This window comes from Rouxiella sp. WC2420, assembly GCF_041200025.1.
GTDB lineage: Bacteria > Pseudomonadota > Gammaproteobacteria > Enterobacterales > Enterobacteriaceae > Rouxiella.
Genome location: NZ_CP165628.1, coordinates 3221968 through 3276683, shown reverse-complemented (window position 1 = coordinate 3276683; position 54716 = coordinate 3221968). Strand labels below are relative to the sequence as shown.

66 protein-coding genes and 4 pseudogenes (2 of these 70 only partly in view) are annotated in these 54716 nt (G+C 41.7%); 54 read left to right on the top strand and 16 right to left on the bottom strand.

Annotated features, from left to right (window positions below; genetic code table 11):
• The 14 genes from AB3G37_RS15000 to AB3G37_RS14935 all read left to right on the top strand — a co-directional run.
• A protein-coding gene (locus tag AB3G37_RS15000; protein ID WP_369788319.1) for a hypothetical protein crosses the window boundary here: on the top strand, positions 1-32 show its 3' portion. Its footprint begins 451 nt before the window's first position; 32 of the gene's 483 nt are visible here — the last part of the coding sequence; its start codon lies beyond the left edge, outside the window; the stop codon is at positions 30-32.
• Positions 33-107: 75 nt separating this feature from the next.
• Positions 108-1127: a major capsid family protein gene (locus AB3G37_RS14995; RefSeq protein WP_369788318.1), complete on the top strand. Its 1020-nt coding sequence runs from the start codon at positions 108-110 to the stop codon at positions 1125-1127.
• A 66-nt stretch (positions 1128-1193) separates the two neighbouring features.
• Positions 1194-1553 carry a hypothetical protein gene (locus tag AB3G37_RS14990; RefSeq protein ID WP_369788317.1) on the top strand — a complete coding sequence of 120 codons (360 nt, stop codon included), beginning with the start codon at positions 1194-1196 and terminating at the stop codon, positions 1551-1553.
• Complete coding sequence (locus AB3G37_RS14985; protein WP_369788316.1) at positions 1553-1966, top strand: DUF4054 domain-containing protein; 414 nt, start codon at positions 1553-1555, stop codon at positions 1964-1966. The genes AB3G37_RS14990 and AB3G37_RS14985 overlap by 1 nt, the downstream gene beginning before the upstream one ends.
• Before the next feature lie 3 nt (positions 1967-1969).
• Complete coding sequence (locus AB3G37_RS14980) at positions 1970-2440, top strand: hypothetical protein (protein WP_369788315.1); 471 nt, start codon at positions 1970-1972, stop codon at positions 2438-2440.
• Positions 2440-2817, top strand: coding sequence for a hypothetical protein (locus AB3G37_RS14975; protein WP_369788314.1), 378 nt, complete (start codon positions 2440-2442; stop codon positions 2815-2817). Before AB3G37_RS14980 ends, AB3G37_RS14975 begins: the two co-directional genes overlap by 1 nt.
• On the top strand, positions 2814-3350 hold the full coding sequence (locus AB3G37_RS14970; RefSeq protein ID WP_369788313.1) for a hypothetical protein: 537 nt from the start codon (positions 2814-2816) through the stop codon (positions 3348-3350). Before AB3G37_RS14975 ends, AB3G37_RS14970 begins: the two co-directional genes overlap by 4 nt.
• Before the next feature lie 3 nt (positions 3351-3353).
• The gene (locus AB3G37_RS14965; RefSeq protein WP_369788312.1) at positions 3354-4832 is read left to right on the top strand and encodes a DUF3383 domain-containing protein; all 1479 of its coding nucleotides are present in this window, start codon (positions 3354-3356) and stop codon (positions 4830-4832) included.
• Positions 4832-5275, top strand: coding sequence for a hypothetical protein (locus tag AB3G37_RS14960; protein ID WP_369788311.1), 444 nt, complete (start codon positions 4832-4834; stop codon positions 5273-5275). The genes AB3G37_RS14965 and AB3G37_RS14960 overlap by 1 nt, the downstream gene beginning before the upstream one ends.
• A 9-nt stretch (positions 5276-5284) precedes the next feature.
• A complete protein-coding gene (locus tag AB3G37_RS14955) occupies positions 5285-5689 on the top strand; it encodes a hypothetical protein (protein ID WP_369788310.1) in 405 nt (134 codons plus the stop codon).
• Between the two features lie 207 nt (positions 5690-5896).
• The gene (locus tag AB3G37_RS14950) at positions 5897-7993 is read left to right on the top strand and encodes a lytic transglycosylase domain-containing protein (protein WP_369788309.1); all 2097 of its coding nucleotides are present in this window, start codon (positions 5897-5899) and stop codon (positions 7991-7993) included.
• A gap of 3 nt (positions 7994-7996) precedes the next feature.
• A complete protein-coding gene (locus AB3G37_RS14945; protein ID WP_369788308.1) occupies positions 7997-8827 on the top strand; it encodes a hypothetical protein in 831 nt (276 codons plus the stop codon).
• Complete coding sequence (locus tag AB3G37_RS14940) at positions 8827-9138, top strand: hypothetical protein (RefSeq protein ID WP_369788307.1); 312 nt, start codon at positions 8827-8829, stop codon at positions 9136-9138. The genes AB3G37_RS14945 and AB3G37_RS14940 overlap by 1 nt, the downstream gene beginning before the upstream one ends.
• Positions 9135-9995, top strand: coding sequence for a hypothetical protein (locus tag AB3G37_RS14935; RefSeq protein WP_369788306.1), 861 nt, complete (start codon positions 9135-9137; stop codon positions 9993-9995). The genes AB3G37_RS14940 and AB3G37_RS14935 overlap by 4 nt, the downstream gene beginning before the upstream one ends.
• Positions 9996-10242: 247 nt before the next feature.
• Here AB3G37_RS14935 and AB3G37_RS14930 read toward each other — a convergent pair.
• Positions 10243-11411, bottom strand: a protein-coding gene (locus tag AB3G37_RS14930; protein ID WP_369788052.1) for an IS3 family transposase whose coding sequence is annotated in 2 segments (ribosomal slippage) — positions 10243-11162 and positions 11162-11411 — 1170 coding nt in all. Because the reading frame shifts where the segments join, the coding sequence is not laid out codon by codon here.
• 79 nt (positions 11412-11490) lie between these two features.
• On the opposite strand from AB3G37_RS14930, the pseudogene AB3G37_RS14925 reads away from it, so the two are divergent.
• Positions 11491-11616, top strand: a pseudogene (locus tag AB3G37_RS14925) (hypothetical protein); the annotation flags it as partial.
• Between the two features lie 65 nt (positions 11617-11681).
• Entirely contained in the window at positions 11682-12080 is a 399-nt protein-coding gene (locus AB3G37_RS14920; protein WP_369788305.1) for a hypothetical protein, read from the top strand.
• A gap of 10 nt (positions 12081-12090) precedes the next feature.
• Here AB3G37_RS14920 and AB3G37_RS14915 read toward each other — a convergent pair whose 3' ends face one another.
• Both AB3G37_RS14915 and AB3G37_RS14910 read right to left on the bottom strand, forming a co-directional pair.
• A complete protein-coding gene (locus tag AB3G37_RS14915) occupies positions 12091-12627 on the bottom strand; it encodes a hypothetical protein (protein ID WP_369788304.1) in 537 nt (178 codons plus the stop codon).
• A gap of 51 nt (positions 12628-12678) precedes the next feature.
• On the bottom strand, positions 12679-13038 hold the full coding sequence (locus AB3G37_RS14910; RefSeq protein ID WP_369788303.1) for an Arc family DNA-binding protein: 360 nt from the start codon (positions 13036-13038) through the stop codon (positions 12679-12681).
• A 116-nt stretch (positions 13039-13154) separates the two neighbouring features.
• On the opposite strand from AB3G37_RS14910, the gene AB3G37_RS14905 reads away from it, so the two are divergent.
• The 4 genes from AB3G37_RS14905 (at position 13155) to AB3G37_RS14890 (ending at position 15575) form a co-directional block, all read left to right on the top strand.
• Entirely contained in the window at positions 13155-13328 is a 174-nt protein-coding gene (locus AB3G37_RS14905) for an Arc family DNA-binding protein (protein ID WP_369788302.1), read from the top strand.
• A complete protein-coding gene (locus AB3G37_RS14900) occupies positions 13303-14280 on the top strand; it encodes a Bro-N domain-containing protein (RefSeq protein WP_369788301.1) in 978 nt (325 codons plus the stop codon). The genes AB3G37_RS14905 and AB3G37_RS14900 overlap by 26 nt, the downstream gene beginning before the upstream one ends.
• 127 nt (positions 14281-14407) lie before the next feature.
• Positions 14408-15175 (top strand): hypothetical protein, encoded by a 768-nt coding sequence (locus tag AB3G37_RS14895; RefSeq protein ID WP_369788300.1) that lies wholly within the window; start codon positions 14408-14410, stop codon positions 15173-15175.
• Positions 15165-15575, top strand: coding sequence for a hypothetical protein (locus AB3G37_RS14890; protein WP_369788299.1), 411 nt, complete (start codon positions 15165-15167; stop codon positions 15573-15575). The genes AB3G37_RS14895 and AB3G37_RS14890 overlap by 11 nt, the downstream gene beginning before the upstream one ends.
• Before the next feature lie 27 nt (positions 15576-15602).
• Here the strand turns inward: AB3G37_RS14890 and AB3G37_RS14885 are convergent, their stop codons facing one another.
• On the bottom strand, positions 15603-15962 hold the full coding sequence (locus AB3G37_RS14885; RefSeq protein WP_369788298.1) for an Arc family DNA-binding protein: 360 nt from the start codon (positions 15960-15962) through the stop codon (positions 15603-15605).
• A 107-nt stretch (positions 15963-16069) separates the two neighbouring features.
• On the opposite strand from AB3G37_RS14885, the gene AB3G37_RS14880 reads away from it, so the two are divergent.
• The 5 genes from AB3G37_RS14880 to AB3G37_RS14860 all read left to right on the top strand — a co-directional run bounded on the left by AB3G37_RS14880 (position 16070) and on the right by AB3G37_RS14860 (position 19058).
• Complete coding sequence (locus AB3G37_RS14880; protein ID WP_369788297.1) at positions 16070-16243, top strand: Arc family DNA-binding protein; 174 nt, start codon at positions 16070-16072, stop codon at positions 16241-16243.
• Positions 16233-16952, top strand: a complete 720-nt coding sequence (locus AB3G37_RS14875; protein ID WP_369788296.1) for a P22AR C-terminal domain-containing protein — start codon at positions 16233-16235, stop codon at positions 16950-16952. Before AB3G37_RS14880 ends, AB3G37_RS14875 begins: the two co-directional genes overlap by 11 nt.
• Positions 16953-17033: 81 nt before the next feature.
• A complete protein-coding gene (locus AB3G37_RS14870) occupies positions 17034-17762 on the top strand; it encodes a phage antirepressor KilAC domain-containing protein (RefSeq protein ID WP_369788295.1) in 729 nt (242 codons plus the stop codon).
• Positions 17763-17764: 2 nt separating this feature from the next.
• Positions 17765-18031, top strand: coding sequence for a hypothetical protein (locus tag AB3G37_RS14865; protein WP_369790968.1), 267 nt, complete (start codon positions 17765-17767; stop codon positions 18029-18031).
• A 34-nt stretch (positions 18032-18065) separates the two neighbouring features.
• Positions 18066-19058 carry a hypothetical protein gene (locus AB3G37_RS14860; protein ID WP_369788294.1) on the top strand — a complete coding sequence of 331 codons (993 nt, stop codon included), beginning with the start codon at positions 18066-18068 and terminating at the stop codon, positions 19056-19058.
• On the opposite strand, the gene AB3G37_RS14855 is transcribed toward AB3G37_RS14860, so the two are convergent.
• Positions 19033-20201, bottom strand: a protein-coding gene (locus AB3G37_RS14855) for an IS3 family transposase (protein ID WP_369788052.1) whose coding sequence is annotated in 2 segments (ribosomal slippage) — positions 19033-19952 and positions 19952-20201 — 1170 coding nt in all. Because the reading frame shifts where the segments join, the coding sequence is not laid out codon by codon here. The genes AB3G37_RS14860 and AB3G37_RS14855 overlap by 26 nt on opposite strands.
• Positions 20202-20292: 91 nt before the next feature.
• Here AB3G37_RS14855 and AB3G37_RS14850 point away from each other — a divergent pair.
• From AB3G37_RS14850 to AB3G37_RS14805, 10 genes are all read left to right on the top strand, one after another.
• The gene (locus AB3G37_RS14850; RefSeq protein WP_369788293.1) at positions 20293-21423 is read left to right on the top strand and encodes a hypothetical protein; all 1131 of its coding nucleotides are present in this window, start codon (positions 20293-20295) and stop codon (positions 21421-21423) included.
• Between the two features lie 3 nt (positions 21424-21426).
• Positions 21427-21651 (top strand): hypothetical protein, encoded by a 225-nt coding sequence (locus tag AB3G37_RS14845; protein ID WP_369788292.1) that lies wholly within the window; start codon positions 21427-21429, stop codon positions 21649-21651.
• 153 nt (positions 21652-21804) lie between these two features.
• Positions 21805-22092, top strand: a complete 288-nt coding sequence (locus AB3G37_RS14840) for a hypothetical protein (protein ID WP_369788291.1) — start codon at positions 21805-21807, stop codon at positions 22090-22092.
• 64 nt (positions 22093-22156) lie between these two features.
• A complete protein-coding gene (locus tag AB3G37_RS14835; RefSeq protein WP_369788290.1) occupies positions 22157-22516 on the top strand; it encodes a hypothetical protein in 360 nt (119 codons plus the stop codon).
• Between the two features lie 8 nt (positions 22517-22524).
• Positions 22525-23754, top strand: coding sequence for a baseplate J/gp47 family protein (locus AB3G37_RS14830; RefSeq protein ID WP_369788289.1), 1230 nt, complete (start codon positions 22525-22527; stop codon positions 23752-23754).
• A gap of 2 nt (positions 23755-23756) precedes the next feature.
• Positions 23757-24440 carry a DUF2612 domain-containing protein gene (locus AB3G37_RS14825; protein WP_369788288.1) on the top strand — a complete coding sequence of 228 codons (684 nt, stop codon included), beginning with the start codon at positions 23757-23759 and terminating at the stop codon, positions 24438-24440.
• A complete protein-coding gene (locus tag AB3G37_RS14820; protein WP_369788287.1) occupies positions 24430-25737 on the top strand; it encodes a hypothetical protein in 1308 nt (435 codons plus the stop codon). The genes AB3G37_RS14825 and AB3G37_RS14820 overlap by 11 nt, the downstream gene beginning before the upstream one ends.
• Positions 25737-25931: a hypothetical protein gene (locus AB3G37_RS14815; RefSeq protein ID WP_369788286.1), complete on the top strand. Its 195-nt coding sequence runs from the start codon at positions 25737-25739 to the stop codon at positions 25929-25931. Before AB3G37_RS14820 ends, AB3G37_RS14815 begins: the two co-directional genes overlap by 1 nt.
• A gap of 108 nt (positions 25932-26039) precedes the next feature.
• On the top strand, positions 26040-26279 hold the full coding sequence (locus AB3G37_RS14810) for a DNA polymerase V (protein WP_369788285.1): 240 nt from the start codon (positions 26040-26042) through the stop codon (positions 26277-26279).
• Position 26280: 1 nt separating this feature from the next.
• Complete coding sequence (locus AB3G37_RS14805; RefSeq protein ID WP_369788284.1) at positions 26281-26673, top strand: S24 family peptidase; 393 nt, start codon at positions 26281-26283, stop codon at positions 26671-26673.
• Positions 26674-26777: 104 nt separating this feature from the next.
• Here AB3G37_RS14805 and AB3G37_RS14800 read toward each other — a convergent pair.
• Positions 26778-27908 (bottom strand): annotated as a pseudogene (locus tag AB3G37_RS14800) (carbon starvation CstA family protein); the annotation flags it as partial.
• 306 nt (positions 27909-28214) lie between these two features.
• Entirely contained in the window at positions 28215-28724 is a 510-nt protein-coding gene (gene spy / locus AB3G37_RS14795) for an ATP-independent periplasmic protein-refolding chaperone Spy (RefSeq protein ID WP_009639390.1), read from the bottom strand.
• Positions 28725-29002: 278 nt separating this feature from the next.
• Between spy and AB3G37_RS14790 the strand changes: the two genes are divergently transcribed.
• Positions 29003-30421 carry a PLP-dependent aminotransferase family protein gene (locus AB3G37_RS14790; protein ID WP_369788283.1) on the top strand — a complete coding sequence of 473 codons (1419 nt, stop codon included), beginning with the start codon at positions 29003-29005 and terminating at the stop codon, positions 30419-30421.
• A gap of 129 nt (positions 30422-30550) precedes the next feature.
• Positions 30551-32104, top strand: coding sequence for a hypothetical protein (locus AB3G37_RS14785; protein WP_369788282.1), 1554 nt, complete (start codon positions 30551-30553; stop codon positions 32102-32104).
• Between the two features lie 6 nt (positions 32105-32110).
• Here AB3G37_RS14785 and AB3G37_RS14780 read toward each other — a convergent pair whose 3' ends face one another.
• The 8 genes from AB3G37_RS14780 to AB3G37_RS14745 are packed head-to-tail and all read right to left on the bottom strand — an operon-like array spanning position 32111 to position 36302.
• Entirely contained in the window at positions 32111-32611 is a 501-nt protein-coding gene (locus tag AB3G37_RS14780; protein WP_369788281.1) for a hypothetical protein, read from the bottom strand.
• Entirely contained in the window at positions 32605-32829 is a 225-nt protein-coding gene (locus AB3G37_RS14775) for a hypothetical protein (RefSeq protein WP_369788280.1), read from the bottom strand. Before AB3G37_RS14775 ends, AB3G37_RS14780 begins: the two co-directional genes overlap by 7 nt.
• Before the next feature lie 22 nt (positions 32830-32851).
• Complete coding sequence (locus tag AB3G37_RS14770) at positions 32852-33529, bottom strand: hypothetical protein (RefSeq protein ID WP_369788279.1); 678 nt, start codon at positions 33527-33529, stop codon at positions 32852-32854.
• Positions 33504-34064: a hypothetical protein gene (locus AB3G37_RS14765; protein WP_369788278.1), complete on the bottom strand. Its 561-nt coding sequence runs from the start codon at positions 34062-34064 to the stop codon at positions 33504-33506. Before AB3G37_RS14765 ends, AB3G37_RS14770 begins: the two co-directional genes overlap by 26 nt.
• Positions 34057-34782, bottom strand: coding sequence for an EscJ/YscJ/HrcJ family type III secretion inner membrane ring protein (locus AB3G37_RS14760; protein ID WP_369788277.1), 726 nt, complete (start codon positions 34780-34782; stop codon positions 34057-34059). The genes AB3G37_RS14765 and AB3G37_RS14760 overlap by 8 nt, the downstream gene beginning before the upstream one ends.
• Positions 34779-35081, bottom strand: coding sequence for a type III secretion system inner rod subunit SctI (gene sctI / locus AB3G37_RS14755; RefSeq protein WP_369788276.1), 303 nt, complete (start codon positions 35079-35081; stop codon positions 34779-34781). The genes AB3G37_RS14760 and sctI overlap by 4 nt, the downstream gene beginning before the upstream one ends.
• 25 nt (positions 35082-35106) lie before the next feature.
• The gene (gene sctF / locus AB3G37_RS14750) at positions 35107-35400 is read right to left on the bottom strand and encodes a type III secretion system needle filament subunit SctF (RefSeq protein ID WP_369788275.1); all 294 of its coding nucleotides are present in this window, start codon (positions 35398-35400) and stop codon (positions 35107-35109) included.
• Positions 35401-35414: 14 nt separating this feature from the next.
• Positions 35415-36302 (bottom strand): PrgH/EprH family type III secretion apparatus protein, encoded by an 888-nt coding sequence (locus AB3G37_RS14745; protein WP_369788274.1) that lies wholly within the window; start codon positions 36300-36302, stop codon positions 35415-35417.
• A gap of 233 nt (positions 36303-36535) precedes the next feature.
• Here AB3G37_RS14745 and AB3G37_RS14740 point away from each other — a divergent pair, with 233 nt between their 5' ends.
• The 16 genes and pseudogenes from AB3G37_RS14740 (at position 36536) to AB3G37_RS14665 (ending at position 53165) form a co-directional block, all read left to right on the top strand.
• The gene (locus AB3G37_RS14740; RefSeq protein WP_369788273.1) at positions 36536-37303 is read left to right on the top strand and encodes a helix-turn-helix domain-containing protein; all 768 of its coding nucleotides are present in this window, start codon (positions 36536-36538) and stop codon (positions 37301-37303) included.
• Positions 37300-38997 carry a type III secretion system outer membrane ring subunit SctC gene (sctC, locus tag AB3G37_RS14735; protein ID WP_369788272.1) on the top strand — a complete coding sequence of 566 codons (1698 nt, stop codon included), beginning with the start codon at positions 37300-37302 and terminating at the stop codon, positions 38995-38997. Before AB3G37_RS14740 ends, sctC begins: the two co-directional genes overlap by 4 nt.
• Entirely contained in the window at positions 38994-40154 is a 1161-nt protein-coding gene (sctW, locus tag AB3G37_RS14730) for a type III secretion system gatekeeper subunit SctW (protein WP_369788271.1), read from the top strand. The genes sctC and sctW overlap by 4 nt, the downstream gene beginning before the upstream one ends.
• 1 nt (position 40155) lies before the next feature.
• Positions 40156-42196, top strand: a pseudogene (locus AB3G37_RS14725) (EscV/YscV/HrcV family type III secretion system export apparatus protein).
• A 10-nt stretch (positions 42197-42206) separates the two neighbouring features.
• A pseudogene (gene sctN, locus AB3G37_RS14720) lies at positions 42207-43499 on the top strand (type III secretion system ATPase SctN).
• The gene (locus AB3G37_RS14715) at positions 43483-43935 is read left to right on the top strand and encodes a hypothetical protein (RefSeq protein ID WP_369788270.1); all 453 of its coding nucleotides are present in this window, start codon (positions 43483-43485) and stop codon (positions 43933-43935) included. The pseudogene sctN and the gene AB3G37_RS14715 overlap by 17 nt, the downstream one beginning before the upstream one ends.
• Positions 43923-44876 carry a hypothetical protein gene (locus AB3G37_RS14710; RefSeq protein WP_369788269.1) on the top strand — a complete coding sequence of 318 codons (954 nt, stop codon included), beginning with the start codon at positions 43923-43925 and terminating at the stop codon, positions 44874-44876. The genes AB3G37_RS14715 and AB3G37_RS14710 overlap by 13 nt, the downstream gene beginning before the upstream one ends.
• On the top strand, positions 44873-45805 hold the full coding sequence (locus AB3G37_RS14705; protein WP_369788268.1) for a FliM/FliN family flagellar motor switch protein: 933 nt from the start codon (positions 44873-44875) through the stop codon (positions 45803-45805). The genes AB3G37_RS14710 and AB3G37_RS14705 overlap by 4 nt, the downstream gene beginning before the upstream one ends.
• Entirely contained in the window at positions 45795-46454 is a 660-nt protein-coding gene (locus tag AB3G37_RS14700) for an EscR/YscR/HrcR family type III secretion system export apparatus protein (protein WP_369788267.1), read from the top strand. The genes AB3G37_RS14705 and AB3G37_RS14700 overlap by 11 nt, the downstream gene beginning before the upstream one ends.
• A gap of 9 nt (positions 46455-46463) precedes the next feature.
• The gene (locus tag AB3G37_RS14695; RefSeq protein ID WP_369788266.1) at positions 46464-46724 is read left to right on the top strand and encodes an EscS/YscS/HrcS family type III secretion system export apparatus protein; all 261 of its coding nucleotides are present in this window, start codon (positions 46464-46466) and stop codon (positions 46722-46724) included.
• Between the two features lie 14 nt (positions 46725-46738).
• A complete protein-coding gene (gene sctT / locus AB3G37_RS14690; RefSeq protein WP_369788265.1) occupies positions 46739-47515 on the top strand; it encodes a type III secretion system export apparatus subunit SctT in 777 nt (258 codons plus the stop codon).
• Positions 47502-48608: an EscU/YscU/HrcU family type III secretion system export apparatus switch protein gene (locus AB3G37_RS14685; RefSeq protein ID WP_369788264.1), complete on the top strand. Its 1107-nt coding sequence runs from the start codon at positions 47502-47504 to the stop codon at positions 48606-48608. Before sctT ends, AB3G37_RS14685 begins: the two co-directional genes overlap by 14 nt.
• Before the next feature lie 89 nt (positions 48609-48697).
• Positions 48698-49210: a type III secretion system translocator chaperone SicA gene (gene sicA, locus AB3G37_RS14680; RefSeq protein ID WP_369788263.1), complete on the top strand. Its 513-nt coding sequence runs from the start codon at positions 48698-48700 to the stop codon at positions 49208-49210.
• Positions 49203-50603, top strand: a complete 1401-nt coding sequence (gene sctE / locus AB3G37_RS14675; RefSeq protein WP_369788262.1) for a type III secretion system translocon subunit SctE — start codon at positions 49203-49205, stop codon at positions 50601-50603. Before sicA ends, sctE begins: the two co-directional genes overlap by 8 nt.
• Positions 50604-50954: 351 nt before the next feature.
• Entirely contained in the window at positions 50955-52151 is a 1197-nt protein-coding gene (locus AB3G37_RS14670) for a hypothetical protein (protein ID WP_369788261.1), read from the top strand.
• 24 nt (positions 52152-52175) lie between these two features.
• Positions 52176-53165 (top strand): IpaD/SipD/SspD family type III secretion system needle tip protein, encoded by a 990-nt coding sequence (locus tag AB3G37_RS14665; protein ID WP_369788260.1) that lies wholly within the window; start codon positions 52176-52178, stop codon positions 53163-53165.
• A 21-nt stretch (positions 53166-53186) separates the two neighbouring features.
• Here the strand turns inward: AB3G37_RS14665 and AB3G37_RS14660 are convergent, their stop codons facing one another.
• Entirely contained in the window at positions 53187-53696 is a 510-nt protein-coding gene (locus AB3G37_RS14660) for a winged helix-turn-helix domain-containing protein (protein WP_369788259.1), read from the bottom strand.
• Between the two features lie 916 nt (positions 53697-54612).
• Between AB3G37_RS14660 and AB3G37_RS14655 the strand changes: the two genes are divergently transcribed.
• On the top strand, positions 54613-54716 hold the beginning of the coding sequence (locus tag AB3G37_RS14655) for an aspartate aminotransferase family protein (protein WP_369788258.1). Its footprint extends 1105 nt past the window's final position; the window shows 104 of its 1209 coding nt (coding positions 1-104); the start codon lies at positions 54613-54615; the stop codon falls past the right edge of the window.

Here is a 54716-nt window from a genome sequence, read left to right as displayed (position 1 = left end):
TATTCATTTCCAACTGGACCCCAGCCGCCTAACCCCCTGAAATAATCCCTTCGTGAATGACACTGAATTATCTCGGTGGGCATCGTCACGTGCGGATGGAGACAATAATGAATATTACTTTCGAACAAGCTAAGCGATACGGCTTTGATTTTGGCCGCAACGCACGTGAATGGATCACCAAGGATAATATGCCGCGTCTTATTCAGGATGCTGCGCTTATCACACAGGCAAACTCAACGATCCCAGCTGAGTTGCTGGCGTATATCGATCCTACCGTCATTGAAATCCTAACAGCACCGCGTAACGCCCGTGAGCTATTCAATGAAGAAAAGCGCGGGGACTGGACTACGCCTTACTTTAAATGGCGTGCAGATGAAGTTACCGGTAATACCGCCGCATATTCTGACTTCGGTCAATTTGGTGTAGCAGGTGTTAACTCTGAATGGCACACCCGTGAGCAATACCGCTTCCAGACAATCATTCAGTACGGTGATCTGGAGCAGGATATGGCGGCACAAGCCAAAATTAACCTGGCGGCGGCCAAGCAACGTTCAGCAGCAACTACGATCGATATTGACGCCAATAAGTTTTATTTACTTGGCGTCGCCGGTAAAGAAATCTATGGTGTGCTGAATGACCCAAATCTGCAAGCGGCTATCACCCCGATCTCTGTTTCCGGTGCAACTGCCTGGTCAAGCAAAGATGCGATTGCGCGTTATAACGATGTGATCAAGCTTTTCACCCAACTGGTCAATCAACTTTCCGGCTTGGTTGATGAGAAGTCTGTTTTAAAACTGGCTTGCTCGCCTGGCCTGCGCACCTTGCTAGCAGAGCCCACTCAGCTTGGCGTAACCGTTATGTCCATGCTGAAGGAATATTTCCCGAACATGGTATTCGTTTCGCTTCCTCAGTTAGGCGCAGCCAATGCACCAGCAGCTGCAGAAACGATGATCCTGATTGCGCCGGAAGTGCTTGGGAATGAAACCGGCCTTTTAGGCTTTGGTGAGAAAATCCGCATGGGCCGCATCGTACCATCACTATCTTCTTTTGCTCAGAAGGTAACCGGCACCACCTACGGCGGTGTAATTCGAGTCCCTGCAGCCGTCGCACAAATGACAGGTATGTAAACTATGGCGCGACCACGTAAAAATACAGCCTCTGAGGAGGCTGATTCTTCTTCCCAAGGAAATAACATGTCAGATCTCGTTCACGTTCGCCTCAAGCACCCGCACGGTATTGTTTTTGATATCTCTAACGGACGTAAGGTGTCTCTTTACGGTAGCGACTTCCATCTTCGGGGCCTTGAAAAAGGCACGCTGACCTGTGGTTTTGGCAAAACTACCGTACCAGCCGATGATTGGGAAGAGGTGTTGCAGGCTTACGGCAAGATGCCCCACTTCACAAACGGCACTTTGGTATATGAAACGGACTATGCCAGCGCTGAAGATAGTGCGGATGAAAAATCTGCAGTGAAGCACGGCCTTGAGCCAGTCGACACCAAAAATGACAAGACCATTAAAACTGAAGAAGTCCCGGCTAGCGAGGCAGCGTAATGGCTATTGTCGAGTTTGACTCCTCTGAGTTCACCGGGATATATCCGCGATTTGCAGGCGTACTGACTGACCCACAGCTCAACCAGGCGTTTGATGTGGCATGCCTATTACTCGACAATACCAATGCTTCTGTCGTCCCCTATGATCCGGATAACGGCGTCAAAGACCGGAAAACCATCCTCTATTTGCTGGTCTGCCATATGGCGACAATGGCGTTGTGGGGTGATGGGCAGTCAGGGCCAATCGCAAGCGCTTCAGAGGGGTCAGTAAGCGTTTCATTCTCCGTGCCAGATGCAACCAATGCATCGTGGTTTAAGCAAACACCTTGCGGGAGCATGTACTGGCAGGCAACGCGTAAATATGTTGTTGGTGGTCGGTATGTTGCTAAAAAATACGTCCATCCATGGGGGTAAACCATGTCTTCAATGTCAGGCGGAGATAAGCTTCAAAAGGCCTTGGCTGCAATGGGCTGCAATCTAAAGTTGCAGATGAATGTCGGAATCCTTGCTGGCGCTACCAATGACGCCTTAGAGCCTGTTGCTCCCTATGCCGCGGCCAATGAATTTGGAACGCTGCACATACCGGCGCGGCCTTTTATGCGTATTACGGTGGCTGAGAAAACTGGCGAGTGGGGAGCGGCACTTGGAAAGTTGGTTAAAGGTAAATCCTTAGACGGCAATGGAATGACACAGGCCTTTAATGGGCTAGGACCTCTCATGGTTCAGGACATCAAGAATACCATTGACCATGTCGTTCCTCCTGAAAGTGCTGATGCAACGGTAGCAGCAAAAATCAGGAAAGGGCTGGCTCGACCCGAACAGACCCTAGTAGATTCTGGAGTAATGCAAAAATCTGTTGATTTCGAGATTATTAACGGAGGGGATTAATGAACCTTCATGGTCTCGTGCGCGGTGCAATAACCACTGTTAACCCTGATATTCCAGCTCAGATGATGGTTAGCACCGGCCAGTACACGACTGACGCGGCAGGTCACCGAACGCCGTCATACAGCACGCAAGACGTCACTCTGCAGCTTCAGCCATTAAGCTATACAGACCTCATGAAGGTTGATGGACTCAACTTGCAGGGCGTTATCAAATCAGCCTATGTGAACGGCAATTTTGAGGGTGTTAACCGACCAAATCAGAAGGGGGGTGACTATCTGCTTATTCCATCTAAAAATGAAAAGTGGCTGATTACCCAGCCGCTTGAGGAGTGGCCGGATTGGTGTAAGTTCGTGGTCACGCTCCAGGTGAACACATGACCGCCACCATCAGCATTAAACAGGATGACATCACAACCGCCTTGCGCGGTTTTTTATTGTCCATCGTCAGTGCAGAAGTGATTTTGTCGCAGGAAAACGGTGTGCCGATGCCAATCGGTAACTTCATCACCATGACGCCGTTAAACAGCTATGGCCGTTCAACAAGTCGCATCACTTACTCACCAAACACAGACGGAAGCGGCACGCAGGATAACCTGAGAACGACTGAGTGGGGCTGTCAACTCGACTGCTATGGACCGGACGCGGCTGATATCGCGGCCACGATAGCACCATTGGTCAGAACGGAGTTTGCCTGCGAGTACTTCGCAAACTCTGACGTGGACATGAAGCCACTGTATGCGACAGAACCACACCAGAACGCTTTAACGAATGCCGAGGCCCAATATGAAAACCGGTGGACGTTTGATTTTCACGCCCAAATAAACCCAGTTGTTTCGGTGCCTCAGGATTTCTTTACCAACATCACGATAAAAGCCAAATCTATCGACGCCACTTTTCCTCCGGAGAATTAATAAATGGCAATTCCATTAAGTAAAGACGTACAAATACTTCCGAGTGTGCTGGCAGCTGCGGGCAGTGCGGTAGATTTGAACGGCTTGATCCTGACTGACAGCGCATATGCTGCAGTTGGCAGCCTGTTGTCATTCAGCAGTACCTCAGACGTGACCGATTATTTTGGTTCTCAGTCGAATGAGGGCGCGATGGCCACGGTTTATTTTCAGGGTTACAACAACTGCACAAAAACGCCGGGCACCTTATATCTCTCACAGTTTAACTCTGAGGCAGTATCTGCGTGGTTGCGTTCCGGATCAATGGCCTCAGTCACCCTGGATGCGTTGAAGTTGTTCAGCGGTACGTTGGTGCTGACTGTTGACGGTACGCTAGTGACATCAACCACAATCACACTGTCTTCCGCAACAAGCTATGCAGCCGCAGCAGCGCTGATAGAAGCCGCACTGGGCAACGAAGTGACGGTGGTCTATGACACTACAGTGAAATCTTTCATTATCACCTCGGCGACCACGGGTGCTGACAGCACGATCACCTTTGCGTCTGGCACGCTCGCCGATAACCTGAAACTTTCCAGCACTCAGGGCGCGGTGATTTCTCAGGGTTCAGACATTGCCAATCCTACGGATACATTTAAGGCAATCCTTTCAGCATCTCAGGACTGGGCAGCATTCACTACCTCGTTTACCGCAACAACAGCACAGCATGTGGCATTCTCAGCGTGGGCCAGTGCACAGTCAGATCGCTTCGCTTACGCGGGATGGGCGCTGGAGAGTGATGCAACCACCACGGGCAGCACTGACACTTTCGCCTACCAGGTGATTAGCACATACGACTACGGCTCTGTTATCCCAGTCTATGGCGACCGCACCAAAGCGGCTAATGTTCTTGGCTTTGCCGCGGCATTGAATTTCGATGCAACCAACGGCCGCCGCACGCTGAAATATCGCGCACTGGATGGCCTGTCTGCCGATGTATCAGATTCTGATGATTACGACGCACTTGCGGCCAACGGATACAACTTCTATGGCCAATACACTTCAAACAACTTCAATGAGAAGTATTGGGCACCTGGCTCAATTACCGGCGACTTCAAGTGGGTAGATGCCTTCTTTGGGCAAGTATGGTTTAACGCTCAACTCCAACAGGATGTGATAACCCTGTTCATGAGTGACACCTACGTGCCATACAACGCTGCTGGCCGTGCGCAGATTGAAGCATCAATGGCAGACACCTTTGCACAGTTCCTGGCGTGGGGCGGCATGAGTACGGGCACGGACCTGAGCGCATCACAGATTTTGCAGATCAAGAACACTGTGGGTTCTGACATCTCAACCTCGCTGATTGCCAAAGGCTATTACCTGTATATCGGCCCGTTTACGGCAACCATGCGTTCGAATCGGACTACTCCATCATGCACGCTTTACTATTGTGACGGCGGCGCGGTCCAGAAACTCACTCTTGCTTCAGTTGAGGTTCAATAATGTCCAATACCATTACTTCCGCTGATGCAATCATGATGTTGACTGTGACTAACCTGTACACGACAGCGCAGCAGATTCAGGGGTTTGCGGCCGAGGATATCTTCGACACCGAGGCCTTAGAGTTGGCGCAGACCGTACGTGGCGCAGATGGTAAGTTGTCCGCAGGTTTTATCTATGGTGACCTGCCGCAAACCATCCATATCATGCCAGACAGCGATAGCCGCGTGATTTTCGACACCTGGGCAACCACCTCGCGCACTTCGGTAGCAGTATTCCGCTGCAACATGACGCTAATCCTGCCAGCAATAGGTCGCAAATACACGCTCACCAACGGCGTGCTGAAACGCTGGAAAGCAATGCCAGATGCCAAGCGTGTGCTTCAGGCATCCCAGGCGTTGATCGAATGGGAATCCATCACCGCTGAAGTCTATTCCGCCTCTTAAGGATAAATAATGGCTCGTAAAGAAAAAGTATTTACGGTTGAGGCGAAAGGCCGTGACGAGGGCAAGGTATTTCTGATTAAGGAAATGTCCGCTGATAAGGCTGAGTGGTGGGCGATCCGTGCCGGTATGGCAATGGCACGCAACGGCATTGAGGTGCCGGATGACTTCGCGCAGATGGGTATGGTGGCATTAGCCCAGCTGGGTCTGTCGCTGGTCGCAAAAATTCCACTCGACGAAGCTAAGCCGTTACTGGATGAGTTAATGGCCTGCGTGTCCATTATTCCTGACCCGGGCAACCCATCTGTCACCCGAGCAGATATCAATAACGACATCGAAGAGTTTACTACCAGGCTGAAATTGCGTGCAGAGGTGTTAAAGCTGCACGTGGATTTTATAACCGCCGTCGCCAGCTAGACATCCCACCTCAATTCACCGCAGACAAACCAAGAGGGCTCGTTGAATACACCAACGTAGCCCCGAACATAGCTGCAGTGGTGTCAGGGAAGTTGGCGACGAGGTATGAGCTTCAGACGGTCTATAGCTTAGAGGACATGTGGGACTTCCTCGAAATAATGAGCGTCGATAACCATAACGCCAAGGTGTGGCAGAAGGAAAGTGAGCATGGCTAACATTATTGACGCTCTGATTATCACGCTGGGCATTGACGCATCGAGCTTCAATTCGGGTCAGAAAAAAGTATCTGAAGACCTGAAGAAAACTGGAAAAGATGCTGATAAGACAGCCAAGGATATGGAGGCAGCCGGTAAGCGTGCGGCGTCTTTCTTTGGCTCAATCCGAACTGAAGTACTGGCTCTTGCCGGTGTAACGCTGACTTTGGGTGGTCTTAAGAATTTAGTTACCGGTACTGCTAATAGCCTTCAGCAACTTTCCATTCAGTCCAAAGCATTAGACATGTCCGGCAAGGAATTAGACGGCTGGAGCAAGTCCGCTATTGCTGCAGGATCAAGCGCAGAAAGCATTACTTCGGCGCTGATGGCGATGCAGAAAACCATGCAGTCTGCCCGTAATGGCGATTGGAGCGGGCCGCTGATTAACTCGCTCGGCCAGTTAAATAGCATGACCGGTATCAAGTTTGACGTTCTGCATGAAACGCCAGACCAGATTATGCGGAAGGTCATGGAGGCCTTACGTAAGTTGCCGTCGGATAAAGCCAGGGTTTATGCCCAGCAATTCGGCATCGATGATGCAATCTTACAAAGAGATCGTGCCGGAACAGGGAAGGGAGAGTTTGTTGGTAATGTTGATAAATTTACCGCTTCTTCGGGGTATACGGATTCCGGCGCAGAGGCTGCCAGAAAGTTTAATGTCCAGTGGACTATCGTTCAGCAGAACCTTGAAAAAACCCGCGACTTACTTTTTGCAGCGTTAATCCCATACATCGACCAGTTCAACAATGCTCTCATCCAATTCAGCAACTGGATTAACACTCACCCAAAAGAAATCCATGATGCCATTAAGCAGATAGGCGATGCTTTTAGCGAAGTAGTCAAATTTGCCAATCAGGGTGCTGATAGCGTTGGTGGCTGGAAAACCGCTATTGAAATTCTTGTAGGTGCAGCAGTAGGCGGTAAGCTTCTGTCACTTTTCACAGGTTTGAGTTCTTCATTACTGGGGCCTGCAGGGTTGATTGCAGCACTTCTCGCTCTTCAGGCGCTAGTTGTTAAGCCGTATGAAGATGCTCACCCAGAGCTAAAAAATAACCCAGTTGCTAAAACATTAAATGACCTTCCAGGCACGGATTCTGTTGGGGCTGCTGGAGAGGATTTTAGATCATGGCTACAGCGGCATACTGGCATTCAACTGCCAACGGCCGATAGCGGTTCTTTTGAAGCGGTTATGCAGCAAGCAAAAGACTTCTTTAGCGGCGACTGGGCAGCCAGAAATGCCACCGATCCTGATTTGTCTGACACACCGCCTACTGTAGGCAGTGGGAAGTTTCCTGCTTGGTTGATACCGCATGCAGGAAATGATGGGTTATTTCCCTCTGGTGGGCTGGCAGGTAGTGGCGAAGTTCCGCAAAGAGCGCAATCAAGCAAAGTCTCAGGGGCGGGTTCCAGCCTGCTGCAATGGATGAGCTCACAGTTCGGTGCTCTCGAGGCCAAGTACAGCCTTCCAACCGGATTGTTGAACAGCGTTGCCACAACCGAGTCTGGGGGGAATCAGTTCGCTGTTTCCGGTGCAGGTGCCAAAGGGTTGTTTCAGTTCATGGATGGCACCGCAAAAGATATGGGGCTACAGGGCAATGACGTTTTCGACCCGAAAAAGTCAGCAGAGGCTGCGGCTAAATATCTGGCTCAATTACTCAAGGCAACACATGGAAATCTTAATGAGGCGCTAGCAGCATACAATTGGGGGCTAGGCAACGTACAGCGTAAAGGGCTGGATAATGCACCCGAAGAAACCCGCAATTATGTGCCAAAAGTTCTGTCTGGATTGAGGTTCTTAAATAGGCCGAAAGATGATGCTGAGCGTGCTCCTAAAGTTCTTGCTGGGGTAACGACAGGTGCGGCAGCTGCGGCGAATTATCACAGCAACCACACGTATACCACGAGTAGTGAGTCGTCATCGCAATACATCAGCATTAATCGGGTTGATGTTCAGAGCAATGCCAAAACGGTTCCTGAATTAGCTACTGACCTTCGCGGCGCGGTGAATCGCCAAACTATCGTTCTTACCAAAACAACAGGGCAGGGTTAAAGCATGGCGTTTTCACTGAACGAAACAACGCTGCTCAGCGCGGTGAAAAGTGGCAGCATCCTCTCTATTGTCAATAGCACGCTGGCCCCTGGGTATGGGATTTACTATGCGACAGTCCAAAAAGATTCAACGAGTATTGTTGGGTCGAAGGTCTTTAGCCCAACCTCATGGATTTCTGTTGAGAAGGTGGCCGACGCGTCGATTGTAAATTCGCCAATCGAGCAGGGAAGTTATAGTTCCTATAACAAAGTTAAGCGTCCACCAGGCGTCAGAGCGGTATTCACCCTTGAGGGGCTTACGGGGTTTTCTGGAGCTATTCCTAACGTTACCAACTTATCGTTACTCAGCAGAACTAACCTCATCGCAACTCTGGATGACATGATCGCCAGTGCGAATACTTACGACATTGAGACGCCAGATACCGTTTATACCGGTTATGACCTCGAGCGTTACGATTTCAAGGTGGATGCAAAGAGTGGTGTCACCATGCTTACGGTCGAGGCAAGTTTTCAGGCTGTATTAACAGAGGCAGAAGTGACGCTAAGTAGTGACCAGCAAGGTGCTATCACAGATAAAAACCAAAATGGTCCTGGCACGCTGAAGAAGGTACCCGGACAGGCGGCCAGCAAAGCTGTAACGCTGGACTCTGTTAAGGCCGCATGGAATAGCGGAACAACCTCTCTTTCATCATCCCTTTCCACCACAGCAACCTATGTGGAGAACGGGTTGCAAAGCGCGGTGGATACAGTCAATACGGCCTATACGAAGGCCACTGACAGCGCCTCAATGCAACTTAAAGACGGCATCACCACTCTCGCTAAGGTCATTACATAATGATTGAAATTACACTTTCACCCATTAAGGGCCAGTCACTCACCGCGGTGATAAATGGGCAAAGTTGCCGCATCGACCTGGCTCAGCGCTCAACCGGCCTGTTCATGGATTTGTATCTGAACGAGAACCCTGTTTTTCAGGGGGTCATCTGCCTGAACTGTAACTGGATGGTCAGATATCCTTATCTCGGCTTCTCAGGCGATCTGTTCTTCGCAGACATGGAAGGTTCCGACGACCCAGATTGGATGGGCTTGGGCACACGCTTCAAGCTTTTCTACATGACTGATGAAGAGAAGGCGTCCGCTGAATGACGTACCAGAAACGCGATATAACCTACGAGTTCACGCTTGCTCAGGGAACGTTTGATGATTCAAGTAACACCCTGACGATCAGCAACTGCAAATCAGAGTTGACGCTCGGAGCATACGGCAGCTCAGCGGGGAACCAACTGAACCTGAAGATATATGGGCTCAGCCTGGAGTATATGGCAAAGCTCTCGTATAAGGGCCAGTTGGGCCTGGGTATTGCTCAGAACCTGATGAAAGTGACGGTTAACGACCAGGTGCTTTTTCTGGGGACAATCGTGGCGGCCTATTCAGACTTCAACCAAATGCCCGATGCGCCGCTTATACTTGACGCGCGTGCTACAGGTTATGAGCAAAGTGTTGTGTGTGCTCCCACCTTTAAAAAGGGTCCTGCCAATGTCGCTGACATGATTGCCGCGTTGGCAAAGTTGATGGGCTACAGTTTTTCAAATAATGGAGTCACAACTGTTGAAGACAGCCCGCATTACAACGGAAGCGCTGTAGACCAGATAAACGCTATAGCTAAAAATAACGGTATAGAGCTTGATATGAGGCAAGGCTCGATAACAATTTGGCCTGAAGATGGGGCTAGAGACACGACAAAATTGTTTGTTTCTCCAGAGTCTGGACTAATCGGATATCCTTACTTTGCAATGCAAGGGATAAATTTCACGACCATGTTTAGCAGCGAATTAATTTACGGGCGTGAGGTTGAGTTAAAAACGGATCTTCCTGACGCATCCGGCGATTACATCATTAAGCAAGGGACTACACATTACCTATCCACCTGGGTGGAAGGTGGCCCCTGGTTTACCATGGTCGTAGCTGGCCCAAAAATCGCATTCCAAGGAAATAACGCATGAGTAACCCCGTAAATTTCACCGCGCAGGATATTTCATGCGATTCAAACGCCAATGATTTTGCTATGAAGATTTTTTTAAGCAGCCATTCATTTATCAACATTGTCACTGTTGAAGCTGTAGATGAGGACGCCAAGACAGTAGATGTAAAAAAACTAGTTTATGGAATGACCGCAGATAAAAAGAAAATTGAAAATGGGCTTATATGTAACATTCCTTACCTTCAAACCCAATCAGGGAAGTGTAGTGGTCAACAAAAACTGGCCACCGCGTTAGAGTTTTTCCAGTATCGGTTTTCCGATTCGTTTGGTGGTAACCCACCATTATATTCGTGCGGTCTTAGTACACTGTAATATCCAACGATATAGTCCGTTATGGCGTGAGCTGCATCGCTGAAGCTTACGTAACCCGTCACCGGCACCCATTCGTTCTTCAGACTCCTGAAGAAGCGCTCCATTGGGCTGTTATCCCAGCAGTTTCCGCGCCGGCTCATACTCTGTCTGATCCTGTATCGCCACAGTAACTGCCGGAACTGCCTGCTTGTATAATGACTACCCTGGTCGCTGTGGAACATCACCCCGACGGGCTTACCGCGAGTTTCCCATGCCATTTCCAGCGCTTTCATGGTGAGTCTGCTGTCCGGCGAGAACGACATTGCCCAACCCACTGGTTTTCTTGCGAACAGGTCGAGAACAACGGCGAGGTACGCCCAGCGTTTACCTGTCCAGATATAGGTCACATCACCGCACCACACCTGGTTGGGCTCCGTTACGGCGAACTGTCGCTCAAGATGGTTCGGGATAGCAACGTGCTCATGACCGCCACGTTTATACCGGTGAGTCGGCTGCTGGCAACTGACCAGTCCCAGCTCTTTCATGAGCCTGCCAGCAAGCCAGCGCCCCATCTGGTAGCCTCTCTGGGTTGCCATTGTGGCGATGCTTCTTGCTCCGGCCGAACCGTGGCTGATGCCATGCAGCTCAAGTACCTGACTGCGTAATATAGCCCGTCTGCCGTCTGGCTTTTCAGGACGGTTTTTCCAGTATTTGTAGCTGCTGCGATGAACCCCGAACACATGGCAGAGTGTGGCCACAGGATAACGCGCCCTGAGTTTCCCGATTATCGAGAACTGTTCAGGGAGTCTGACATCAAGAGCGCGGTAGCCTTTTTTAATATTTCATTTTCCATTTCAATACGTTGCATCTTCTTCCTGAGCTCACGTATTTCGATTTGTTCCGGCGTTATCGGGGAAGCTTTTGGCGTTTTGCCCTGACGCTCATCACGCAGTTGTTTGACCCATTTCGTCATCGTGGAAAGACCTACATCCATAGCCTTAGCGGCATCAGAGACGGTGTAGTTTTGATCGACAACCAGCTGAGCAGATTCGCGTTTGAATTCAGGACTAAAATTTCTTCTTTTCATTGGAGCACCTGTGTTGTTCTGAGGTGAGCATATCACCTCTGTTCAGGTGGCCAAATTCAGTAAACCACTTCAGGCGGTTAATATAAACGGTCTAAAAATTCTTTCCGATGGGCGTCTTCAGCTTGTTGATGGATCCATAGTTGACGGCCATGTTCATGGCGGTGTTGAGCAAGGTGATAGCAGTACCTCACCACTTTCCCCGTAATTGCTATTAATTGCTCTTACTGAATTGTATGATTTCCAGTAGATAACCATTCAGGGAGTGACGCTGTGAAAATTGCTTTTATAACCGCTATCCCAATCGCCCTCGCTTCATTTCAGGCATTAAGCGAAAACCAACTGGATCATAACCTTCGAACTTACTGCTTCAAAGCTGTAGAGCTCTCTGCCTACTCAGCCGAGGCGGCAATGGGATATCCCGGAGCTAAAGATGACGCCTATGGCTTTGGTGATTCACTGGATATGACAAAGGCAGAGGTAGATCGGGTCATTAACTACTACAGCCACAACCGCGATATAGCATCCAAGTTGGCCGCAGTGAAAAAGATGGATATGGACTCACAAACCTACATTGAGCGGTCAATGGCTCAAAATTGTATGGAAGAGCCAGTGAAGTACATACCAAGCTACACGCGCTTGGTTAAGCAGGGGATACTGCCGAAGTTCTGAAAAAACTCTGCTATTTCTTGCCGAAAAATTTATCAAACATTCGTGAAATAAGCGGTTTATTCTCTTTCGTTAATTCGGGGATTATCATCGTCATATCGCAGTTGCAACCAAATTCAATGCCCGGGAAAGATTTTCCGTAATCGAAAATGATGCCTTCTGAGATTTCAAACTGACGACCATTCACAGCCTGGTGCGCTGTGCGGTTGACGGAGATGCAGGTCGATCTAAAAGTCCACTGACAGAGAGATGCATTGGCACTCTTAGCGATTAGTAAAGACCTAATGGATGCTGCTCTTGCCCTAAACGAATTGGCGATAATGGATGCCTGCTTTTTATCGATCCTATAATAATCTTGTAGATTTTTATGGAAAGCGTAGGCATTAAAACCGCGATTATCAGCCGAGTTGAAGAACTCGTCCATCTTTGTGAGTTTCGTGTTTTTACTTTTAGGATTAAAGGCGATTAAATCGTCAGTTATCTTTTCAGAAGCTTCGAGAGTCAGTCCAGTCAGAGTGACTACAGCTTGCAAAAGGTCCTGTCTTACCATTGATATCCCTTACTATAAATGCCTAAGCGACTTCTATCATCAGTAGCCCACTCAGGTGGGCTTTTTTACTTTTAATTCTCTAATTAATTCAATTATCTGCTTTAATTGTGCATTTTCTTTCTCTATGCGAATAGTTACGGCTTCAGCCGCACTAAGAAGAACTGACTCCACCTCTTCTTTCAAATCATCATCAGTGGAGTACATGCTATCTGATTTCATTAAGTTAGCGATTTCGTCAGCAGCAGTCCCATCCATGCTAGAAACAAAAATATGACTGGCTAGTGCCTCGATAATCTCAGAGTTCATTGATCTGCCATTTTTCTTAGCGCGTTCCGCAACGGCTTCGCGCATCCCGTCAGGGAATCTGACAGTGAACCTTTCAATTAATGTTGAATCTTCTTTTTTAGTCATTCTTTAGAACCATAATTATTTTCTAAAATCACGATAGCATCATATTGACATTACCCACAATGACATCATAATGGTGTCAGGCATCAAAATGATGCTATTACGAAAGGGGAACAAAAATGCAAGACGTATTATATACCGGACGGAAGAACGACAGCTTTCAGCTTCGCCTTCCAGAACGCATGAAAGAAGATATCCGCCGGATGGCTGAAATGGATGGAATTTCGATTAATTCTGCGATTGTACAGCGACTAGCTAAGAGTTTGCGTGAAGAGCGAAGTGATGTGCAGTAAAAATGACAAAACCCCAATCGCGCCAACGACTGAGGTTTTTGAATCAACCAACCCAGCAAAGGTAATTGATATGTCAAGATCTAATGTAGCAGAAGCTAAAAATGATTTCACCATCTTTAAGTTCGGCGATAGCGATATTCGTGTCATTGATAAAAATGGTGAGCCTTGGTTTGTGGCTAAAGATGTTTGTGATGCGATTGGCATTGCTAACAACCGCGATGCCCTAAACAAGCTTGATGATGAGGAAAAGGTGACTGTCGGTTTAACCGACGCTCAGGCAGGTAGCGGAATGCAGAGCATTTCCTTGGTTTCAGAATCCGGCATGTATACTCTGGTTCTTCGCTGCCGGGATGCTGTAAATAAAGGCTCCGTTCCGCATGCATTCCGCAAGTGGGTAACAGCTGAAGTTCTGCCAGCTATTCGTAAGCACGGTGTTTATGAAAAGCCGATAGCCATAAAGAAAAATCACCAGTCTTCGGCCACGCAACTAACTCCGCTGCGCCAGACCGCAGAACGCCTGATCACCACAGGGCTGGGGAGAATTTACCCTGATATCTGGAAGTTTGTTCATAAGAAATTTGAGATAGAGCATATTCATCAACTGCAACCTACCCAGATTGGGGAGGCGGTAGAGTATTTGACTGCTTTGGAGGGCGAGTATCTTGCCAAGCAGGGCAAGCAAATGTCATTGCCAATATCTTACCCAATGTCCTATTACGATAAGTATCGCTGGATAATAGGTAACGAGGATCTTTCGTCGCCAACTCGATACCCTGCAAAATTGCTTGAGCTAGGGGGAGACTACCCAAACCCTCTTGGCCGCATGCTGGGTGAGATGAAACAAATGGGGTATGAGGTTGAAGCTGCTCTTTTCCAGTTGCTTTCCTTGCAGCATCATCTTGAAGTGATGCGCCAGAGAATTGAACGAGTTGAAAGAGCAATCATGCGGTAATTAATCCCGTCAAACCAAGCCCACTATGTGGGCTTTGTTAGTCGTCAGTGTAACTGTTTAAATTCACATCTAATTGCAATTATGTCTCCATGATAGATTTGGGTATTCTCCTAACGGTCCAAGCCCTATGCCTAACCTAGCATTTAGAAGTTCAGACGAAATCATTGATCCTTTATTCGAACAGTTGGCCCATCCTGATGACTCGGTGTCTGTGGCGATGCTCGAAAAGCTAATACCCACGCTGCCAATTGAATATCAAAGGTATGTTGCGTATGGCATCACCAGCCTGATAAAAGATGATGAATATCAAGCGGTTACTTTTTTTGATATGGCTTTTTCCGCGAGCCCGCAAGAAAATAAAGTGTTTGTCCTTAGTAATGCCGCAGCTTCGCTAGGTGTTAGCAAAAGATACAGGAGAGAATTAATCTTCCTTAGGAAATCTCTGCAACTAAATAGCCCTAAATTGCTTAAGTACGCATCCCATATCGCTGCCAGGTGGTGCGAGTTTGGGATGCTCAAAGACATCGAAAGCAAACTGATGCAACTAAAATCGGAAAGCATCCTGAGCGATGATGAGGACATAAATAAAATGTTTAATGAATCTAATAAGATGCTTTCTATTTTAGGTGAAGCCTCTGAAAGTGAAAGGGAAAGCTTGAATTTAGCTGCTAACTTGGTGCAAAAACTCGCAGAGGACGAAGGGTTGCCTGTTTTCGATACTAGGGTGTGGAAGGATTCCGAGGATTGCTACTGCTATGCGTTTTATCTGCATGAGGATTATCATGATCGATTCCGAGAGCTTGATGAAAAACTAGATCGCCTAATTATTGATTCTATGCTGGATTATACGCACGTAACTCCCGTCATTTTCTTTGGAGGTGCGCATGCCAGTTAAGCCGAACGATTTTTTAGATTTTGCTAAAGGCATCTCAACAAAGAATGAGATAGGGGTGAGAAATGCGGTGAGCAGGGCCTATTACGCAATGTATACCCATGCGGCGCATACCTACGGGTTGTTGTGCAGGAAGGACAGCAGCCTTAAAAAGAAAGGCTCGCATGAAAGAATGGCTGAATACTTAAAGCATAACCTTCCAAGAGATCATAACTATCCCCAGTCGAATTGTGAGGAACTGTCCTTGCAGCTAACCAAAGTCAAACTTAGGCGGCATGCAGCCGATTATCGCTTGCATGAGAAAATGAATGAAAGTGAAGGCAGCGAGGCTATCTCGGCTGCATCTAAATTCATAAGTTTGATGGATAAACTTGCGATGACAATTCCCGTGAACACCAAGTAAATTTATACCAACAGAATAACAGCCCACTCAGGTGGGCTTTTTGTTGAGGTCTGTCAACTCAAACCTTTCGCCTAGAATTTTTATTAGCCTTCTTCGATGTTCGTCACTTTCGCGAAGTAAAGCTGCAGCAAACGAATCTTCTTTTTCTAGGTTATTAAGATAATCATTACGCTCAGCTTCAGACTTAAGTGAGGCAATCACTGATTCATGATCTGTGAATTGATCTAATTCACGGTCGATATTATCACCGTCTAAAGCATCCTGAAGAATTTGCACGATCTCGGAGTTCATTGATCGCCCATTAGCCTTTGCTCTTTCAGAAACTGCCTCTCTTAACTCATCTGGCATTCTCAAACCAAATGGGGCGATGTTTCTCATACCTTTCATTGTGACACCTCATTATTCTGATATCACAGTGTAACCACAAATTTATTGACAAGATAGAAACACGGTGTAATGATTACACGGTGATATCAACATGAATCGGAGGTGATATGAGTGAAGTCCTTTATACCGAGAAGAAAAGTGAAAATTTTATGCTTCGTTTGCCTCTGCGAATGAAGGATGAAATACGACGCATGGCGGAGATGGATGGGATTTCTATCAATTCAGCGATTGTGCAGAGATTGGCGCGTTGCTTGAGAGAGGAGCGCTCTAATGCAGCGTAGAAACAGTGAAGCCCCAACTACTTGCGATAGTCAGGGCTTCGGCGTCAGTAACTTTAAGCGAGTAACCAACATGAAAAGTATAGCGAATTCAGAACTTAATTTCCACGGTGTTAGCCTGTCGCCAGTTGCACAGATGAACGATACTTGGCTGACATCTGCCGACTTAGCAAGAGCGCTAGGATATGCATCAAGTAAGAGCGTATCCACGATTTACTCCCGTAACTCAGATGAATTCACAGGCAGCATGTCAATGGTCATCAAAATGATGACCAACGGGATAAACAACAACTTACGTGAAAAAAGTGTCCGAGTGTTCTCACTTCGCGGCTGTCACCTGATTGCGATGTTCGCAACAACCGACAAGGCCAAAGAATTCCGTCGCTGGGTACTCGACATTCTGGATCGCGAAGTTTCAGATTCCCCTATCGCTAAACAATTCACCGACGAAGAACTTATCAACCTTTCTTATATGTGGGTGTGGATGGATAAAAGCCGAAGAGTGGCCAAACAGGTTTACCCGGCGCTGAAACAGTTAGCATCAGCGCACCATGGCTTCTTCTATGATATGGCCAATGAAAGCCACTACATGATCGATAAGGCACGAGCGAGCTTGGTTCGCGAAACTGAGAATATCGACATGAATGGATTTCACGCTAGGAACGCGCAAGGGATGCTGGATCGTTTAAATGGCAAGGAAGGTGTTCACTGAAATGCGTATTTGATGATGCAAAAAGAAAAACCGCCAATGTGGAGTTGGCGGTCTACATCAACAAACTGAAAGGTTAAATCAATGCTTAAAGCTAATTTAGCAGTACAGAGCGGAAATGTCACTATGTCCAGCCTGGAAATCGCTGCACTGGTTAGTAAGCGCCACGACAACGTTAAAAGAACCATTGAAACACTGGTTGAGAAGGGGGTTGTAACTTCTCCTCAAATTGAGGAAAAGGCTACAGCAGGTCGCCCAGTAGTCTATTACCTTTTCAAAGGCGAACAAGGAAAGCGAGACAGTATTGTGGTGGTTGCTCAACTCTCCCCAGAGTTTACAGCTAAGCTGGTTGACCGCTGGCAGGAGCTTGAAAAGCAGATTGCCTCACCAATATTCGACCCAATGGCTGCGCTGAATGACGCTGAATTCCTGCGCGGAACATTGTTGACCTACAGCGAAAAAGTGATAGCGCTGGAACATAAGGTTGAAGAAATGAAGCCTGATGTTGAGGCGCTGGATCGCATTGCAAAAGCGGATGGCAGTATGTGCATTACCAATGCAGCTAAACACTTGCAGGTGCAGCCAAAGTTCTTGTTTAAAATGATGTCTGAAGGCCATTGGATTTATCGACGTGCTGGCGGAAAAACTTGGCTGGCTTATCAAGATCGCATTCAGTCCGGCGTACTTGAGCACAAAGTTACTACTGTCGAGCGCTCTGATGGTAGCGAGAAGGTGGTCGAGCAGGTTCTTGTCACGGCTAAAGGTTTAACCAAACTTTCAAAAATGATCGGAATTGGTGGGGTGGCAGCTTAATGATGGACAACAGAATAATTGAATGCGCCTCCCGGGCGGGGCGTGATTTTTCTGAGTTCATGAAGGGTGAGAAGGATTTCATGCAAGCCCTTGCTTCCGTAGACCAGTTTGCAGATCAGTTGCGTGTTCATGGATGTGTAAATCACCATTTTGTCAGTTACATGATGCGTAATGCCATTATGCAGGCCCTTATAGATATGGGGGAAGCTGAGCGAAAAGAAAAAAGAAGAAAGAATCGAGCGCAAAAGAAAATTACCAAACCCACATAATTGTGGGTTTTTTTATGCCCAAAACAGGTGAAAAATGAGCTCATCCTACGATCAGTCCGCGAAAAAGTGGGCATCACAAGCTGAAGTATCAGCATCAGTGTCACAATCTGCAGCGACTGACGCACTTAAAGCCCCCGCCTATGCTGACGAGGCAGCGGCACATGCGACTGCAGCTGCGGCATCAGCAGACACGGCGCAACAGTCGGTGACTATCGCATCATCTAGCGCATCATCTGCGGCTCAATCAGCAAGCCAGGCAGCCGCAACACTCAGTGGAGCTGTCAAGGGGGGTAATACCTTTACCTCTGGGGCAACGTTGAATTCGGTTCTGGACCAGATAAACGATGGTACGAATCTTTATTACTGGACGGGTGCATTTCCTAAAGTAGTACCTGCCAATTCGACTCCAGAAACCAGCGGTGGGATTGCATCTGGTGCATGGGCTGTGGCGGGGGATGTTGTATTGCGCTCAACGTTGAAATCGGCAGCGGGTGCAGATAATGTGATGGGTAATGCAACAAATTCTGTGTCAGAGATTTTAAAGAAAGTCATGACGCTATCAGACATTGGAGTAAACCTACCCTATCTCGGCTATGACAGCACTAACGATTTACTTGTAATTAAAGTACAAGAAGCGTTGAGTGATACTACACTGCTTCACGTTGGTAACTTATCAATCTCACATACCCCGAGCGGAATCACTAGAGGTGCAACTGGTTTATCAGTACGAAGTGGGCGGCCTGATAGTTTAGCTAATGATGCTAGCGGTTTAGTACCGCAAGTCACTGGTATTACAAGTGCAGAAACGCTTTATGATATTCCTACTGTTGATGGTGTTGCTTTGTATGCCGATTATACATTAACTCCACGCCAATCTTGGAAATCTGTATCATCTTGCACTTATACAGAAAATACCTGCACATTCTCAAGCGCCGATAGTGTCGCAGCAGAGCAGATTAAAACTGGAGCTATTCTTTTTACTAACCATGACCCTGTAGTGGTCAACAAAAACTGGCCACCGCGTTAGAGTTTTTCCAGTATCGGTTTTCCGATTCGTTTGGTGGTAACCCACCATTATATTCGTGCGGTCTTAGTACACTGTAATATCCAACGATATAGTCCGTTATGGCGTGAGCTGCATCGCTGAAGCTTACGTAACCCGTCACCGGCACCCATTCGTTCTTCAGACTCCTGAAGAAGCGCTCCATTGGGCTGTTATCCCAGCAGTTTCCGCGCCGGCTCATACTCTGTCTGATCCTGTATCGCCACAGTAACTGCCGGAACTGCCTGCTTGTATAATGACTACCCTGGTCGCTGTGGAACATCACCCCGACGGGCTTACCGCGAGTTTCCCATGCCATTTCCAGCGCTTTCATGGTGAGTCTGCTGTCCGGCGAGAACGACATTGCCCAACCCACTGGTTTTCTTGCGAACAGGTCGAGAACAACGGCGAGGTACGCCCAGCGTTTACCTGTCCAGATATAGGTCACATCACCGCACCACACCTGGTTGGGCTCCGTTACGGCGAACTGTCGCTCAAGATGGTTCGGGATAGCAACGTGCTCATGACCGCCACGTTTATACCGGTGAGTCGGCTGCTGGCAACTGACCAGTCCCAGCTCTTTCATGAGCCTGCCAGCAAGCCAGCGCCCCATCTGGTAGCCTCTCTGGGTTGCCATTGTGGCGATGCTTCTTGCTCCGGCCGAACCGTGGCTGATGCCATGCAGCTCAAGTACCTGACTGCGTAATATAGCCCGTCTGCCGTCTGGCTTTTCAGGACGGTTTTTCCAGTATTTGTAGCTGCTGCGATGAACCCCGAACACATGGCAGAGTGTGGCCACAGGATAACGCGCCCTGAGTTTCCCGATTATCGAGAACTGTTCAGGGAGTCTGACATCAAGAGCGCGGTAGCCTTTTTTAATATTTCATTTTCCATTTCAATACGTTGCATCTTCTTCCTGAGCTCACGTATTTCGATTTGTTCCGGCGTTATCGGGGAAGCTTTTGGCGTTTTGCCCTGACGCTCATCACGCAGTTGTTTGACCCATTTCGTCATCGTGGAAAGACCTACATCCATAGCCTTAGCGGCATCAGAGACGGTGTAGTTTTGATCGACAACCAGCTGAGCAGATTCGCGTTTGAATTCAGGACTAAAATTTCTTCTTTTCATTGGAGCACCTGTGTTGTTCTGAGGTGAGCATATCACCTCTGTTCAGGTGGCCAAATTCAGTAAACCACTTCACCCTGTCTGTAAAGGGATTGTGAAATCTATTGATGGCAACTTAATCACAGTAGATGCATGGGCTAATAGCAGTTCAACAACTACAACACCTACCGATGGCGTGGGTTTGACTGTAGACCCATTTGCGAAAGGGTGGGCCGGGAATTTCAATCTACTTATTCCAGATGGCACTGATTATGTTACGGGAACCTGTGTTGAATTCGGAGTACAAAACAACGGCATAGAACACCCAACAGCACTTAATGCATTAGATATCGTTGCACTTGATGCAGCCTACAATGGAACATCTGCGGTATATGCTCACGGGGCTGGTCGTGCAACATGGATTTACGGAATAAACTCGGCAGGCAACGAAGTTAATTTTGTATCTAACGCTTTGACTGTTACACCATTTGCCGGGTTTGCAGAATTATCAGATGCAAACGTTGGACTTAGATTTGGAGCAAATAACGCATTTGCTGGGATTGTTTTCGCTAAAAATAACAACGTTACTGATATTTCTCCTAGTAATTTAACTAGAGTTATTAATCAGAAAGGCATTGATGTTAAAAAACCCGAATTAATTTTGCAAATTTCAGAATCATTGCAGATGCCCACTCTCTGTCCGTTGGGATATGTCAATTCTGCTGGTATTACAATTACTTTACCTCCACTTTCAGATTTGCCAATCGCTGGATACAAGTATACTTTCCGATTATTTAAGTCCGGAAAATATACATTTAAAGCTTATAATAGTGAGACGACAGTTGGCGGCGGTAGCACATATTCCGTAAAAACATATCTCAGTAATCAAACTATAGAATTCCAATTTGACGGAACATACTGGCAAGTATTTGGACCGTATGGAGATAAACAATATGATACTATTATCACATTAACGGCATCAGGAAACTCACCACTTGCCGCGAATGTTGTTTATCTCAATGCAGCAGGTTTAACGGCGACATTACCGTCTTTTACTACTTTACCAGCAGCAGGGTATAAGCAAACATTTAGATTGATACAAGCAGGTACTTTTATATTTTCTCCAAACAACAACGACGTTTCAATAAACGCGCAGACTTCATTGTCTGTAACTACAACAGAGAGCTACAAGACTGTCGAAATTCAATCTGACGGCACTCAGTGGCTGGCATTTGGACCTTATTAATATATGAAAACTATTACTATTGACGACAAAACAGGATTTGCTCGTGTAATCATAACCAACGATATGAATGTAGCATATGTGGGACAAGTAAAATTATCTGATTACACTACTGAAGATTTAGCTATTACAGCAGCAACAACATCAGCACAAACGGCTCTTGATAATGCTGCATCAACCACCACAACCTCTACAGCAACTACAACCACAACAGCTACAGCTACAAGTTAATTCTCTGCCCCCTCAGTAAGATAACAAAAACCTGAAACTATGCGCTTTCCATCGTCTCATTATCGTGATTAATGGTTTGCAGCAAACTCAATCATCAGGGTCAACCGCAGTCATTCTTTGGACATTTTTAAGAACTATATAATAGGTGATGTTATGTATTTGAAAGGAGATGTTAGCATCGATTTTCTAGGAGTAGGCAAGAATGTCGATTATCCTGAGCTTTACATAGTAATTGATGATAATAGCATATATAAAATGAGCGACCCTGCTTCAGTGTATGGCTTGGCACTGGCATATGACTCTCCAGAAATGGCAACGCAACTTTCACAAATTCCCGTTAACTTAACTGGTTATGCTGAAGCCACACAGAGTGAAATAGAAGAAGCAATGCTAAATTATGTAAAAGATAATATTTTCACCAGCGTCACTCTTTATGAATAGAGCGTGGCAATGCTAAATAACCTAATGATAGTTATCGTAATATCAAAATCAATATAGTGATAAAATGAAAACAATCTCACTTCATTTAGAAGCATCATCTTGGGACATCACACTGGATGACTTGGGTAATATAAAAACAACCCAAAACCCTTATGCAGTTGCTCAAGATGTTGCATGCGCATGCAGTACCTTCTTAGGCGAGGCTTGGTATGACACAACGCTCGGTATCCCTTATTTTGAACGAATTCTGGGGCACTGGCCAGGCACTCAACTAATTACCTCAAAGTTACAGTCAGAGGCGTTAAAACTTTCCTACGTTCAGTCCGCATCAGGGACTGTGGTTATTGGAAGATCTTCAAGGTTGGCGAGTGGTGTTTTGACTATCACCGATACCAATGGCGTATCAAGCACTGTAAACCTGTGAGAAATCAAATGACAGATACCATAACAATCACAACCAGCGTGCCAAGCGTGACCTTCTCAACCACCGGAGTTACCGCACCGGATGAGTTAGATGTTCTCAACGGGCGCCTGAGCGATTTATCATCCTCGCTCGGCAGCGCGATGAGTACCAGCCTCACGACCCCGCAAGGTCAGATGGCCATGTCAGAGGCTGCGATTATCGGGGATAAGAATGATCAGATACTGGCTTTCGCTAACCAGGTTAATCCGGATTATTCTTCAGGACGTTTCCAAGACGCCATTGGGCGTATTTATTTCATGACCCGCATTGCGGCCGCCGGAACAGTAGTTAGCGCAACCTGTACGGGACTGGTTAACACTTTAATTCCTGCGGGCAGCGCCGCACAGGATGACGCAGGATACATCTACTACTCTTTGGCAGATGCGATCATCGGCACTGATGGTACTGCGACAGTAAGTTTTCAGAACGTCACAACGGGTGAAATAGCCTGCGCCGCAGGAAATCTCAATACCATTTATAAAGCCGTTGACGGATGGTCGGGTGTTATTAATGCCTCAGCCGGTACTGTTGGGAATGATGTTGAGTCGCGCGCAAATTTTGAATATCGACGTAAAAACTCCGTGGCCGCTAATGCTGTTAATTCAGTTCAAGCGGTATATGCCGCACTACTTGCTGTTGACGGTGTGCTTGATGCATACGTTATCGATAACCCTACAGGCGAGGCGGTGAGCGTAGGGGAAACGAGTTACTCCATCCCTGCAAACTGCATTTACGCAGCAGTGGTGGGAGGTACCGCCAGTGATATTGCAACAGCCCTGTGGACTAAGAAATCAACAGGATGTAGTTATGTTGGAAATACATCTTCGACAGTTTACGATGATAATTACAGCGACCCTAAGCCTTCCTATACGCCATCTTGGGTTACTCCCACGACAACGCCTATATATTTTAATGTGGAAATAGAAGCTAATGATTCGCTACCTCAAAACATTATCAGCCTTATCCAAGACGCTATAGTTTCTGCTTTTAATGGCGACGATGGCGGTAGCAGGGCCAGAATTGGCGCAACAATCTATTCGGGTCGTTATTACAACTCTGTTTTCTCCGTGGATTCAAAAGTAAATATTCAATCTTTACTTCTTGGAACAACATCATTAGCCAATTCAACTTCAGCTAAAATAGGTATCGATCAAAATCCAACCCTTGATACCTCAAATATAAACGTTACGCTGGTGTAAAAATGGAAAGCTATGAACAAACACTACTTCGTCAATATGACAATAGTCCAAATCTAAAATCTATTATCAAAACATTCAATGATGCAGTGGACCCCGCTGTAGATATAGATAATTTTTACGATAATATTTGGAACATAGAAACATCGAATGACTACGGTTTGGATATTTGGGGTAAGATTGTCAATATATCAAGATTGGTAACAATTGATTCGGATGATGAAAATTTAGGTTTTAATGAAAGTTTATTAACTCAAAATTCCGATAACCAACCTCAGCCTTTCGGACAGGCCCCTTTTTATAATGGTACTAGGTCTACCTCGACAGTAAGACTAGCAACGGATGCATACAGGAAATTAATTCTTGTTAAAGCCCTGGCTAATATTACAGATTGCACTATCCCAAATTTAAACAAATTGCTCCTTTTTTTATTTGATGGACAGGGCACGCCATTTGTCGCAGATACGGGGAATATGACAATAAGATATGTTTTTAACTTCAATCTGGACCCAGTAGATTTGGCAATCGTTAAAAGCTCCGGCGCACTTCCTCGACCGGCTGGAGTACTTGCGCAGATAATGCAGGTTGACACTTCAAACACATTCGGTTTCTCGGAGTCAGGAATGGACGCGCAACCATTCGGACAAGGTGCCCTTTTCAGCTCATCAGGAATAACAAATGCAATCTAACTCACTGCCTACAAAAATATCAGTTCCCTTTGCCAACAGTGGCACCAAAAATACAATTCCAGTCGCGTCACAAATAGGTATCACTGGCGGCGCAGCATCATTCACTGATGGATTTCCACCGCTTACCATGACCCCCATTACGGCTGGCGGTATTCCGCCTGCAGGGGCTGATTTTAATGGAATTCTAAATGCAATAACTGTGGCGGTAAGATGGAGCGCTGCCGGATCGGGCTATCCGTTTGATAGTGATTTCTCAACAGCAGTTACAGGCTACCCAAAAGGGGCCCTAATACCTTCATCAGATTTTTCAGGGTATTGGATAAATACCCAAGACGGAAATACAACGTCTCCAGAGAATGCAACTTCAGCCATTACTGGTTGGGTTCCGGGCGTGCAGTATGGGAGTACTGCAATCACCGGAATCTCTGGATCTAGTTTGACATTAACCACGACCCAGGCCGCTAAGCAAAGGATTACGCTGGCAGGTGCATTGTCAGCAAATATAAATCTTGTTTTCCCAGCTTGGGTTCGAAGCTGGACTGTTGTAAATGGATGCACTGGTAATTTTTCAATTATTTGTAAAACACCGTCAGGCACTGGCGTATCTATCCCTGCGGGAATGACTGCAGCTATTAATGGTGATGGTACCAATATAACTCAAGATACGAACATTCTTGGGGTTACTGGAAGACTGATTAACGTTCAGACATTCACTGCCAGCGGAACTTACACGCCTTCAGCGGGAGTAAAGGCCATTAAAGTAACGGTCACCGGCGGTGGTGGTGGCGGTGCTGGATGCAAATCGACAAGTAGCGCGGGAGCCTTTTCCGGTGCGGGCGGGGGTTCAGGAGCAACGGCCATTGCTTATTTGCTCGTAACCTCAACAGCGGGTGTTGCTATTACGGTAGGAGCAGGAGGAGCTGGCGGGGCGGGTGTGGCGGCTGGAAGTTTAGGCGGCACATCAAGCTACGGCACGACCGTAAACGCTACGGGCGGCGGGGGCGGCGGCAGACAAAGCAACTCATCGGCCGGAGGAACCGGCGGCACCGCTACTGGAGGTACTCAGAATATTTCAGGGGGGTACGGAGGCGATGGTCAAAATGGCACTTATTTACTAAACGGCATTGGGGCAGCGTCTTTCTTTGGTGGCGGAGGGCGTGCAGGTTCATCATTTGGAGTTGCGGGGCTAGCCTACGGTTCGGGAGGCGGCGGGGCTTATGATATTGGGTTTACCAATACCTCATTATCCGGCGGGGCTGGCGCAGCTGGCATTGTTATTATCGAGGAGTATTCATAATGGCAATTGGAAACTACGCGGTGATACAAACAGGAACCACAGAGGTGGTCAACACGATTGTTGCTGATTCAACCTTTAAGCTTACCGGTTATGATCTTGTTCTCTACACGAACGACATCCCCGCATCGATAGGTATGACATACGATAAATCGACTAAAACCTTTTCAACACCAACCACTACTGCAACAAGTTAATTCACCCAATCCTCAGTAAGATACCAAAAACCTAAAAACTCTGACTTCCCATAGTCGTCATTGCATGATTATACTGTACACATATACAGTATTTATGAGGTGATGATTATGGCACGTCGGGACGATATAGGTACTGCTTTTGACAGAGCAGTCAAAATGAGCCCAAAGGGGAAGCGCACTGTGACCACAGTTGATTTTGTTGCTGAACTGAAAAAGGTAAATTGGGATTGGTCGCTGAAACAGGCTAACGAATGGATTGAGAACTACACGCATAACTTCCGTGATATCTCGACTCAGGAAGGAGAGGCTCGCACCTTCTTCATGTTCAACCCGAATGGAGGGTACTGATATGGGCTTTCCATCACCGGCAGCGGATTATGTTGAAGGTAGAGTTTCGCCTGACCAGGTATGTCGCTGGGGCAATAATCCAGCGTTATTTATGGCAAGAGCGATAAGCACGAGCTGGAGAGAAGGGATTAAGCAGGGCGCTGTTCTGGTCATCGACCGGTCAAGAACGGCAGTAGACGGCAGCCTGGTAGTGACCATGGACACGGGAGAGTTTGAGGTTAAACGCCTGAAGCTTTTCCCGACTGCTTGCCTGGAGTCGCTGGATAATGCCGATGACATTCGATTAATTGAAGGCGGAGATCTGGAAGGGGAAGAAACGATGGTGTGGGGCGTAGTGACGTACATCATCAATGATGCGACAACAGGGGAGTTTGATGACTGTCCGGTGATGTGAATCTAGTCAAATTTTAGTTAAGCATATAGATAAGTACATAAATTTATTTTACTCACGATTATTTTATTTAATTTATTAATTTTATTGAGAATTATATTTATATATATTATTTCCACGAAGGACTCCATCAACATTGCACCGTAGCCGATGAAACGGATGTGGCTCTCTTTCTCAATAAGTTTTGGGGTAGTGCCGCTGGCTACCAGCGCGTGGAAACCCGAGATAGAGCCGCAGGCGATGGTAATAAACAAGAACGGGAACAGTCCGCCAGAGAAAACCGGGCCGCTTCCGTCAATAAACTTGGTGACGGCGGGCATTTTCATTTCCGGCATTGCGAAAATTATGCCCACGGCAAGGCCCAGAATAACGCCAATTTTGAGGAACGTTGACAAATAGTCACGTGGAGCCAGAAGTAACCATACAGGCAGCACGGAGGCAATAAATCCGTAGATCACCAAAACCCAGGTCAATGTTGTACCGTGAAGAGTAAATAAAGGCCCCCAGTAAGCATCTTGCGCCACATTGCCGCCGTAAATTATCGCCATCATCATCAGCACAAAGCCAATCACTGAGACCTCGGCGATTTTACCCGGGCGCAAAAATCGCATGTAGATGCCCATAAACAGCGCGATCGGGATTGTTGCAGCAATAGTAAACAGTCCCCATGGGCTGTCGGCCAGTGCCTTGACCACGACCAAAGCCAATGCTGAAAGGATAATGATCATGACTCCGAGCGCGCCAAGCATGGTGACTACACCTGCAAACTCACCGAGTTCCTGTTTGGCCATTTCACCAAGAGAACGACCATCGCGGCGAGTGGAGATAAACAAAATCAGGAAATCTTGCACCGCACCGGCCAGCATGACGCCAACCAGGATCCAGATAGTACCGGGTAAAAAGCCCATCTGTGCCGCTAAAATAGGCCCTACCAGCGGGCCAGCACCGGCTATAGCCGCAAAGTGATGGCCGAATAATACCCATTTATTAGTGGGAACATAATCCAGGCCATCGTTTTTACGCAGTGCAGGCGTGATCCGTCGATCGTCTAAACCAAAGACTTTTTCCGCAATAAACAGGCTGTAGAAACGATAGGCAATGCTGTAGCAAGCAACCGCAGCCACCACGAGCCAGAGTGCATTGACGTGTTCGCCTCGACTCAGCGCCAGCATACCAAAAGCAAAGGCTCCCACTAACGCCACCACTAGCCAGATAATTCCGGACTTGACGTTTGTCATGATTAAACTCCTTCAATGTGCAACCTTGGGGTTACTAGTGTTGTGTAATAGGCAGATCAAGAAACGGTCAGACCATTTCAGTCAGAGGTAACTTATTGCAGACATTGAGGATTACAGCGTAAAAATGAGACTTTCACAGCAGCAAGATGAAATTGAAAATCAGATTTGTGATGCAGTGAACGCTTTAAGTGAAGGTGTAAGGCAAAGAGTGGGTTAACTACGCGATGGCGCACGTTTCAGGCATAAAAAAACCGGCCACTAAGGCCGGTGTGTGTTTCGCTAATCAGCAGCTTTTCAGCCGCAAGATTACGATGCAGGAGTCGCAGCATCTGGTTTGTGATCGCGGTGATGTTCCGCCATTTGCTCAGCACGTTTCTGGTAATTTTCATTAAACTGTTTTTTCTGATCGGCTGTCAGTAAGTTATACATTTTGTTTTCAATTTTGGCGCGTTCTAGCATACGGGTTGATTGCGATTTTGTGATCTGTTCAATCTCGCCTTTAACCTTGGCCTCGTTAAAACTGTTTGAAGCTACAAGGCCATGGAGGCTTTCCATTTGCTTTTTCATCTCGCCACGATCGCGGTGCATTCCTGATTCTTTCCACAGCGCTTTCATTTGCGTACGTTGTTGTTCAGTCAGGTTGATGCCGGCAAAGAGTCCATTTTGATGAGGACCTTTATGTTGTGACATGCTGCCCTGAGTTTGGGTCGGTGCGCCCGTCGCCGGAGTCATTGGGGTGGTCTCTGCAGCGAAAGCAAAAGAAGCCGAGCTCAGAGCCAGAGTTGAAGCCACAACCATTGCGGTAAGTTTGCGCATAATTTAATTCCTCATTGTTCTGTTATAGCAAGATTCTGTACCAGCCAGTGTCTTAGCGTATATTCAGCAGGCAGTGACCTAACTGACTTGACGAAATACAGTCTATCGCAGGAAATGAATAGTAGTGCGAGGTACTGTAAATGTCTGAAAGCAGGCGTGTCACAATTCATACGATCGTGGAGAAAATGTTGGGAAATTGTAAGGATTGGGCTGTGGGTGGCTGAAAAATAACATATTATTCGGATAATTCTAATCATCATCAACGTTAAGCGAAACCTATGACTCTGCCGCGTTATCAGCAACTGGCACAAACATTGCGCAGGCAAATTGATGCCCACGTCTGGCTGCCTGGAGAAAAACTGCCTTCGTTACGCGAAAGCTGTAAGCAGTCAGGACTGAGCCTGATGACAGTTTTACAGGCATATCAGTTGCTTGAAAGCCAGGGAACATTGGTTTCTCGACCACAGTCAGGCTATTACGTTGCCCCGAGCAGGCCGCTTAGACTTGAGCACGGTTCTCTGCATACTGCCGAGCAAATTGATGTCAATGATGCAATTTTTGACATTTTAAAAGCAGGACAAGACTCCGATATTGTGCCGTTTGGATCTGCATTTCCCGATCCTACACTGTTTCCTCAGCCAAAATTGGCACGTTCTCTCGCAAGTGCCGTGAGGAGGATGTCTCCGCACAGCGCCATTGCTAATTTGCCGCCGGGAAATGAGGATTTGCGTCGCAGCATAGCGCAACGTTATGCATTACAGGGAGTTGAGGTTACCCCGGACGAAATTGTTATTACTTCCGGAGCGATGGAGTCGCTTGGGTTGAGCCTGCAAGTCCTCACTCAACCCGGTGATTGGGTGGCGATAGAGTCTCCCGCCTTTTATGGTGTATTGCAGGGAATTGAACGGAGAAAGCTCAAGGCAGTAACAATTCCGATGGATATGGAACAAGGCATTGACCTGGCAGCCCTGGAGCAGGCCATGGCGACCTACCCCATAAAAGCCTGTTGGTTGATGTCAGCTTTTCAAAATCCACAAGGTTGCACGATGAACCCAGATAAAAAGCGGCAACTGGTGGATATTCTCATCAGAAATCAAGTGGCGTTGATTGAGGATGACGTTTATGCGGAGCTCTATTTTAATGGTGATCGGCCTAACCCTTTAAAAATGTCATCATATCGGCAGGAGATTCTCCATTGCTCGTCATTTTCTAAATGTCTTGCACCGGGTTTTCGAGTGGGTTGGGTTGCTGCGGGAAACTATGCATCGCGCATTCAGCGACTGCAATTGATGAGCACATTGTCTGCCAGTGTGCCTGTGCAGTTGGCATTAGCCGATTTTTTGCATCAGGGAAGTTACGATGCTCACCTGCGCCGCTTGCGTCGCCAGCTTGAACTTCGACAAAACGCTATGCGTAGTGCCGTTCTCAATTCTTTCCCGCCGGGAACTCGGCTGAGCAAGCCGACCGGAGGCTATTTCATTTGGGTCGAGCTGCCTGGCAAAATGGATGCGACTAAAATTTATCAACAAGCATTAGCAAAAAGAATTAGCGTTGCTCCAGGTACGATGTTTGCTGTAGATAACCGATTTAGTCACTGCTTACGTTTGAATACTTCTTTTGAGTGGAACACTCGAGCCGAAAATGCCGTAAAAACTCTCTCGGAGCTGGTTTATAAGGAGTATAACCGGCACCGCTAATTTAAGATCTAGATCGAAAATAATAACATTGTTCTTTCTAATTAACGCCAAAAGAGCGTTTTTTAAAAACTTGTCGCTCTTAGTCATGCTATTAAATTGACTTATAAATAGAGGCCAAGGAGAGGGCGAATGAAAGCAGAAAATACTCAAGTTAATATTGAACTAAAAAGCTGGAGGAAATTAGATAAACAAAAAGAACAACCTAATGTCGAGCCTAAGCAGGAACCAATTTTCACTATTGATTTGCATGATCCTAATTCCCCACCGGAGTCCGTGCTGGAGAAGATGTCTTATGAGCAGCAAACCTGGTTAAGTTCACTTTTGCGGCCATTTGATATGGTTTATCATATTTGCCAAGGAGCCTACAACAAACTTAATGATGCCTATCAGCAACAAATAACTGAAACACTGCGTAACTTTGAAAAGACTCTAATTGAAGTACAATATGAATTAAATAGTTTGCTAGATGAAGATTGTTTATCTAAACTTTCACAATTATATCTTCGATGTGGTGAATGTAAAAAAGAATTTGAAAGACTTTCAATAAAACAATCAAGTGCCAAAGATTTGGCTGATGCTGTTGTGGCAAAAAAATATGATATAGGGAAAAATAAAAAGCAAGACATCACACCTGAATACAGCTTGCCACAAATAAAAATACTATATGATTTCAATCAACAAACTGAGGAGTTAGCAAAAGCTAAAAAAAATTATATTAATACTAGGAAAAAAATTGAAGATATTATCGAATCACTAAATTTGACTTCAACCAATAAAGTATTGCTCCATATTATTAAAGAATCAAGTACAATACGTACTCCACTCCTTATGCAACAGTTCGCCTTTACGTCAAACGTACCTGAAATTCCGTTAGCTCATACTAAAGCAGGAATTCAAATGCAAATAGTTCTTCCATCAAATGAAATCATCAAAAAAATATTCACTAATCAATCGATAGAAAATGTATTATTACAACCTTTTTTTCATTTGGAAACGGGAATTAGTGCAGGAATAGCTCTTAATGATTATATAGGCATGCCCGTGACTATTAAGGGAGTATTGACCGGTTTACGGGTGAATCATTTAGGCCTTAACATCCCAATCGACAAACAATCAGATAGTTGGCACTGTGGCAAAATAGATTACGTTATTGAGACCGTTTGCAGGGGAGAAGGGCATATTGAAATCAATAACGAGTTTTCTGCTATAACTCCAGGTCTTCAGTTTAAGTTAGGGGGTGATACCGTTCGCCAATTTGTATTCCCGTGCGATACACTGGGTTCTGTGCGTTTTTTTACTCAATTAGCTTTACGAGGAATTGGGGCCGTTTCAATGACTGCTTTAGCCCTTAACTTTGGAATGAGTGTAAACACTTCAAAAGCCGCAGGCATTGCTGGATATGAACTGGCTGGTGCGTTAACAGAAATCACCGGTCTCCTGGCCCCAGAGCGAATTATTGATATCGTTGAGGCAGTGACCCTAGGCATAGATGCTTCTGTTCAAACGAATATCGACGTTCCATATCTTGGTAAATTTGGAGCCATGTTTATGCAGCGACAAAATGCAGCATTAATTGTTGAGCACGATATCCAATCAACAAATAGCAAGTCAAAGGATATTGAGATTATTCATAGATCTCATCCAGAAAATTTTGAGACTCAATTAAAACGTAGAACGCTCTAAAATAAACTATTTGCAGTGTAAATAACCTCGCTTAGCATCAAGCCAAAGTTTAGATGAAAATTCATTATCAGTATTAGTGACCGGTGGAGTGACTTCAGTACAGATTTTTTCGTGAGTTAAACTATCGCTAAAAATCGCCTCTAACATTGCAGAAAGGTGATTTTTTTGCGCCAGGCTTAGCTGGTCGATTGTATTTTTAGCTAATTCCTGATGATAAAGGCGGTTAGTTTCATTGGGCTCTTTTAGCGAGTTATACCAAGTCAACGTTCCTGCTTTAGCATAAAATAGGGTAGCGGTTGAGTAATTGCCATCATTGATGCAGCTAAGCATTTTTTGATAGACTAAATCAGGATTTTTAGTCACTTGGTCTTTATTATCACACTTAGCAAGTGACGTATTATAGTTTTTAGTTTTAGGTAGGGAACAACCAGAAATTAAAACTGAACTGATTATAATGGTTGCTACCATTAGTTTTTTGATATTAATACGTTTTTTGAAAATTACCACTTGAGTGTCTCTTCTTTTTCTTCATTTATTTTTTCATTTTGAAAACAGATTTTCTCAAAGAAAAAGTAATAAAATTTATTAAGGTATTCTTTGTCGTTGGATAAGTCTTTCTTATTTATTAATGTGTTAGACATTATGCTTTCCATGTCCGTTAACTGTCGCTTATTTGTAAGTTCAAGCGGTCTATCATGGGATGAATTGGTAATAATATTCGACATAAACTTATTCCTTTACGTTAAGTTATTTTACAAGTCGTTTTGCGAGTTCATTAAGTAACTGTTCTATTGCTTTCTTAGACAGAGTGTCAGTATTGTCTTTAAGTCTTATGATGTATTCGTTGGGAATCTTTTGATTAGCTATCCATATATCTGGGGAAAATTCCGCAAGTTTATTTTTATATTTAATGACAAATCTATTTTCATCATGATTTTCAATTTTTATTGTGTCAGACCATTTTTGCCGAATCTGCGCTAATAGTTTATCTCGATGTTTACAAAACCCGGACGGTAGAAGTAAATGTAAAACCGGCTTAATGGGGTCTTGACTAGATTGAATTTCTTCTGACCAACGGGAAAATAAAGTAAGAAAAAATTCCTCGTTCCCCAATATGCATTGTAGATTTTTTGTAATATTTTCTTGAGCCTGTTGAATAAATTGCAGATAAAGCTCCTGACTATTGTCAATATAATCCGCAATTGACTTGACTGACATCAATACACCAGCTTGATATCCCGCACAATAGGCTGATTCACGGATGGATTTAGCCTCTTTTTCAGCCTGTTTAATAATTTGCGAGGCATTGCGCTGAGCCTGGTCGAGTAGGCATTGACGTTGGTGACGCATAATTAGAATACTTTTAGGGATAAGTACTCCCTCGACAGCGGTACTAATTTCAAAAGAGCCTATGGTTTTTTGCATATTGCAGTGCCAGTTTGAAGTCGAGAACGGTAATAGATGCGTTATTTTTTTTGCCAATGTTTTCAGAGCATAGTTCAGAAAACAATAAGGGAATGCGCTGCACAATTGACTTAGGTAAAACAGGGCTCAAGCTCAACAGCAGTGACAAGCTTGTAATTTCTAAGGTTTCTGTGCAGACATGTTTTCCTAATAAAACTGGTTGGGTCACACCTGAAGGACCAGAGCAAAAGTTCTGAATGGCTTTTGAAAACTCGCACATCAGACCTTGATAATTTAAAGCTGCCTGGTGGTAACGACAAGCCAGCAAATGGGCAATCTGAGGTAACGATGACCAGTTAGTAACTACAACATCAACAAAAGAACTGCTTTCAATTTTCTTAAAATCAGTTGATAAGCCGTAATGCTCTATCACCATTTTGTTGAGAATACTAAGACACTCAGGTTCACTAAACATTTCAGGCACCACCAGACGCTGCGGGTTTATCCATGAGCAGGGTGAAAAAATGATGAGATCCAATGCTGTTTCCTTATTCATGGGAAACCATTTTATTCTTGTGTTTTAATCTGATAAAGATGACACCCGCCATGATTAGCAATATAGGAATCACAACAAGGCCCCAGTAGATAGCCAAGCCACCCGAAGCGGGCTTGACTATAACCGGAGAAATTTCCGGAAGAGCGGGTGCTCGTGTGAGTACCACGGAAATATTGTCATAACTGAGATTATTAAACGCGTTTTTAAGAAACCTTTTGATATCACTAATCATCAGTGATGAGTCAAGGTCGCGATCATAATTTATCAGTGCTGAAATATGTTCAGGCTCTTTTTTTCTACCATTGCTTCCAGAGTCAAAGGTGTAACTGACATGGACCTGAGCCGAAGTTACACCTTCCAGTGTCATCAAAGATTGTTCCAGGCGTTGCTCAATGGCCGAGTAAAGCCTGGACATCTCTGCTAAAGGCGAAGATATCAGTGAATCTGCCGGAAACATCTGTGCGATTTCCACACGTGGCCTCGAAGGAAGGTTATAGATGCCGAGGAGTTCAACTGAAGCACTGAAATCTTCTGGGCTCACTGAGACTAGGTAACCTTCTTTAGCTTGGTCTTTTTTGCTTGCCTGAATGTTATTACGCTGAAGCAAAGCAATGACTTCATTTGCTTGGCGTTGTTCCAATCCTTTAAGCAACTCTTGCTGTTTGCATCCGCTAAGCGACAGAATGGCGATGAAAAGTAAACCATAAAGAGCTTTCATGCCCGGAGCAACGTCTCGATAGCACCCGTAGCCTTACGGGTTAGCGCGCTAATTAGCGAAACTTCAATATTGTAATCAGCGGTTTGTTGTTGAATGGCGAACAGAGTTTCAGGTGTTGTTGCAGCACTGATATCACTGACCAAGCTCATAACTTGATGTTTCTGTGACTCATATTTTCCAGAATTTTCTACATAGGTAGCAATAAGCCTTTGTTCAAGGCTTATCGATTCGTTAGCGGAAAGACTAATATCATGACTATCAGATATTAAACTACTTATGTTAATCGGTTGATTCATCATGGTTCCTAATAAGTGATTGATTAAATTATCGGAAATTAGAAATAGTAGCTGAAGCAATATCTTTGAAGGCTTTTACCGAACTTGATTGCGCATTACAGAAAGTGGTGTAAGCCGCTAGCGCTGCTTGATATTGCTCCAGTATTACCGGGTCCGATGTATTGCTGTTAGTGCCGCCCACACCAGCTAATTTATCAAGGACTTTTTGCAATTCAGCTTTTAAACCTGTAACTCCTTCGTCGAATCTTTTAGAAACATCCATGATAAATTCAGGCGGTACTGCCATTTTATTAACTAGATGAGGATCAAGTATTGACGACATAATAAACTCCAAGATTATAAGTTTTTAACTAACCAGTGATTTGAGGATAACTTGATGTAACTATTTTGGCCATATAAGTAAGAACTACCAGATAATAAGTCGTCTTGTAAGTCAATGGATAAATAAATGCCATTTTTATAGGCTTTTATATTTATCAACTTAATTTGTTGCAAAGCTTCATCACCTATTGAACCGCTCACGGCAAACTTTATATTTTTATTATTATCCGTGCGGATAAAAGGAACGGCTAAAGCAACTAAATCTCTTTCTATTAAATCTGCCATAACAGTTTTAGGGTATTTAACGATTTCTGTATTATGAGTGTTTTTAGACAGTGTAACGGGCACCTCAAAGGATGGGCGACTGGTAATTAAGTTTGCGTTTGAATTGAAAATATCTTTATTCATCACAGCTGCAAATCCACCTTTGAAGTAAGATAATGAAACTAATGCAAGAAAAAAAGTAAAAAAAGCAAGATTTATTTTTTTTCTTATATTCGTTTTTTTAATTTTAGGTGTTTCATTAGGGAGGTTGAAATCCATCCCCCATTCAGAACTAGAAAGTTTTAAAGCTATTTTTAAAGAACCTATATATATAACTTTATTTAACTGAAGGCTCCTATAGGAGTAACCAGAGTCGGTAAACTGACGTAAGGATATTGAAAATTTTGGAATGGAAGTGTTAATTATATCGAAGTTCATTCCATTTTCTTCAACAGGAATTATAAAGGAATTCTCAGTTATAAGGTTATAATGTTCTAATTCTTTCGTTGATGCAACTATAAAAATGGTTGTCTCATTTTTTAACTCAAACTCACAGCCGCATAGTGTACTATTTAATAACCTAAGGGTAAGTGTATTTTTAACAGAAGGCAATAAAGATATGTCATTGTGTTTATTCATTAAAAATAAACTTCCCAGGTTGTATAATCATTGATTAATAAGCTAATAAAATCAGCTTTAAAGATCTTGATTTCTTTATGATCAAATTTGATACTTAAAAGTAAAAATAAGGAATGCTTACTTTAATATTAAGAAATGTGTTAGTCTTAAAATCATATTTCCATCAAGAAAGACCTATTTCTGAAGAATAGAATCAGTCACATCGATTAGGTTCCTACTCAGGAAATAAAACTATGTGTTTGGAAACTATCTCGCAAATTTATCATGAAAATGATGAGTTGAAAATTACTGAGAAAACATTAGGTTTTTTTGAAGTAATAAAAGGTGAATCATGCCAGATAAGCTGCAGCTATAGAAACAGTCAAGAGCATATTTTTATATTGGATGGCGGATGGCGCGGCTTAATTGCATTTGACCCTATGTCAGTTAAAATTATTAAAGGTGAAATTAACTTATTTAAAATTAACTTGATGAAACTAGCTAAACTTCAAGTTTTTATTGATTATGCCACCGATAATATCGAAACTGATTATATAATGGACTCATGTTCAATTTCATTTTCTAAAGAGATAAAACAAATAAACCCTGAAGTTATGGAATGTTGGTTATTACAGCAGGCTATGCTTCCAGAGGATGAGGCTGACCCGATTGTGTCTTTTTTGCGACATACAGAATGCTATGGATTAGTTCATTTTTTACTATCGGCAGCAAACGATAATAATCAGTGCTTGCAGCAGCTCTGCTTAAGATACGGTTTGTCCGCAGCTCATTTTAGAAGATTAACGCGTCATGCATTAGGACATACGACGAAAGTGACATTACGCGAGTGGCGCATGACCAAGGCAATTTTGGCATTCATAAATGATCCTAAAAACATGACGGATGTTGCTTTTGCTCATGGATATTCTTCATTATCACATTTTTCGAATGATGTAAAAAAAATGCTAGGAATGACTCCAAGAGCACTGAGAAAGTCGATTCTCGACGTGGCCATGAAATGAATATTAAAAAAAATACTCTCTCAAATATGTTTAAAATTTTCGTTATGATTATATCAATAGCCGCCTTTTCGGCTGAGTCTAACAGTAATGATTTGGAAAAAAACAATTCTGGTTATGTTGCAAATAATGAAAGTATTAGAGGGTTGTTTGAGGCAATTTCTTCAAAAATTAACAAGCCTGTGATTTTAAGTAACTTGGCATCACGTAAAAAGATCACTGGTGAGTTCTCACTATTGCAGCCTCAGCTTCAGATTGAGTCTTTTTGTAACCGACTAGGCTTGATATGGTATGACAATCAATCAAGTATTTATATCTATGACTCATCTGAAATGGATACTAAAATAATTACAATGAAAAATATTTCATATCCATACTTTATTCATTATTTGAAAAGTTCAGATTTATTTGATAAGCGATTTCCAATTAGAGGTGAAGAGGGAAGCCAAACCTTTTTTATTTCAGGACCGCCTGTCTATGTTGAAACTATTAGTGGACTGGCAACTACATTGAATCAGCAGCATGTTTCGAGCAATATAGGCGATAGCGTTTCTACATTTTATTTAAGTAATACATTTTCAGAAGACAGAACATATAATTTTCAGGACAAGCCAATAGTCGTTCCAGGTGTTGCGACAGTTCTTACCCAGTTGTTTTCTGGAACTAATTTAATAAGTCAAAAAAAACGTGACATTTTGGCAGGAAATTCTGCAGCTAGGCTTGGTACGAAGCAAGAACTAAGTGATATTATTGATGACGAGCCCGATGAGAGCTTTACAGAAATAAAAGGGGTTACTGGAAACCAGTCGGTAGTACAGATAATTTCTAACCCAGGTAACAATAGTCTATTAATAAAAGGAAGCGATGAGCAAATAAATAATGCTAAAAACATTATTGCTGCTTTAGACCAGCCACGACGACATATTGAATTGTCAGTATGGATCGTAGACTTACAAAAAAGTGCCTTAGAACAACTAGGTGTGAATTTTAAAGGCGGATTTAATATCGGGCAAAGACTCGGATTTTCTTTGAATGGTGGGCGCTCGGGTGCAGTTTCTGGTGGAAATATATCAAGCACTTTAGATGGTGGTGAGTTTATTGCTGAAATAATTGCTTTGAGTAAAGACAAACTAGCAAACATCATTTCACGTCCGGTAATCCTGACACAGGAAAATATCCCTGCAATTTTCGATAATAGTCATAGCATATATACTCGCCTTCTTGGTGAGCACAATGTAGAACTACAAAAAATCACTTTCGGTACATCGGTAAGTGTATTACCAAGATTTACTAGAAATGATGAAATTGAGATGATGTTAAATGTTGAAGATGGCAATGAGATTGTTTCAGGGGGAGGAAATGAAAGTGCTTTATCCCCTTTACCTCAAGTAGGTAGAACTAATATCAGTACAATTGCTAGAGTACCAAAGGGTAAGAGTTTGTTGATTGGAGGTTACACACGTGATGAACAACAGAATGAATACGCAACAATTCCATTTTTAGGAAGCTTACCTGTGGTAGGGGCACTTTTTCGGTATCAGGTAACACAAAAAAATGAAACTGTTCGTGTTTTTCTGATCCAACCTCGAGAGATTTTAGCTTCTAACATGGCAGAAGAAAATACATTACCAATGGTTCTTTTCACAGCTACTCCTTTAAGAGATTGGAAACAAAATCTCGAAATGAGCATGTTTTGAATATTCAACCGGGAGAGCCACTTTACTCTTCTATTATACGGGTACGAGACCACCAAAGAAGTAAAGACCAAATTGAAAAAGAAGCATCAAATAATAAGTTGATCGATGAAAGTTTCGTGGAAAATGCTGACTTATTTTTATTGGAAAATGATTCACCTAACGAATTAATTGCAAGAGCATCTCAAAATGTTGATGAGAGTTTAATTGCATTATCTCAATTTAGATCTCGTCGAGAACTAACATTGAAAAGTGGTGCGGATTCAGAAAATAACTTCGATACAATTCTTGACGATAACACCTTGTCGAAGCTGGCTATGTTTCTAAAGTTTATTGCAGGTGTTCAGGGTAACAATATACAAGATCTTTTATTTAAGTTTATTAAACTTTTTCCAGACGAAAGTGATCAAGTTTTAATACTTCGTAAATTATTAAAACGGAGGAACTTAGATAAAGAAATAAAGAAAAGCATAGGCATCCTGCTTGAGTTTGTTGAAAAAAATAGCAATAAAAAAAGTCTTAAAGCTGGGATCAATATTTCTTTGAAGGCAAAGCTATTCGGAAAAGTTCTTGATGTAAACCCTCAGTTGTTACGCAGTGTTTACCGTGATTTTATAGAATCTGATGTTAAAGAGATAGAAGTATATCAAAATTGGATTTCTGTGTTTGGTTATCGAAAAAGGAACAGTATCCTTATGTTTATTGAAGGTGCCTTGCTAAATGATATTGATTCAGTGGATCCAAGCTGCTCACTATCTGAGTTTGGTAATTTTCTTTCTCGTTTGTGTCAACTTAAAAAGCTGAGAACTCTGGATATTAATTTTATTAAGAGTTTGATGTCTTATGAATGCGTTCTGGAAGTTAACTCTTGTGAAAAAACATGGTTGCTCTTTTTAATGTGTATTTTGCAAGATTCTGCTAATGCTGACAATTACCTTCTAGAGATTATCGATGAAGCGGCTATTGTGAACGAGTCGAAGAAGATGGTCGTTTTTTTACAGACAGTTTTAAATGAGTGTATGAAAATTCCAGTGGAATTTTACAAAAATAATGAAGGTAAGTATGAGCTTGAAGATTCTCTTAAACTAAAAATAGAGCCATTATTCAAAGAAGAAAAAATAAAAAATCATAAAAAAAATAGAAAGCCATTGGGGTTATAAAATGCCAAGCCTAATATTGAAACTGAAAAGTCATCCAGAGCTAATCATTTTGATGCTAATGGTGACTATAATATCAATGCTTGTGGTTCCGTTACCAACATACCTAGTTGATTTTTTGATTGGTTTAAATATAGTCATTTCTATGCTGGTTTTTCTTTCATCTTTTTATATTGATGGTATTTTGAGTTTCTCCACATTTCCAGCTGTACTCTTGATTACTACTTTATTTAGATTGTCATTATCGATTAGTACTAGTCGATTAATCCTTAACGATGCAGATGCCGGTGAGATAATTGAAACCTTTGGGCTTTATGTTATTGGTGATAATCTAATAGTAGGGTTTGTTATATTTTTTATTGTTACAATAACCCAGTTTATGGTTATTACTAAAGGCGCTGAGCGCGTTGCTGAAGTTGCAGCCCGGTGCCATGCCTGGCAAACAGATGAGTATTGATGCAGATGTAAAAGCTGGAACCATTGATGCTGAACAGGCAAAAGAGAGACGCAGTATTTTAGAAAGACAAAGTCAGCTATATGGATCATTTGATGGCGCAATGAAGTTTATAAAGGGTGATGCGATTGCTGGCATTATTATTATATTTGTTAATTTTATAGGGGGAATTGGTGTTGGCATGAACCAACATAATATGACATTACAACAAGCACTTAAGACTTATACTATGTTAACAATTGGTGATGGATTAGTCGCTCAAATCCCTTCTTTATTGATTGCGGTTAGCGCCGGGTTTATTGTTACTCGTGTAAATGGTGAAGGTGTTAATATGGGGCGGGACATACTAGCTCAGTTGATAAATCAGCCATTTGTAATTGCCGTTGCATCTATACTAACAATAAGTGTTGGTTTTTTACCGGGTTTTCCATTTTTGGTTTTCCTGACTTTATTTGCATTACTTGCAATCACTTTTATATATAAAACTAAAAAAATTAAAAAAGAAATAAATGCAAATGGGGTTCTTTTACAGGATAATAGAGTAGATAATAAAATTTCCGAGACAGGCTTAGACAGTTCAATGAAGATGATCAACCATCTGGATAGTATGAATGCAGAAGCTCTTCCTCTTATACTGTCTTTTCCAGTGAATCATCTTCAAAAATTTAAAGATCAAAATTTATCAGGCCATATTCGCAGCCAGTTTTTTATTGATTATGGAATACACCTCCCTGAAATTATATTACAAGATAATTTAACAGGTGATGACAGTAAGGTCTTTTTTTTAATTAATGAGATAAAGGCCGGTGAGTATTCACTTTTGTTTGATAAGTTTAGAGTAATTAATAAGCTAGATGAGATTTCTTTGCTTAACGTAGATACCTGTCGTGAAAGCAGCGGCATTTGGATAGATGCAAAAGATAAACAAACCCTTTTATCCTTAGGTTACCATCTTAGAACAGCAGTCGACGAACTCTATTCATGCGTATCGTTGCAGCTAGCACATCATATCAATGAGTTTTTCGGAGTCCAAGAAGCTAAGGAGATGTCTGATAGGTTAGAACAAACTTGCCCTGAGCTTATCAAAGAAGTGCTTCGTCATATGACCATGCAAAAAATCTCGGAAATTTTACAACGTTTATTATCTGAAAGAATTTCGATTAGAAACATGAAGATGATTATGGAGGCTTTGGCATTATGGGCTCCTAAAGAAAAAGATGTTATTTTGCTTGTTGAGCATGTACGTGGGGCACTAGCAAGGTATATATGCGATAAGTTTTCAATTAATAATCAACTTCGAGTTATTATGATAACTGCTGAAACTGAAGATTTCTTTAGAAACGGCATACGTACCACTTCCGGAGGGGCTTTTTTAAATATTGAGCCGGCAATTGCAGAACAACTGATTGATACTTTTTCTTTGGTTTTATCTAATTACGATTCGGAGTTTAAAGATATTGTACTTATATCTTCTGTAGATGTACGTAGATTTATTAAAAAGTTCCTTGAATCAAGATATCGGGACATTGCTGTTATGTCATTCGGTGAGCTTTCACAACATGTCAATGTTGATGTAATTCAGACAATTTAGTGAGAAGAAAATGATAAAACATAGCCTATTAAAGCACCAGGCGCACCCTAAAGTGTTGAATGCATCAATTATTGAGGCAGAGTTGGAATGTGTTGAAATTGGAGAAATTTGTGAAATTAGGACTGATATATACAATTGCGATGTAATAGCAAGAGCGCAAGTCTTAGGTTTTAATCAAAGTAATACTATCCTTAGCCTGTTAGGTGAGGCCAAAGGTCTTTCTAGAGAATGTGTCATTAACCCAACGGGTAAAGGGTTAGTAATGACCTTGGGTAGTTTTCTAAAAGGTAGTGTTGTTAACCCCCAAGGGAATGTTGTTGAGCATCTTACTGATGCATCAACTACTGTCCATAATGAATCACGTTCAATACAGCAAGGGGCTCCATGTTGGCAGAAAAGAAGAGGGATTTATAAACCTCTACTAACAAAAATCCGTGTGCTCGATAGTTTAATTACTTGCGGAGTAGGTCAGCGAGTAGGGATTTTTGCTTCTGCAGGCTGTGGAAAAACAAGCTTAATTCATATGCTGATTAGATGTGTAGAAGCCGATATTTTGGTAGTTGGTCTTATTGGAGAACGCGGAAGAGAGGTGGCGGAGTTTATGGATGTTCTTCGAAAGTCTGAAAGAAAAAAAGATTGTGTGGTGGTGTTCGCAACTTCAGATTACTCCTCTCTCGAACGTTGTAATGCTGTTCTGGTAGCGACAACCATTGCTGAGTATTTTCGTGATCAGGGTAATAATGTTGTCTTATTAATTGATTCAATTACGCGTTACGCCAGGGCATTATGAGATCTGGCGTTGTCATCAGGCGAATCACCAGCCAGACGCGGATACCCGGCCTCTGTTTTTGAAAATTTGCCTCGCATCCTTGAAAGAGCTGGAAATTTCGAAAATGGGAGCATAACTGCTTTTTATACTGTTTTACTTGAAAGCGATGATGAGGCTGATCCAATAGCTAATGAAATTCGATCTATTCTTGATGGCCACATATATCTAAGCCAGGAACTTGCAACTCAAAGTCAGTTTCCAGCAGTCGATGTCCTGCATAGTTTGAGTCGTGTAGCTAATCAGGTATGTGATGACGAACACCTTCTTCATGCCGCAATAATTCGTAATAGATTGAATAAAATTGAACAGCTAAAGCTTTTAATAGATATGGGCGAATATAAATTTGGAGAAAACAGTGAAAATGATCAAGCTATAAACCAACGTGAAAAACTCAGGGAATGGTTATGCCAGAAGGAATATGAGGTCTGCGAATATAAAAACTTGAGGCAAGAAATGCATGAATTTGCTTCTTAAGTTCCAATATATATTGGCACGGATATTAGCAAAAGAAACAAGATATAGATTAGCTTTATTGGTTCTTGAAAAAGAAAAAGATAAGTTAAATAGTGATAAATTGACTTTTTGGGCACAACAAACAGCCTTAAAAAAATTAATTAAAAACCACTGCTTTAAAGGAGTTGTTAATAAAGAAGGTTTATTTCAAGAACAGAGAAGGCTTGCCGTATTGAGAAGACAGTTACTTTTAATTACTCATCAATATAATCAAACCGAGGAGCTTTTGAAAAATAACAACATTAAAAAATTAGAAACGTTAAATCTTATAAAAATTTGTGCCCATTCAGCAGATAAATATAAAATTATTATCAGTAAAGAGATGGTAATTAAGCATAAAAAGCATGACCAAATAAATGAAGAGGAAATCGAGGAGATTATATTATGGAGAAAATAAGGTTAGCATCTTCAGGTATTACTCTGATTAATGAGTTAAAATCACCAGAATTTATTTCGCTTTCTGATCTTGTAAAAAGAAAACACAAAGAGAAGAATAAAAATGACGAACCTGCTTTGGGTCTATTCATTAACCATTTTAAAATCAATCAATATCAAACAGAGAGCTTGGGAACTCAGCTTTTAAAAAACACAAAACAAGTTTCGTTTTTAATGATAGAGACGAAGAACTCAAAGATTGTTTTAGACCGTCATACCAAATTAGTATCAAATCCATCAAACCTTATAGCTTCAAATCAACGACTAAATGTGGTGTCACATACTAAATTAAAAACGTCAATTGATGACTTATATAAATTCTCAAAAATAGAAAACAATCAAGTGCCTGAAAAAAATTTAATACAGGTTGAGATTCCACCAAATCTATCATCAGAATTTCAGTGTAAAAATGATTCTCCTTCATTAAAAGACCATGTTAATGAATTATACCTATTAAACAAAAGGGAGTTGTCTAATAATGTACTTTGTAGTGATTTGGGTACTATAGCGTTAAATAAGGTTTTGGAAGCTTTATCGGATAAAGATAAATTAACATCAACTGGATATTACTTAAAACCTCAAAATAAAAGCGGTTCGGAACCCAAAGAATTAGTACTGCCCAAAAATCCTATACAAACCAGTAAGGAACAAGGTAACGGACACCCTGTTAAAGAAAATATCAATATCGACAACTCGGTCACCTTTACTTTTCAACATATTCCGGGGGAGAATAGCGTAAAGATAAGACACTCATATCCAGGTAACATCGATTTATTGCCATCTTCAAACTTAGTTTATAACCTTTTAAATAATAACAAAGATGAGCGATTTTTTTTAAAGGATTTTGATCTATCTCAAGAATTCAGTAATGATGAACAAGAAAATAGTGATGAGGAAAAATGATCTGCAGATATATACGCCACACGGACTTTCAATCATTAAATTTTGAAGTTTTTGAACGATATCTCGCTACGCAGGATATTGAAAATAGCTATTCACATCTTGTAGATAGCTCATTTTGTGTAGAATTCCATACTGATAATAATTGGCATGGAATTATAAGTCTTAAACAATGGTTCGAGCATGCACTCCCTACAAAAAGTGTATTAACAAATTATTTTTGGGACACCGATTCTGTTTTTGAACTATTTAAAAATTGTAAAAAACCATTTAATGTTGTAGATATTAGTCTTGAATATGAAAATTTATCACAGTGTAAGCTTATTTCAGAAGATAAGCTTTCTATGTATTTAACTATTAGAACGCCAAGCGGAAACTTGTGGATCACAAAACCGCCAATAGTGGAAGGTGCAAAGGTATCAAAAAATAAAGGTTCTACGTTTATTAATGCCGTTCCTATTACTTTGACTTTCATTATGGGAGTAAGCGAAATTTCAATAGGTCTGATTAATAAATTAAGTATCGGTGATGCAGTTATTATTAGTAAAAGCTGTCAGAAGATTGCTAGCAGCAATGTTTATCTTGGAAGTTATTTAATTCGTGAGGGAAATATGGAAATTAAGAATGATTTAAAGGAAGGCTTAAATGTTAACTGTAGTAATACTATTTTTAATGATTCAGAAAACGCATTAAATATTTCTTTGCGAAAGAAAATACCTATTTCACTTTCATTCATATTACAAACAAGTGTGACCAATCTGGCAGAATTAGAATCCTTATTCCAAGGAAAGGTTCTTCCATGTAGTGATGATTTTGAGAAAAATATAGCTATCCAGGCAAATTGCGTAACCATTGCTCACGGGGAACTGGTATGGATTGATGATACCCCAGCAGTTGTTATAAAAAAATTGGAAGAGTTTAATGCCAGTTAATAACGATATTTCTCTTATTGCAACGCTAGCCATAGCTACACTTTTGCCTTTTTTAATTGCTTGTGGTACATGTTATATAAAGTTTTCAATTGTTTTTGTCATGGTCAGAAATGCTTTAGGATTACAACAAATCCCTTCTAATATGACTATAAATGGAGTTTCTCTAATTTTAGCTATGTTTGTAATGAACCCTATTATTATGAGTGGTTATGAGAGTTATAAAGAATATCAAGGTGATTCCTTTCAAACGTTTCAATTATCAAGCTTTATAAATAACGGAATAGATGGCTACCGTGATTATTTGACAAAATACTCAGACCCTGAATTAGCCGAGTTTTTTGAAAACGTCCAGTCAAAAAATAGTGGTGTTGGACATTTTGACGATCAAAGTAAAATATCTATTATCTCATTATTACCAGCGTATGCGCTAAGTGAGATTAAAAGCGCCTTTAAGATAGGTTTTTATATTTACCTTCCTTTTGTCGTGATTGACCTTTTAATCTCCTGTATTTTGTTAGCATTAGGTATGATGATGATGAGCCCGGTAACCATCTCTGTGCCTATTAAACTTGTTCTTTTTGTTGTTATGGATGGTTGGACTGTTCTGTCACAAGGCTTGGTGCTGCAATATATGGATTTACCTTCTTAAGGGAAAAGTATGAATGATATTTTATATGCAGGGAATAAAGTTCTATATCTCGTGCTTATATTATCAGCTGGGCCCATTTGTGTCGCTACACTTGTCGGGCTAATAGTTGGTCTTATTCAAACTGTAACCCAACTACAAGAGCAGACTTTGCCGTTTGGTATAAAACTATTAAGTGTGACGCTGTGTCTTTTTTTATTATCTGGTTGGTATGGGGAAATTATTTTAGCTTATGCACAGGAAGTAATGCACCTTGCTCTGATACGAGAATAAATATTGGGGTTTAAATGATACTCAATGATTTAATCTATCAGTGGTTGAGTGCAATGGCCATATCTTCAGCCAGGATAATGCCAATTTTCATAATGTTACCCTTTCTTAATAGTAGCGTAATAAACAACACTATTAGACTTCCTGTTGCAATTTTAATTGGACTTTCCTTATGGCCTGGGTTCAACCCAGTAGAAGAGAAATTCCAGGTGATAGAATACGTTATCATTCTTCTTAAAGAGTCCTTTATTGGGCTATTTCTATCATGTTTAATAAACATCCCTTTTTGGGTATTGCATGCAGCTGGATGCATAATTGACAATCAACGCGGTGCTACAATCAGTAGTAGCATTGATCCCTTAAGTGGAGTTGACACATCGGAATTGGCAAATTTCTTTAATTTATTCTGTGCAGTAATATTTATATATAATGGTGGTATAATATTAACATTAGACGTCATTAATAAAAGTTATCAAATATTCAAGCCGTTTAGTATGGCTTTGCCTAACCTTACTGTGATCTTTGATCTTATTACTTACTCAATAACAAAATCAATTATGATAGCAAGTCCATTAATAGCTATCTGTTTGTTTACTGAAGCAATACTTGGATTGCTATCACGCTTTGCTCCGCAAATGAATGTTTTCTCATTAGCATTGACAGTGAAAAGTTTCATAAGTTTTATGATACTTATTTTTTACCTTTCATCGTCTATTCAAGGAGACGTTTCTCGTTTGTCTTTTACTTCTGAAAAACTTACGTCATTAGAGAAAATTAGAAATGGCTCTCAATAAAACAGAACAGCCTACTCAAAAGAAAATTAAAGATGCAGTACAGAAAGGGCAAACCTTTAAGTCTAAAGATATTGTAATTGCCTGTTTAATCATTTTAGGCGTTAATTATATAGTTACCTTCGATTTTGTTAAAGAAATGGCGGGGGTTTGGATACAATCATTAACGGACGGTTTTAATGATAGTTTTGAACTTTATTTCAAAAAAATATTCATATTAGCATTGAAAATAATACTACCTTTTATACTGCTTTGTATTTGTTGTACTATGCTTCCTTCGTTGTTACAAACTGGTTTTGCAATTGCAACTAAAGTTTTTAGATTAAATTTTAAAGCGCTAAACCCGGTAAGCGGTTTTAAAAAAATATTCAGCTTGAGAACAGTAAAAGATTTTTTTAAAACAATATTATATTTAGGGGTGTTTGTCATTGTTGCGATAGTATTATGGCATAGAAATAAATATACATTATTTTTACAGCTATCTGCAAGCCCCCAACAAATGATTTTCTTTTGGGGGGAAATACTTAACCAACTTGTTAAAACATGCTTGGCAGGTATGTTGTTAATAATGATACTAGACTCTTTTGCAGAATATTTTCTTTATATAAAAGAACTAAAAATGGATAAGCAAGAAGTCAAACGAGAACGTAAAGATCAGGATGGCAACCCTGAGATAAAATCAAAACGTCGTCATCTACATATGGAAATATTAGACGAGCAAACAAAGCTAGATATAAGTAACTCAAAGTTAATCATCGCAAATCCTAATCATATTGCAATAGGAATATATTTTAACGTTGAAATTGTACCCATTCCGTTCATCTCTGTGTTAGAGACCAATAATTCGGCATTGGCCGTACGTAAGTATGCTAAAGATATAGGCGTTCCTGTACTTGAGGATATTGCTTTAGCTAGGCGTATTTACTCATCACATACCCGATATTCCTTTATTAATCTTGATGAGTTAGATGCTGTTTTAAGATTATTGATCTGGCTTGAGCAGGTTGATAATGGATGGGCGGAGTCTGAAAATACAGAATTAATCAATAATGAAGGTACAAATGAAAATGATGTAGACAATGAGCGAAATTTATAAGCAAATATCCACTATAAGTGGTGTAATTTGTTTATGAAGTTTTTGAGGCCTGCCAGTGCAGTCAAGAGGATTTATTGGGAATAGATAGCATGGATAAAGACGACGAACTTTCGGATATGTTGCTTAGTTGTCTAAACCAGAATACAACTTTGAAAGATATTCATGAAATACCGGAAGACATGATGAACGGTCTTTATGCTCACGCCTATCAGTTTTACCTTCAAGGGAAATTAGATAACGCAGAAACGTTCTTTAAATTTTTATGTATGTATGATTTTTATAACACTGACTATTTTATGGGGTTAGCTGCGGTTTATCATTTGAAAAAACAATATCAGAAAGCAGCTGACCTTTATGCTGTAGTTTTTGCGATGAATGGTACAGATTATCGAAGTGTTTTCTATGCTGGCCAATGTCAGTTAATGATGAGTGAAAATCTCAAAGCTCGCGGTTGTTTCGAACTAGTTTGTGCTCAAAGTGATAATAAGGAATTACTCAAAAAAGCTGCCTTATATCTTGAGAATACAGATTCGTGTGATAAGAAGGTTGACGATCTTGTAACAGCAACACCACTGGTGCATCAGGAGAATTGCAGTGAATGATAAAGTTAATATGACAGGCCCATTATCTCTACCTGCCGCTAGGCAATTTAATGAGTCTGAAGAAAAGGTGGGGATACATGGGTTCATTAAAATAAATGATTTCATTACACTTGCAAAGCAGGTGACGAACGACATGCTAGCTGTCCCTTCAAATTTGAACCATCCTACAAAGTGTTTGGTAGAAAAACCCGCACTAGCAAGCCCTAAAGATAGTACTCATCAAGACATGAAATCTGGTGGGCTTACGGCTCTAGTTGGTGCGTTAATGCTAATTATTTCCTCCAGTAATTCAGATAAATTTAAAAGTCGAATTGCACAAATTAATGCATTGAGTCAAGCTAAGGCAGCAGCAACGGAAATTTTTTTCGAGAACTATAAACAAGCTGTTGAATTAGGCATGCTGTCTCAGAAGACCGCAGCCAGTGCCCACGAAGAACTTCTTAGCGCAAATAGTAAATATCATGAAACAAAATCTCATTTTCAAATTTTGGAAAAACAGCTAGCGAGCTTATTACCCTCAGATATTAATTTTTCAAAAATTAAAAAAGAATTAAATGAAGCTGATAAAAAACTAACTTTGACGAACTCACTTCGTAACGATGCTAAGAAAATAGCTATAGCAGCTGCTTTAGATGCTTCGCAAAAAATTATCGCTGCTGATTCTCTATGGTCTAACGCTCAAAAAGCAGACTCGCCTGATGTGCTGAATGATATTAACAACAGCCATCTCACGGGTATGGCGGCGGTTACTTTGCTGTTAGGCCAACTATCAAATCTGATCAACGATAATGCTGATAATAAACTTAAATCAAATGCAGAGCTAACCAAGAAGTTACAAGAAGCTCGCCAGGCTGAAATGCTGGCTAATGCCAAGGAGCAGGCCGAAGCTATCGCTAAAGCTGAAAAACTTAACAAAACTATGGGTTGTGTAGGTAAAATTGTTGGTGGACTACTCCTAGTTGTCGGAGCCGTAGGCGCTGTTTTTAGCGGTGGAGCTACTCTTGTAATTGCTGCAGTTGGTTTGGCATTAATGGCTGCTGATGTCATTGTTAAAGCCGTGACCGGCAAGAGTATAACCGATCGTTTGATGGCCCCAATTTTAGAACATGTAATACAACCTATGATGAAATATATCGCAGAAGTTGTTGAGAAAATTTTAAAAAAATTGGGTGTTGATGAAAAAGATATTAAAATTATATCTACTGCCGTTTCTGCTGTCGTCGTTGCTGTCGTTATCATTGTTGCTAGCGTGGTAGCAAAAAACGTTGCGAAAGTAATTTTAAAAAATATGATGCCAATGATTAAGCGACTTATTTCAAAGATAATACCTGCTGTTGTAAAAAATAGCGCTAAGATTGCATCTGGAGCTGTTCGAACTCAATTACAAGATTAGGAAATAATATAGGGGTAAATATCTCCAAATCTTCAGCCAGGCAGATTGGTAGGAACATCAACAGAACAGTCGTTGTTGGTGAATTCGCCAATACTGGAGTAGAGGTAAGTAATACTATAATAACAGCTAATGCAACTAAAGAGGTCGCTATTAAAGAGGCCGATATAGTAGTTGCTATGGAGGATGTTAAAGCTTTAAGCAAAATCATAAAGCAATCATTCGAAGTATTTAACACTGAATTAAAATCCAGTCTTGATATTATTATTCAGATGACAACTATCAATTCAAACAAACAGCTAACTAACGCATTTATATTAAATTCACAGCGTATGTAAGTATAAGGAGAGCAACATGTTGGATATTGTCAATCGTTCATTATATTCAGTTAATTATTTAGACGGTAATAAAACCAAACCTAATAATGATGTCGATAATCGTAATGTATACAAAAGCAAAACAAATATAGATGTAAGCATCATTCTCTCTGAAAGTGCCACCAGCAAATTTCCGATTAACAAGAATGAATTCCCAAACCTTAACGCACCTTCCAAGGTAGAAGTTGCTGATTCTGGCTCCATTATGGTGCTTCTTTTATTCTTATTGAAAAAACTTGATCAAGATGCTTTCAAAGCGAGCTCAGTTGCAATGGTGGCTGCTAAATCTTCTGTCGATGTTAAAGCAAAAGCTATTAGAGACGAGAGCTATTGGAATTGCGGTGCTCAAGTTGCTGGTGCTATTGTCCAAACAGGAGTAATGGCGATTTCAATGGCTAAGGCTAATAAAAGCTTAAATAAACAAAGTGCAATTGATCGAAAATCTAAAGACTCTAAGAACAAAGCATTAGAGGCTTGCAACAGCAAGAATTTAGATAATAAGAGTAAAGTTAACGATGCGTTCCAGGAAAAGTCAGATAGATTTAAAAATAAATTCGATGAAGTAAACTCCCAAAACCAGTCATCGATTGATAAACTTAAAAATGACTTATCTAAACTTGAAGCTAACCAACAGGACATTTTAAAGGCTAACAAAAACATTCCTAATAGAGAGTCGGATCATGAATCTTTCAATAAGACAAAAATTGAAAATAAAAAGAATGAGTTATCAAGGTTAGAGCAGGATCATAATGATAATTTAACCCACCAAAAGACTAAGTTTGAGTCTTTGGAAGCAGATAAAAATAAAAAAATTGCAGAGCTAGATTCTACACACAACGATGATAAACAAATCATTGAAAATGAACCTGAACCACCTGAAAGCAAAAAAGATTATCACGATCAAAATAATAGTTTTGAGAGGTATCGAAGTTTAGGTCAACTATCTCACGCTTTCGGTGCGACAACTACTTCTGCTTTCTCTATTGGTACTGCTAATGAAAGAGCTAAACAGGCTAATGCAGAATTAGATTCTTCAGTAAATCATAAAACTAATGATTATAACCGCGAGCGTGCTAGTAGTTATAAAAGCAGCGCACTAGAAATTATTAACCAGATTCTTGCCATTTTGGAAAAACATAACGCCACGATTGGTGAGATCGCCAGAAAATGTTAGTCATTAATTATAAAGGAGCTTTTCATGGCTATCATTATTGCTGATCGAAATTATGTTATTCCTACCAACATAGATTCTTCAAAAAAAAATAAACATATTCAACTTTCTACTAAAAAATGTAATGAAACGGATGAGTTTGACTCAGAGGTAAGTAATTCGGTTACTAGTTTACTAGTTTGCTTAAGAAACTATGAAAAATTTAATTTATCTAAAGATAAATCTCATGCGAGCTTTTCCAATCATCTGTTAAAGCAAGAGTTGGTTAGTTTTAATGTTCAATTGTCTCAGTATGGTGCTTTTGATGATTCGGCATTTAACGCAGAAATTGAAGATATCGCTAAACAGTATAATTTAGAAAGTATCCAGGCTGGTGCAAGCCAGCTTACGGATCCAATCGAGCATAAACCTTTTGTAGACCAAATTTGTGATTTAATTGATACAACCAAATCAGAGTATTATGATGTTTTTGAAGGAGCGCTGGCTAAGTATATTCAGTTCTATAAAGAGTTCAGTGAAATAGTTTCTAAGATGGGTGGTTATATTCATTCAGTTAATGATGAAGGGCAGTTAAAGTATGATTTCGGAAAGTTATACACTCAAATTACAGCATTATTAGTTAAATATGAAACAGAGGAGGATTGCAAACTTTATCCTACAGATGGCACTTTTCTATCAGAAGAGCAAGCGCAACGTTGGGCTAAAGATATGGGATTGCCTCAGGAAGGCAGTGTTAAGAAGAGTAATGAAGGTTACTATATTTCGATAGATTTAAATCCGCTAACTAGTATTTTTAAAAATATAATTCATTACTTTGATGATACGCAGCTCTCTAACACTGAATATCAAGCATGGTTAACAGGTTTTAACGCCCAGGAAGATCAAATTAAAACTACCGTTCAATCTTTAACTGGACGCTATGGTAATGCAAATTCAATATACGATAACATGGTGAAAGTTCTATCGAGCACCATTAGTACACTGGCTGAAATGAGCAAGAGATACTTTTCTTTTTAATTATCACCCGCCATTGACTCATTAGCTTTCATTTTTTTTGCTAAAAAACTCATTGGTGGGCAGCAATATTTTTACGTCAATTGCAACATGCTGTTGCCCCAAAATTTCAATAAAAGATACTCCCTTTCCAAACAGGCTCTCAAAAATTTCCTGATGTGAAATACTCGGTTCGGCTTTAACTAATTCTTTTTCAATTGGAAGGTGTTCGCATACTTCTGCAACGAAAATGTAACCCTTTGAATAAATTGTTTGAATATAGTTATTGCTTTTATTTTGTTTAAATAACTTTCTCAATACATATATGCAACGAGCCAGGGATTCCTCTGACACCATTGCACAACCCCAAACCTTGTCGAGTAAGTCATTTTTATCAACAACTGTACCAGCAGATTCAATTAAAACTCTTAAAACAGATAGCTCTTTAGCTCCTGCTCTTATGAACTTACTGTTTTGTATAAGTTGATTATCTTTTGTGAGGATATAGTCATGAAATTTGTACTCCACATTGTTAACTCCTTTTTTCTTTAACATACTATTCCCTTGTAGTGAGTTAAAAAGTCAGATCGTTTCCGAGCCATAGAGTTTTACAATAATATTCTTTTGTCATAACGAGTATTTGTTTTACTCGAGTTAATTATTGCTATCATGGCTGTCAATTGTTTTTAATTAACCTTTGAATTATACCTATAACTATTGGAATATGTGATGGGCTAACGAAAATTATTTGTTTTATTTTTTATTCAGGCTGATAAGTTGCCACTTTGAGAGTTGTATCAATCTTCGTTTTAATTATTTAAAGAATCAAGCTTTCCGGATTTAGCTGTAATCTTAAATAATCTTCTCTTTAACGCTAATTACCAACATCTTGATAAATTCAAAAGAAGTTAATCGCGTTGCGGGCTTCTTTTTGGTGCTTAACTGGCACTATAAGAGTGCATAATTGATTTTTGCTAAACAAGTACATGAGTTATAGCTCACAAATATTGAAGTTTTTTAAGTTTTTTTAGTTGCATACTCATTCTCGAACAATCGCGCCAGTAAAGAGGTTTTTCATAAATATTCACTTTTTATGCACATAAAGTGAATAATGGATGCGTTTAACTTGTTGTTTTCCCGTGTGTCGATCGTTTTTATTCACTTTTTTCCTTTGCTGGCATGATGTCTGCACCCTATTATCAATCCAATGGATTCGAATCCCTAGTATTCCAACTTCCTCAAAGCTGTGGAAGTGAACGCACATCAGAGCAGTACTTCAGAAGCATTCAAGGACTGTTTATAAATAAATGTTTTCACAGAGCTTCTTTTTCACATTGTTTAGGGAGGGTGAGCCTAAAGCCTGAAATTAGAGCAATTTCGATTATGACCCCTAACAATGTCTGGCATTGAATTCAGGTGATTTACTGCCAGTGACAGGAAATGACTTAAGCACATTAACGATGAGGTTGATATGGAACAGCGTGTAACTCGCCAGCAGTTTAATGACTACTTAGTCCCAGTTTATGCACCTGCGGAATTTATTCCAGTGCGTGGTGAGGGATCATGTTTATGGGA

Excerpts from the sequence above, each read along its gene's own strand:
- AB3G37_RS14775 (WP_369788280.1), bottom strand. The coding sequence starts at position 32,829 with ATGTCGAATATTATTACCAATTCATCCCATGATAGACCGCTTGAACTT.
- AB3G37_RS14805 (WP_369788284.1), top strand. The coding sequence starts at position 26,281 with ATGGGCTTTCCATCACCGGCAGCGGATTATGTTGAAGGTAGAGTTTCG.
- AB3G37_RS14985 (WP_369788316.1), top strand. The coding sequence starts at position 1,553 with ATGGCTATTGTCGAGTTTGACTCCTCTGAGTTCACCGGGATATATCCG.
- sicA (WP_369788263.1), top strand. The coding sequence starts at position 48,698 with ATGGATAAAGACGACGAACTTTCGGATATGTTGCTTAGTTGTCTAAAC.
- AB3G37_RS14935 (WP_369788306.1), top strand. The coding sequence starts at position 9,135 with ATGACGTACCAGAAACGCGATATAACCTACGAGTTCACGCTTGCTCAG.
- AB3G37_RS14875 (WP_369788296.1), top strand. The coding sequence starts at position 16,233 with ATGCAGCGTAGAAACAGTGAAGCCCCAACTACTTGCGATAGTCAGGGC.
- AB3G37_RS14840 (WP_369788291.1), top strand. The coding sequence starts at position 21,805 with ATGTATTTGAAAGGAGATGTTAGCATCGATTTTCTAGGAGTAGGCAAG.
- AB3G37_RS14710 (WP_369788269.1), top strand. The coding sequence starts at position 43,923 with ATGGAGAAAATAAGGTTAGCATCTTCAGGTATTACTCTGATTAATGAG.
- AB3G37_RS14810 (WP_369788285.1), top strand. The coding sequence starts at position 26,040 with ATGGCACGTCGGGACGATATAGGTACTGCTTTTGACAGAGCAGTCAAA.
- AB3G37_RS14870 (WP_369788295.1), top strand. The coding sequence starts at position 17,034 with ATGCTTAAAGCTAATTTAGCAGTACAGAGCGGAAATGTCACTATGTCC.
- AB3G37_RS14790 (WP_369788283.1), top strand. The coding sequence starts at position 29,003 with ATGACTCTGCCGCGTTATCAGCAACTGGCACAAACATTGCGCAGGCAA.
- AB3G37_RS14845 (WP_369788292.1), top strand. The coding sequence starts at position 21,427 with ATGAAAACTATTACTATTGACGACAAAACAGGATTTGCTCGTGTAATC.
- AB3G37_RS14830 (WP_369788289.1), top strand. The coding sequence starts at position 22,525 with ATGACAGATACCATAACAATCACAACCAGCGTGCCAAGCGTGACCTTC.
- AB3G37_RS14695 (WP_369788266.1), top strand. The coding sequence starts at position 46,464 with ATGAATGATATTTTATATGCAGGGAATAAAGTTCTATATCTCGTGCTT.
- AB3G37_RS14905 (WP_369788302.1), top strand. The coding sequence starts at position 13,155 with ATGCAAGACGTATTATATACCGGACGGAAGAACGACAGCTTTCAGCTT.
- sctI (WP_369788276.1), bottom strand. The coding sequence starts at position 35,081 with ATGATGAATCAACCGATTAACATAAGTAGTTTAATATCTGATAGTCAT.
- AB3G37_RS14705 (WP_369788268.1), top strand. The coding sequence starts at position 44,873 with ATGATCTGCAGATATATACGCCACACGGACTTTCAATCATTAAATTTT.
- AB3G37_RS14895 (WP_369788300.1), top strand. The coding sequence starts at position 14,408 with ATGCCTAACCTAGCATTTAGAAGTTCAGACGAAATCATTGATCCTTTA.
- sctC (WP_369788272.1), top strand. The coding sequence starts at position 37,300 with ATGAATATTAAAAAAAATACTCTCTCAAATATGTTTAAAATTTTCGTT.
- AB3G37_RS14940 (WP_369788307.1), top strand. The coding sequence starts at position 8,827 with ATGATTGAAATTACACTTTCACCCATTAAGGGCCAGTCACTCACCGCG.
- AB3G37_RS14745 (WP_369788274.1), bottom strand. The coding sequence starts at position 36,302 with ATGAATAAACACAATGACATATCTTTATTGCCTTCTGTTAAAAATACA.
- AB3G37_RS14915 (WP_369788304.1), bottom strand. The coding sequence starts at position 12,627 with ATGGTAAGACAGGACCTTTTGCAAGCTGTAGTCACTCTGACTGGACTG.
- AB3G37_RS14740 (WP_369788273.1), top strand. The coding sequence starts at position 36,536 with ATGTGTTTGGAAACTATCTCGCAAATTTATCATGAAAATGATGAGTTG.
- AB3G37_RS14715 (WP_369788270.1), top strand. The coding sequence starts at position 43,483 with ATGAATTTGCTTCTTAAGTTCCAATATATATTGGCACGGATATTAGCA.
- AB3G37_RS14670 (WP_369788261.1), top strand. The coding sequence starts at position 50,955 with ATGTTGGATATTGTCAATCGTTCATTATATTCAGTTAATTATTTAGAC.
- AB3G37_RS14965 (WP_369788312.1), top strand. The coding sequence starts at position 3,354 with ATGGCAATTCCATTAAGTAAAGACGTACAAATACTTCCGAGTGTGCTG.
- AB3G37_RS14660 (WP_369788259.1), bottom strand. The coding sequence starts at position 53,696 with ATGTTAAAGAAAAAAGGAGTTAACAATGTGGAGTACAAATTTCATGAC.
- AB3G37_RS14955 (WP_369788310.1), top strand. The coding sequence starts at position 5,285 with ATGGCTCGTAAAGAAAAAGTATTTACGGTTGAGGCGAAAGGCCGTGAC.
- AB3G37_RS14820 (WP_369788287.1), top strand. The coding sequence starts at position 24,430 with ATGCAATCTAACTCACTGCCTACAAAAATATCAGTTCCCTTTGCCAAC.
- AB3G37_RS14685 (WP_369788264.1), top strand. The coding sequence starts at position 47,502 with ATGGCTCTCAATAAAACAGAACAGCCTACTCAAAAGAAAATTAAAGAT.
- AB3G37_RS14665 (WP_369788260.1), top strand. The coding sequence starts at position 52,176 with ATGGCTATCATTATTGCTGATCGAAATTATGTTATTCCTACCAACATA.
- sctT (WP_369788265.1), top strand. The coding sequence starts at position 46,739 with ATGATACTCAATGATTTAATCTATCAGTGGTTGAGTGCAATGGCCATA.
- AB3G37_RS14880 (WP_369788297.1), top strand. The coding sequence starts at position 16,070 with ATGAGTGAAGTCCTTTATACCGAGAAGAAAAGTGAAAATTTTATGCTT.
- AB3G37_RS14910 (WP_369788303.1), bottom strand. The coding sequence starts at position 13,038 with ATGACTAAAAAAGAAGATTCAACATTAATTGAAAGGTTCACTGTCAGA.
- AB3G37_RS14835 (WP_369788290.1), top strand. The coding sequence starts at position 22,157 with ATGAAAACAATCTCACTTCATTTAGAAGCATCATCTTGGGACATCACA.
- AB3G37_RS14950 (WP_369788309.1), top strand. The coding sequence starts at position 5,897 with ATGGCTAACATTATTGACGCTCTGATTATCACGCTGGGCATTGACGCA.
- AB3G37_RS14975 (WP_369788314.1), top strand. The coding sequence starts at position 2,440 with ATGAACCTTCATGGTCTCGTGCGCGGTGCAATAACCACTGTTAACCCT.
- AB3G37_RS14980 (WP_369788315.1), top strand. The coding sequence starts at position 1,970 with ATGTCTTCAATGTCAGGCGGAGATAAGCTTCAAAAGGCCTTGGCTGCA.
- AB3G37_RS14760 (WP_369788277.1), bottom strand. The coding sequence starts at position 34,782 with ATGAAAGCTCTTTATGGTTTACTTTTCATCGCCATTCTGTCGCTTAGC.
- AB3G37_RS14995 (WP_369788318.1), top strand. The coding sequence starts at position 108 with ATGAATATTACTTTCGAACAAGCTAAGCGATACGGCTTTGATTTTGGC.
- AB3G37_RS14700 (WP_369788267.1), top strand. The coding sequence starts at position 45,795 with ATGCCAGTTAATAACGATATTTCTCTTATTGCAACGCTAGCCATAGCT.
- AB3G37_RS14885 (WP_369788298.1), bottom strand. The coding sequence starts at position 15,962 with ATGAAAGGTATGAGAAACATCGCCCCATTTGGTTTGAGAATGCCAGAT.
- AB3G37_RS14960 (WP_369788311.1), top strand. The coding sequence starts at position 4,832 with ATGTCCAATACCATTACTTCCGCTGATGCAATCATGATGTTGACTGTG.
- AB3G37_RS14990 (WP_369788317.1), top strand. The coding sequence starts at position 1,194 with ATGTCAGATCTCGTTCACGTTCGCCTCAAGCACCCGCACGGTATTGTT.
- AB3G37_RS14785 (WP_369788282.1), top strand. The coding sequence starts at position 30,551 with ATGAAAGCAGAAAATACTCAAGTTAATATTGAACTAAAAAGCTGGAGG.
- AB3G37_RS14970 (WP_369788313.1), top strand. The coding sequence starts at position 2,814 with ATGACCGCCACCATCAGCATTAAACAGGATGACATCACAACCGCCTTG.
- AB3G37_RS14890 (WP_369788299.1), top strand. The coding sequence starts at position 15,165 with ATGCCAGTTAAGCCGAACGATTTTTTAGATTTTGCTAAAGGCATCTCA.
- spy (WP_009639390.1), bottom strand. The coding sequence starts at position 28,724 with ATGCGCAAACTTACCGCAATGGTTGTGGCTTCAACTCTGGCTCTGAGC.
- AB3G37_RS14825 (WP_369788288.1), top strand. The coding sequence starts at position 23,757 with ATGGAAAGCTATGAACAAACACTACTTCGTCAATATGACAATAGTCCA.
- AB3G37_RS14945 (WP_369788308.1), top strand. The coding sequence starts at position 7,997 with ATGGCGTTTTCACTGAACGAAACAACGCTGCTCAGCGCGGTGAAAAGT.
- AB3G37_RS14815 (WP_369788286.1), top strand. The coding sequence starts at position 25,737 with ATGGCAATTGGAAACTACGCGGTGATACAAACAGGAACCACAGAGGTG.
- AB3G37_RS14865 (WP_369790968.1), top strand. The coding sequence starts at position 17,765 with ATGGACAACAGAATAATTGAATGCGCCTCCCGGGCGGGGCGTGATTTT.
- sctF (WP_369788275.1), bottom strand. The coding sequence starts at position 35,400 with ATGTCGTCAATACTTGATCCTCATCTAGTTAATAAAATGGCAGTACCG.
- AB3G37_RS14770 (WP_369788279.1), bottom strand. The coding sequence starts at position 33,529 with ATGCAAAAAACCATAGGCTCTTTTGAAATTAGTACCGCTGTCGAGGGA.
- AB3G37_RS14860 (WP_369788294.1), top strand. The coding sequence starts at position 18,066 with ATGAGCTCATCCTACGATCAGTCCGCGAAAAAGTGGGCATCACAAGCT.
- AB3G37_RS14765 (WP_369788278.1), bottom strand. The coding sequence starts at position 34,064 with ATGAATAAGGAAACAGCATTGGATCTCATCATTTTTTCACCCTGCTCA.